The sequence below is a fragment of the Aestuariibaculum marinum genome, from assembly GCF_014596975.1.
Classification (GTDB): Bacteria; Bacteroidota; Bacteroidia; order Flavobacteriales; family Flavobacteriaceae; genus Aestuariibaculum; species Aestuariibaculum marinum.
Map to the genome: position 1 here is coordinate 115344 of NZ_JACVXD010000003.1, position 57671 is coordinate 173014.

General features: G+C 34.4%; 41 protein-coding genes (2 of these 41 cut by a window edge). 24 read left to right on the forward strand and 17 right to left on the reverse strand.

Annotated features, from left to right (window positions below):
- The 4 genes from ICJ85_RS07835 to ICJ85_RS07850 form a co-directional block, all read left to right on the forward strand.
- Window positions 1–621: the final stretch of an outer membrane beta-barrel protein gene (locus ICJ85_RS07835; protein ID WP_188223241.1), read on the forward strand. The gene continues 2109 nt to the left of window position 1, outside the view; the window shows 621 of its 2730 coding nt (coding positions 2110–2730); its start codon lies off the left edge, out of view; the stop codon is at window positions 619–621.
- Window positions 622–776: 155 nt separating this feature from the next.
- Window positions 777–2249, forward strand: a complete 1473-nt coding sequence (gene guaB / locus ICJ85_RS07840) for an IMP dehydrogenase (RefSeq protein WP_188223242.1) — start codon at window positions 777–779, stop codon at window positions 2247–2249.
- A gap of 170 nt (window positions 2250–2419) precedes the next feature.
- Window positions 2420–3580, forward strand: coding sequence for a PepSY-associated TM helix domain-containing protein (locus tag ICJ85_RS07845; protein WP_188223243.1), 1161 nt, complete (start codon window positions 2420–2422; stop codon window positions 3578–3580).
- Between the two features lie 218 nt (window positions 3581–3798).
- Window positions 3799–4449 carry a sterol desaturase family protein gene (locus ICJ85_RS07850; protein WP_188223244.1) on the forward strand — a complete coding sequence of 217 codons (651 nt, stop codon included), beginning with the start codon at window positions 3799–3801 and terminating at the stop codon, window positions 4447–4449.
- Between the two features lies 1 nt (window position 4450).
- Here ICJ85_RS07850 and ICJ85_RS07855 read toward each other — a convergent pair whose 3' ends face one another.
- Window positions 4451–4687, reverse strand: coding sequence for a hypothetical protein (locus tag ICJ85_RS07855; protein ID WP_188223245.1), 237 nt, complete (start codon window positions 4685–4687; stop codon window positions 4451–4453).
- 147 nt (window positions 4688–4834) lie between these two features.
- Between ICJ85_RS07855 and ICJ85_RS07860 the strand changes: the two genes are divergently transcribed.
- The 8 genes from ICJ85_RS07860 (at window position 4835) to mqo (ending at window position 18257) form a co-directional block, all read left to right on the forward strand.
- Window positions 4835–6793, forward strand: coding sequence for a peptidylprolyl isomerase (locus ICJ85_RS07860; RefSeq protein WP_188223246.1), 1959 nt, complete (start codon window positions 4835–4837; stop codon window positions 6791–6793).
- A 29-nt stretch (window positions 6794–6822) separates the two neighbouring features.
- Window positions 6823–7650 (forward strand): peptidylprolyl isomerase, encoded by an 828-nt coding sequence (locus ICJ85_RS07865; protein WP_188223247.1) that lies wholly within the window; start codon window positions 6823–6825, stop codon window positions 7648–7650.
- Window positions 7613–9061, forward strand: coding sequence for a peptidylprolyl isomerase (locus tag ICJ85_RS07870; RefSeq protein ID WP_188223248.1), 1449 nt, complete (start codon window positions 7613–7615; stop codon window positions 9059–9061). Before ICJ85_RS07865 ends, ICJ85_RS07870 begins: the two co-directional genes overlap by 38 nt.
- 3 nt (window positions 9062–9064) lie before the next feature.
- Window positions 9065–10018, forward strand: a complete 954-nt coding sequence (locus ICJ85_RS07875; RefSeq protein ID WP_188223249.1) for an AAA family ATPase — start codon at window positions 9065–9067, stop codon at window positions 10016–10018.
- Window positions 10019–10548: 530 nt separating this feature from the next.
- Window positions 10549–13341, forward strand: coding sequence for a bifunctional aconitate hydratase 2/2-methylisocitrate dehydratase (locus ICJ85_RS07880; RefSeq protein ID WP_188223250.1), 2793 nt, complete (start codon window positions 10549–10551; stop codon window positions 13339–13341).
- 232 nt (window positions 13342–13573) lie between these two features.
- On the forward strand, window positions 13574–15841 hold the full coding sequence (locus tag ICJ85_RS07885) for an aconitate hydratase (RefSeq protein WP_188223251.1): 2268 nt from the start codon (window positions 13574–13576) through the stop codon (window positions 15839–15841).
- A 106-nt stretch (window positions 15842–15947) separates the two neighbouring features.
- On the forward strand, window positions 15948–16721 hold the full coding sequence (gene mazG / locus ICJ85_RS07890) for a nucleoside triphosphate pyrophosphohydrolase (protein ID WP_188223252.1): 774 nt from the start codon (window positions 15948–15950) through the stop codon (window positions 16719–16721).
- A 171-nt stretch (window positions 16722–16892) separates the two neighbouring features.
- On the forward strand, window positions 16893–18257 hold the full coding sequence (gene mqo / locus ICJ85_RS07895) for a malate dehydrogenase (quinone) (protein WP_188223253.1): 1365 nt from the start codon (window positions 16893–16895) through the stop codon (window positions 18255–18257).
- Between the two features lie 68 nt (window positions 18258–18325).
- On the opposite strand, the gene ICJ85_RS07900 is transcribed toward mqo, so the two are convergent.
- From ICJ85_RS07900 to ICJ85_RS07950, 11 genes are all read right to left on the reverse strand, one after another.
- On the reverse strand, window positions 18326–20299 hold the full coding sequence (locus ICJ85_RS07900) for a DUF349 domain-containing protein (protein WP_188223254.1): 1974 nt from the start codon (window positions 20297–20299) through the stop codon (window positions 18326–18328).
- A gap of 128 nt (window positions 20300–20427) precedes the next feature.
- On the reverse strand, window positions 20428–21171 hold the full coding sequence (locus ICJ85_RS07905; RefSeq protein ID WP_188223255.1) for a shikimate dehydrogenase family protein: 744 nt from the start codon (window positions 21169–21171) through the stop codon (window positions 20428–20430).
- Window positions 21164–22183, reverse strand: a complete 1020-nt coding sequence (locus ICJ85_RS07910) for a DUF368 domain-containing protein (RefSeq protein WP_188223256.1) — start codon at window positions 22181–22183, stop codon at window positions 21164–21166. The genes ICJ85_RS07905 and ICJ85_RS07910 overlap by 8 nt, the downstream gene beginning before the upstream one ends.
- A complete protein-coding gene (locus ICJ85_RS07915; protein ID WP_188223408.1) occupies window positions 22184–23104 on the reverse strand; it encodes a DUF368 domain-containing protein in 921 nt (306 codons plus the stop codon).
- A 51-nt stretch (window positions 23105–23155) separates the two neighbouring features.
- Window positions 23156–24544, reverse strand: coding sequence for a tetratricopeptide repeat protein (locus ICJ85_RS07920; protein ID WP_188223257.1), 1389 nt, complete (start codon window positions 24542–24544; stop codon window positions 23156–23158).
- Window positions 24545–24698: 154 nt separating this feature from the next.
- The gene (locus ICJ85_RS07925) at window positions 24699–25883 is read right to left on the reverse strand and encodes an aspartate aminotransferase family protein (protein WP_188223258.1); all 1185 of its coding nucleotides are present in this window, start codon (window positions 25881–25883) and stop codon (window positions 24699–24701) included.
- A gap of 6 nt (window positions 25884–25889) precedes the next feature.
- Entirely contained in the window at window positions 25890–28097 is a 2208-nt protein-coding gene (locus tag ICJ85_RS07930) for an OstA-like protein (protein ID WP_188223259.1), read from the reverse strand.
- A 150-nt stretch (window positions 28098–28247) separates the two neighbouring features.
- A complete protein-coding gene (locus tag ICJ85_RS07935) occupies window positions 28248–29525 on the reverse strand; it encodes an adenylosuccinate synthase (protein ID WP_188223260.1) in 1278 nt (425 codons plus the stop codon).
- 12 nt (window positions 29526–29537) lie between these two features.
- Window positions 29538–29990: a Fur family transcriptional regulator gene (locus ICJ85_RS07940; protein ID WP_188223261.1), complete on the reverse strand. Its 453-nt coding sequence runs from the start codon at window positions 29988–29990 to the stop codon at window positions 29538–29540.
- Between the two features lie 26 nt (window positions 29991–30016).
- Window positions 30017–32239 carry a RelA/SpoT family protein gene (locus ICJ85_RS07945; RefSeq protein WP_188223262.1) on the reverse strand — a complete coding sequence of 741 codons (2223 nt, stop codon included), beginning with the start codon at window positions 32237–32239 and terminating at the stop codon, window positions 30017–30019.
- A gap of 70 nt (window positions 32240–32309) precedes the next feature.
- Window positions 32310–32882, reverse strand: a complete 573-nt coding sequence (locus tag ICJ85_RS07950; RefSeq protein WP_188223263.1) for a non-canonical purine NTP diphosphatase — start codon at window positions 32880–32882, stop codon at window positions 32310–32312.
- Between the two features lie 123 nt (window positions 32883–33005).
- Between ICJ85_RS07950 and hpf the strand changes: the two genes are divergently transcribed.
- On the forward strand, window positions 33006–33305 hold the full coding sequence (hpf, locus tag ICJ85_RS07955; protein WP_188223264.1) for a ribosome hibernation-promoting factor, HPF/YfiA family: 300 nt from the start codon (window positions 33006–33008) through the stop codon (window positions 33303–33305).
- Between the two features lie 2 nt (window positions 33306–33307).
- Here the strand turns inward: hpf and rlmH are convergent, their stop codons facing one another.
- Complete coding sequence (gene rlmH / locus ICJ85_RS07960; RefSeq protein WP_188223265.1) at window positions 33308–33781, reverse strand: 23S rRNA (pseudouridine(1915)-N(3))-methyltransferase RlmH; 474 nt, start codon at window positions 33779–33781, stop codon at window positions 33308–33310.
- Window positions 33782–33908: 127 nt separating this feature from the next.
- On the opposite strand from rlmH, the gene nadC reads away from it, so the two are divergent.
- From nadC to priA, 3 genes are all read left to right on the forward strand, one after another.
- Window positions 33909–34769, forward strand: coding sequence for a carboxylating nicotinate-nucleotide diphosphorylase (gene nadC / locus ICJ85_RS07965; protein ID WP_188223266.1), 861 nt, complete (start codon window positions 33909–33911; stop codon window positions 34767–34769).
- Between the two features lie 112 nt (window positions 34770–34881).
- Complete coding sequence (locus tag ICJ85_RS07970; protein WP_188223267.1) at window positions 34882–35820, forward strand: YihY/virulence factor BrkB family protein; 939 nt, start codon at window positions 34882–34884, stop codon at window positions 35818–35820.
- Between the two features lie 6 nt (window positions 35821–35826).
- A complete protein-coding gene (gene priA, locus ICJ85_RS07975; protein ID WP_188223268.1) occupies window positions 35827–38283 on the forward strand; it encodes a replication restart helicase PriA in 2457 nt (818 codons plus the stop codon).
- A 30-nt stretch (window positions 38284–38313) separates the two neighbouring features.
- Here the strand turns inward: priA and ICJ85_RS07980 are convergent, their stop codons facing one another.
- Window positions 38314–39009 (reverse strand): LytR/AlgR family response regulator transcription factor, encoded by a 696-nt coding sequence (locus ICJ85_RS07980; protein ID WP_188223269.1) that lies wholly within the window; start codon window positions 39007–39009, stop codon window positions 38314–38316.
- A 215-nt stretch (window positions 39010–39224) separates the two neighbouring features.
- On the opposite strand from ICJ85_RS07980, the gene rpsF reads away from it, so the two are divergent.
- The 5 genes from rpsF to hisS all read left to right on the forward strand — a co-directional run bounded on the left by rpsF (window position 39225) and on the right by hisS (window position 42391).
- Entirely contained in the window at window positions 39225–39563 is a 339-nt protein-coding gene (gene rpsF, locus ICJ85_RS07985) for a 30S ribosomal protein S6 (protein WP_188217413.1), read from the forward strand.
- 2 nt (window positions 39564–39565) lie between these two features.
- The gene (gene rpsR, locus ICJ85_RS07990) at window positions 39566–39862 is read left to right on the forward strand and encodes a 30S ribosomal protein S18 (protein ID WP_188217414.1); all 297 of its coding nucleotides are present in this window, start codon (window positions 39566–39568) and stop codon (window positions 39860–39862) included.
- A gap of 13 nt (window positions 39863–39875) precedes the next feature.
- Complete coding sequence (gene rplI / locus ICJ85_RS07995; RefSeq protein WP_188223270.1) at window positions 39876–40322, forward strand: 50S ribosomal protein L9; 447 nt, start codon at window positions 39876–39878, stop codon at window positions 40320–40322.
- A gap of 102 nt (window positions 40323–40424) precedes the next feature.
- A complete protein-coding gene (locus ICJ85_RS08000; RefSeq protein ID WP_188223271.1) occupies window positions 40425–40892 on the forward strand; it encodes a DUF6495 family protein in 468 nt (155 codons plus the stop codon).
- Window positions 40893–41023: 131 nt separating this feature from the next.
- Window positions 41024–42391 (forward strand): histidine--tRNA ligase, encoded by a 1368-nt coding sequence (gene hisS, locus ICJ85_RS08005; RefSeq protein WP_188223409.1) that lies wholly within the window; start codon window positions 41024–41026, stop codon window positions 42389–42391.
- 102 nt (window positions 42392–42493) lie between these two features.
- On the opposite strand, the gene ICJ85_RS08010 is transcribed toward hisS, so the two are convergent.
- Window positions 42494–43189, reverse strand: a complete 696-nt coding sequence (locus tag ICJ85_RS08010; protein WP_188223272.1) for a hypothetical protein — start codon at window positions 43187–43189, stop codon at window positions 42494–42496.
- Between the two features lie 275 nt (window positions 43190–43464).
- The gene (locus tag ICJ85_RS08015; protein ID WP_188223273.1) at window positions 43465–49704 is read right to left on the reverse strand and encodes a LamG-like jellyroll fold domain-containing protein; all 6240 of its coding nucleotides are present in this window, start codon (window positions 49702–49704) and stop codon (window positions 43465–43467) included.
- Between the two features lie 557 nt (window positions 49705–50261).
- Here ICJ85_RS08015 and ICJ85_RS08020 point away from each other — a divergent pair.
- Window positions 50262–50690 (forward strand): FKBP-type peptidyl-prolyl cis-trans isomerase, encoded by a 429-nt coding sequence (locus ICJ85_RS08020; RefSeq protein ID WP_188223274.1) that lies wholly within the window; start codon window positions 50262–50264, stop codon window positions 50688–50690.
- A 78-nt stretch (window positions 50691–50768) separates the two neighbouring features.
- Here ICJ85_RS08020 and ICJ85_RS08025 read toward each other — a convergent pair whose 3' ends face one another.
- Window positions 50769–54848 carry a hybrid sensor histidine kinase/response regulator transcription factor gene (locus ICJ85_RS08025; RefSeq protein ID WP_188223275.1) on the reverse strand — a complete coding sequence of 1360 codons (4080 nt, stop codon included), beginning with the start codon at window positions 54846–54848 and terminating at the stop codon, window positions 50769–50771.
- Window positions 54849–55145: 297 nt separating this feature from the next.
- On the opposite strand from ICJ85_RS08025, the gene ICJ85_RS08030 reads away from it, so the two are divergent.
- Complete coding sequence (locus ICJ85_RS08030; protein WP_188223276.1) at window positions 55146–56504, forward strand: Gfo/Idh/MocA family protein; 1359 nt, start codon at window positions 55146–55148, stop codon at window positions 56502–56504.
- 162 nt (window positions 56505–56666) lie between these two features.
- A protein-coding gene (locus ICJ85_RS08035) for a SusC/RagA family TonB-linked outer membrane protein (RefSeq protein ID WP_188223277.1) crosses the window boundary here: on the forward strand, window positions 56667–57671 show its beginning. It continues 1914 nt past the right edge of the window; only the first 1005 of its 2919 coding nucleotides appear in the window; it begins with the start codon at window positions 56667–56669; its stop codon lies beyond the right edge, outside the window.

The window sequence follows — 57671 nt, forward strand, 5'->3', positions numbered from 1 at the left end:
GATTATTCTATAGATGGCGATGCGTCCATTTCAAAGTCTATTTATAATAAAAAGACGAATATTAACATTAACGGATCATTTTCAGCGAGCTTCAATAATAGTCTGTCCATGCAAAACGGTGTTAAGTTTACTGGCCAGACTACCAGATTTACACCGTCTATATCATTTAGATACGCATACGATAATAAAATTGAATTGAGTGCACGTTATAATTATTCAGCATTTAAAAACGTATATGATACCGATGCATTTAATGATAACGATTATTTTGTACAAAATGTGAATTTCGATTCCAACATATTTATTATCAAAAACTTGTTTGTTTCTAATAAAGTAGCTTACCGCTATAACAGTCGTGTAGGAGATGCTTTTGATGGTGATGCTGTGTTTTGGAATGCAGGAATAGGGATGGAGTTATGGGATAATAAAGCCACAGTAACTTTAGTAGGCTACGATGTTTTAGGGAAAAATAATGGCTATAGACGTAATGTAACCGAAACTTATATTGAAGACGTAGAGAATAGAATATTAGAACAGTATTTTATGCTGAACTTCACCTATAAGTTTGGAAGCTTTGCCGGGCAACCTATGAATGTTGGTGGTGGGAGACGTCGTCGCTAAACACATATCATGTGTCCGATTGTAAATAAACATTCGGACACTTTTTATTTTACAGATTTTGAAATAGAAAATATTAACAATAATTTAGTTTCTTATTTCTTAAAATCAACTTAAAAATTGTGTATATTTGCACGCAATTAAAATGTAATTGCATCATGATCGCACATCAAAATAAAATAGTAGGAGAAGGACTAACCTACGATGATGTCCTTTTAGTTCCAGCTTATTCAGAAGTTCTTCCTCGCGAAGTAAATATCCAAACAAAATTTACGAGAAACATTACCATTAACGTGCCAATTATTTCGGCTGCGATGGATACCGTAACTGAAAGCAAAATGGCTATTGCTATGGCGCAAGAAGGAGGTATTGGTGTGTTACATAAGAACATGACAATTGAAGCGCAGGCTTTAAAAGTAAGACGTGTTAAGCGTGCAGAAAGCGGTATGATTATCGATCCGGTAACCTTGCCTCTTACAGCGACTGTTTTAGATGCAAAGGCTTCGATGGCTGAGCACAGTATTGGAGGTATTCCTATCGTTGATGAGGAAGGAACCCTAAAAGGGATTGTAACCAATCGTGATTTGCGTTTCGAGCATGATAATAAACGTGCTATTGTTGAGGTGATGACAAGTGAAAATTTAGTAACTTCATCAGTAGGAACTTCGCTAAAAGATGCTGAAAGCATTCTTCAAAAGCATAAAATTGAAAAGCTACTTATTGTAGATGACAATTATAAATTATCAGGTTTAATTACCTTTAGAGATATTACTAAATTAAAGCAAAAGCCAATCGCAAACAAAGATGAGTATGGACGCTTACGTGTTGCTGCGGCTTTAGGTGTAACTGCCGATGCTGTGGTAAGAGCTGAAGCTTTAGTTAATGCCGGTGTAGATGCTGTTGTAATTGATACAGCTCACGGGCATACGCAAGGGGTGGTTAAAGTTTTAAAGGAAGTAAAAGCTAAATTCCCTGATTTAGATGTTATCGTTGGAAATATTGCAACAGGTGAAGCTGCGAAATATTTAGTTGAAGCTGGCGCTGATGCTGTAAAAGTTGGTATAGGCCCAGGGTCAATTTGTACAACACGTGTGGTTGCAGGTGTAGGTTTTCCTCAGTTTTCTGCTGTATTAGAAGTAGCAGCAGCTATTAAAGGTTCCGGTGTTCCTGTAATTGCAGATGGTGGTATTCGTTATACAGGAGATATTCCTAAAGCGATTGCGGCTGGTGCAGACTGTGTGATGTTAGGGTCACTTTTAGCAGGTACTAAAGAATCTCCTGGTGAGACTATTATTTACGAAGGACGTAAATTTAAATCTTACCGAGGAATGGGATCTGTTGAAGCAATGAAAGAAGGTAGTAAAGACCGTTACTTCCAGGATGTAGAAGATGATATCAAAAAATTAGTTCCTGAAGGTATTGTTGGACGTGTACCTTACAAAGGTGATTTATACGAAAGTATTCACCAGTTTATTGGTGGATTACGCGCAGGTATGGGATACTGTGGAGCTAAAGATATCGAGACTTTAAAAGAAAAGGGACAATTTGTTAAGATTACAGCAAGTGGTATTAACGAAAGTCACCCTCATGATGTAGCTATAACAAAAGAATCTCCAAACTATTCAAGATAGTTTACCAGATATAATTATTGAAAAACCCAACAAATACTTGTTGGGTTTTTTTTATCGACATATTTTATAAATCTTTTTATTTGTAATTAGTCTAAATAAAATTTGTTTTGTAAGAGTTGGGTTATATATTTGTTGTGTATTTAAAAGTCAGATAAAGTAATAAAGAAAGTATGGCAAAAAAGTCTACCTACGGTTTTAGAAAGTTTATTAATGATATTCATTTATGGCTGGGAATTGCCAGTGGAATAGTTATTTTTTTAGTTTGTCTTAGTGGAACCATCCTGGCTTTTGAACACGAAATAAAAGATTCTTTTTCTTCATCAATTGAAGTTGAAGAGCAAGGAAATAAGTCTTCAGTAACACAACTTGTTAATACTGTAAAGAATTCCGATTTAGGATTTGTAACGGGGGTGACGCTCCCTGTTGCTTCGGATGCGCCTTATGAGTTTTCAGTAAAGAAAGATCTAAAAGAGCGTCGCGGATCTAAAGTTCATGTGAATCCTTATACCTCTGAAATTCACAAAGTAGAAAAATCTAAAGCTGACGGATTTCTTATGTCGATGTTTAGACTTCACCGATGGTTACTTCTGGATATTAATATCGGACGTCCAATAGTAGGTATAGCAACAATTATCTTTTTGGTGTTATCAATTTCTGGTTTGGTATTGTGGTTTCCTAAAAAGATTAAATGGAAGCAAATTAAACAAGGTTTTAAAATTAAAACCGATGCCAACTGGAAACGAATTAATCATGATTTGCATAATACACTGGGATTCTATTCTTGCATCTTGATTCTTATAATGGGAATCACTGGGCTATGCTGGTCTTTTGAAGGGTATAGAAATGGATTAGGAGATTTAATAGGCGCCAAGATATTTGATCGTGGTGGCCGTTTCGAGCATGAATCTGATGCAAAACAAGGACATACGATTTCTATTGAGGAGGCTATAGCAAAAGCAAATCAAACTTTAGATTATGACGGTGAGTTGTCGGTAAGCTTTCCTGACCAGCGTAATAGTTATTATCGATTTTCTAAAGTTTCAGAGGCAAGTTGGTCACCTGTAACATCAGATAAATTGTATATGGACCTTTCAGGGAAGGTATTAAAAGTAGAGCGGTTTGCAGATAAACCTTTGAATGCACAGATTGCTTCGTTAATAAAACCAATCCATACGGGAGAAATATATGGCATGTTTTCTAAGGTTCTGTACTTTATTGCCTGTTTAATAGGAACAAGTTTGCCTGTAACAGGAACCATTATTTGGATTAATAAATTGAAAAAAAAGAATAAGAGAAAGAAGACTAAGCCTATTTTAAAAAAGGTAGCATAAGTGGGTAAATAGTATTTTAAAATAATAAAAAAGCTTCTGTAATTGCAGAAGCTTTTTTATGGTGATTATATTAATTACTTGTTATTTGTTTGATTTTATTATCTTTAAGTAGGATAAAATTTAAAGTTATGAAATGAGCCATAGGAAAAGTCAATATCGACTATAATGATTCTTGGCGAATTACATCTGACGGATAAATAATAATAAAATTTAAACAGATGAAGCAACAACGAGTAACCACAGATTTTTCTACTGGACAGGCCCAAATTTTTAAAAACCCTTTTTTAGAAAGCCTAACAAAAACCAATCCAATCTCAAATATTATAGTCTATGGCGTTACCGTTTTACTTTTGGCATATTTGGCTATCGCCGGCGTAGGATTATCGGTTTTAAGTTTTGTTATTTTATTTTGTACAGGTTTTGTGTCCTGGACTCTAGCTGAATATTTATTGCACCGCTACCTGTTTCATTGGTATAACGACTGGAAATGGACACAGCGATTCCATTTTATTATGCACGGTTCGCATCATGAGTTTCCAAAGGATAAAGAACGTTTGTTAATGCCACCTGTTCCGGGGTTAATTTTAGCATCGTTTCTTTTTTGTGTTTTCTATATTCTATTCTGGGTTTTTGGATTTTCAAGATATACCTTCGGGTTTTTTCCAGGCTTCTTTTTAGGGTATTTAATGTATTCTTTTGTACATAGAGCGATTCACGTAAAACGACCACCGAAACGATTTAAATACCTGTGGCATCATCATAATTTACATCATTATCAATATCCAGATAAGGCCTATGGCGTTTCGAATACGTTCTGGGATAAAGTATTTGGAACAATGCCTCCTAAGCCTAAACGTAAACAGGTGTAATCTAATCTTGGTAAACTTGTCCGCGATGCGGTTTTAATGCATCTCTAAGCGGTTTCATTTTGTCTTCATTAACCACTAGATAGGCGATGGCGTGAACGTCATTTATCTCTTCAAAACCAGTTAAGATATTATCTAACTTTTCAATTTGAACGTATTCCTTTAAATGAATTTCGTGATGTTCAGCTGTTTTATGGGCTGAAGGACCTCTAAAGTCCCATATTAATTTAAGTCTGCGCATGCGATTTGTGAAATAAAAATGAAAGTCGAAAGTTAAAAAGATATAATTAAAATAGCACTTAAAATTTATCTTTTCAATGCTAAGGGAAAGCCACTTGCATTATAGCATTATATTATTATTTTTGTTGCTATGGTATAAATTTTTAATATGAATATAAAGTATATTTCTGTATTATTCTTCACCCTGTTTTTAGTTCAGGTAAAAGCCCAAAATTCAAACGAAGCTATCTTGTTTACAGTCGATAGTGATCCGGTTACGGCTTCGGAGTTTATGAGGGTTTACAATAAGAATTTAGATCTGGTGCAAGACGAGTCCCAAAAAGATGTCGATGAGTATTTAAAATTGTTTACCAATTACAAATTAAAATTAAAGGAGGCCAGAGCTTTAAAACTAGATGAAAAACCATCTTATATTCGTGAATTATCGAATTATAAAAAACAGTTAGCTAGCAGTTATATTACTGATAACAAGGTGACGGAGGAGTTAGTCGAGGAAGCCTACAATCGCGTGTCTTACGACGTAAAAGCCAGTCATATTCTTATTAAATTACCAGAGAATGCAAACCCTAATGATACACTTGTAGCTTATAATGATATTACAAAACTTCGAGATCGTGCTTTAACAGAAGGGTTTGAGACTGTTAGAGAAGATGTACATAACGGGCAAACCATTTACGGTGAAGATTTAGATTGGTTTTCCGGATTTAAAATGGTGTACAAGTTCGAAAATAAAGCTTACAACACCTCGGTAGGTGAAATTTCTATGCCGTTTAGAACCCGTTTTGGGTATCATATTGTATTTGTGAAAGACAAGCGCAAATCTAGAGGAGAGCGAACCGTAGCTCATATTATGATTTTTCACAAAAAAGACGATCCTTCACAGGAGCAATCGGCACAACGCATTCAGGATATTTATAAAAAACTACAGCAAGGGGAGACGTTTGAAACTCTAGCAAAACAATTTTCTGAAGATCAGAGCACGGCTTCAAATGGTGGTCGGTTAACGCCTATAAGTAGCGGACAGTTAAATTCAAAAGTTTTTGAAGATACCGTGTTTGGTTTAGAGGAAGTTGGCGATATTTCTGAACCTGTAAAAACCGATTATGGTTGGCACATTATTAAATTATTAAACAAAAAGCCGATTGCAAGTTTCGAAGACATGCGTCCTGAACTAGAGCAAATGGTAAAGCGTGATGAGCGTTCTAAGTTAATTGATGACGCGCTGTATGCGAAGTTAAGAGCAAAATATGGTGTTTCAGAAAAGCAATCTGCTTTACCTTATTTCGCTGGGTTGTTAAATGATGATTATTATAAATTGTCTTGGAAGTTGCCCGTAGATTTTGAGGCTGCCAAACCTTTAGTTAAAATAGGCGATGAACAATTGTTGTTTAAGGATTTTGGTAATTTCTTAGTGAAAAATCAACATTATAACCGCAGTGCAGATAGTTTTCAGAATATAGTAGATCAGGCTTATGTAACCTTTTTAAATAACAACCTGGTAAAATACCAAGAGGAGCATTTAGAGGAAGAAGACGAAGATTTTGCTCATATTGTTGGAGAGTATCGTGATGGATTGTTATTATTCGACTTAATGGAATCGACCATTTGGGATGCCGCTAAAACAGATTCTTTGGGGGTTAAGAATTATTACAATACTCATAAGGATAAGTATATGGCTCCCGAGAAAATAGATGCGGTTGTAGCCTCATCCGCTCAGCATAAAACACTTAAAAAAGTGTCTAAGTTGCTAGAGCAGGGTATGGCGGTAAAAGATATTAAGGCTTTAGTGAATAGTAATGATAAAATAGATGTTATCTTTACAGAAGAAATCATGGATGCTAGTCATCAGGTATTACCAGAGAACTTTGAATTTAAAAAAGGAGTGTCTAAAATTTACAAACATAACGATGCATTTGTTATTGTAGATGTTAAACACATATTGCCTGCATCTCAAAAAACATTCGAAGATTCAAAAGGATTAGTACTTAGTGATTATCAAACTTACAAGGAAGAACAATGGGTAGCAGAGTTAGCTGCGAAATATCCTGTTGAAGTAAACCATGAGGTTTTAAATCAAGTAAAATCTCAACTAAAACTAAATAAGTAAATCAAGTGCGATTTAAAAGTCTCTCAATATTGGCGTTGCTTTTGGCAACCTCTTGTCAATTTTTCAAAGAAGTTGATGACCGTGTTCCTGTGGCACGAGTAAATGAAACGTATTTATATTATGATGATATTAAAGATTTAGTATCTGAAGGGACATCAAAGGAAGATAGCACGCTTGTTGTTCAGAATTATATCAATCAATGGGCAACCCAGCAGTTATTGGTAGATGGTGCTAAATTGAATTTAAGTGAGGCAACACAAAATAATTTTAACAGGCTAATCAATCAATATAAAAACGATTTATATACCAAAGCTTATATGGAGGCTTTGGTAGCTCGAGAAATTGATTCTGTAATTTCAAAAGAAGAGGCGGAGACCTATTATAACATTAATAAGGAAGCGTTTAAGTTAAACGAAGAATTAGTTAAGTTCAGATATATTCATATAGATGAGAATATGAATAACTACAAATCTGTAGTTGAGCGATTTAAACGATTTAACGATAAAGATAAGCAGGTTTTAGATTCGTTATCTATTCAGTTTAGGTCTTATTCGTTAAACGATTCTATTTGGATAAAAGTAAATCAGGTGGTCAAAAAAATTTCAGCGATTAATGCTGAAAATAAAGATCAACTGTTAAAAAAATCTAATTTTGTGCAGCTCAAAGATTCATTAGGAGTATATTTGATGCAAGTGAACGATGTGTTATTGCCAAAGGAAACGGCGCCGTTGGAGTATGTAAAACCAACCATCGATCAAATTGTAATCAACAAAAGAAAGCTAGAGCTTATTCGAAAATTAGAAAAAGATATAACCAAAGATGCCATTACAAATAAAAAATTCGAAATCTATAAATAATTTGAAACATATATTCGGTTTATGCATAGCGTTACTTGGATCACAAGTAATGATTGCTCAGGAAATCATTGAAGATGAAGTTAAGGAAGAAGTAAAGGAGACCAAAACCGCAAATCCCAATGCTAAAAAGGTAGATGGTGTAGCAGCTGTAGTTGGCGATTATATTTTATTAGATTCTGATGTGGACAAAGCTTATGTGCAGTTACAGGCACAAGGTGTAAATACAAAAGATATTGGCCGTTGCGAATTGTTTGGTAAACTTTTAGAAGACAAATTATATGCGCATCACGCTGTGCAAGATAGTATCATTGTGTCGGACGCACAGATTCGACAAAATGTAGATTATCAAATCGAACAATTCTTACAGTCTACAAATGGATCGATGGAGAAACTATTAGACTTTTACAACAAAGATGACGAACAAAGCTTTAGAGATGAGATGTTCGAAATTAACAAAGCGAACATGTTGGCTCAGGAAATGCAAAAAAAGATTGTAGGAGAGATTGAGATTACTCCGGAAGAGGTTCGTGAGTTTTTCAATAAAATTCCAAAAGATCAGCGTCCTACATTTGGTACCGAGTTAAAAGTTGCTCAAATTGTTGCTGAGCCAAAAGTTGCACCAGAGGAAAATCAACGCATCATCGATCAGCTTAAAGAGTTTAAAAGAGACATCCTTGAAAATGGTGCAAGTTTCCGTTCTAAAGCCGTATTATATTCAGAAGATCCTGGTTCGGCAAGTAAAGGAGGAAAATATATTTTAAACAGAAATCAGCCTCGAATGGTTAAGGAATTCAGGCAAGTGGCTTTTGCACTTCAAGAAGGCGAGATTTCAGAGCCTTTTAAAACCGATTTTGGATATCACATTATTTATTGTGAAAAAATTAGAGGTCAGGAACGTGATGTGGCACATATTTTATTAACGCCGAAAGTATCAGATGAAGCTATTAAGGAAGCGAAAGAGCGTTTAGAAAAAGTAAGACAGCGTATTGTTGACGGAGAAATTTCATTTGCCGATGCAGCCAGAGAGGCAAGTGACGAAAAGGAAACCAGAGGAGATGGTGGTCAGTTAATCAACCCGGCAACGCAAGATTATAATTTTGAATTGACTAGAATGGATACCGAGTTATATACTCAAATTCAGAATTTAAAAGATAACGAGGTAAGTTTAGTTTACAAAGAAGAAGATCGTACTGGCGGCGTGAAGTTTAAAATATTAATGGTTACTGATAGGATTGATGAGCATGAAGCAGATTATGCCCGCGATTATTTAAAAATTAAGCAATTAGCATTAGACGAAAAGAAAATTGATGCTATCGCTGATTGGCAAAAAGAAAAAATCATGGATACTTACATAAAAATTAGTGGTGAGTATAGAGATTGCGAATTTTCTAGTAACTGGTTAAAAAAATAATATATGTCTGATGTTTCCGCTATTGAACAATTTGTAAAGCAGTATAAAGATTTAAAAACCGAAATCGCCAAAGTTATTGTTGGTCAGGATGAGGTTGTAAATCAAATATTAATTTCCATTTTTTCTGGCGGACATTCACTTTTAATAGGGGTTCCCGGGTTGGCAAAAACCTTAATGGTTAACACTATTGCTCAGGCCTTAGGTTTAGACTTTAAGCGTATTCAGTTTACACCCGATTTAATGCCTAGTGACATATTAGGTAGTGAGATTTTAGATGAGGACCGTCACTTTAAATTTATTAAAGGACCTATATTTTCTAACATTATTCTAGCCGATGAGATTAACAGAACGCCGCCAAAAACACAAGCAGCTTTGTTAGAGGCTATGCAGGAACGAGCAGTAACGGTTGCTGGTCATCACTACAAATTAGATTTACCATATTTTGTTTTAGCAACGCAAAACCCAATTGAGCAAGAGGGAACATATCCATTACCAGAGGCACAATTAGACCGTTTTATGTTTGCTATTAATTTAGATTATCCAACGTTTAAAGAAGAAGTAGAAGTTGTTAAATCGACTACAACAGATTCTAAAAAAAATATAAATGCTTTGTTTTCTGCTAAGCAAATTATCGATTTCCAACAGTTAATCCGTCGTATTCCTGTAGCCGATAATGTTATAGAATATGCAGTAACTATGGTTGGTAAAACAAGACCAAATTCTGATGCCGCTGCCGATTTAGTTAAAAATTACATCGACTGGGGAGCAGGGCCAAGAGCATCTCAAAACTTGATTCTCGCAGCTAAAACCCACGCGGCTATTCATGGTAAGTTTTCACCAGATATTGAAAACGTTCAGGCGGTAGCTAAAGGTATTTTACGTCACCGAATTATTAAAAACTACAAAGCAGAAGCCGAAGGTATTTCCGAAAATCAAATTATAGAGAGTTTGTTTTAAAATTCTTGTTTTAAGTAAAAATACTTATTAATAAATTAAGTATTCATTCATACGCACTTTATTTAATTAACTATTCTGTTGTTTTGTTAAGTATTCAAGATATTAGTGGTATTTGTGAAGCTTCAGTGTTATTTAAAATAATAATTTTGTTAATTTATTGGAGCTTATCATTCTATTTGAGTTATTTGTTATATACGTATTTTGAGAAACCAATGACCAATTTAAGAGATAAGCCATTATTTAAAAAGATATTGAATTAATAGGGTTACCAAAAAAACAATTTTTTAATGAATTTCATTAAAAAACTTCAAGCCATATTAAATAATTATAGTACAATAATAATTAAGTATCAAGAGGCATGGTATTCTGAGTTTTATTTTTAAAACTTTGTATTAATTCAGTACTTTTGCGAGGCTAAAGAAAAAACTAAGTTAAACGGCTTTAAACAATATATAGGGGCTGTAGTCTGGATAACTGAACTACAGAAAATTATTTTTAAGAGCCAAAAATTGAAATGACTTCTAAATAATATGAATATGTACAACGATTACATCAAGGAAATCGAAGAACGAAAAGCTCAGGGATTACACCCAAAACCAATTGATGGTGCTGATTTATTAAGCGAGATTATTGAACAAATTAAAGATGAGAATAACGAGAAGCGTGAAGATTCGCTTAAATTTTTTATTTACAATGTAGTTCCAGGAACAACTGGAGCGGCAGGTGTAAAAGCAAAGTTTTTAAAAGAGATTATTCTTGGTGATGCTGTTGTTGAAGAAATTAACCCAACATTTGCTTTAGAATTACTATCGCACATGAAAGGTGGACCTTCTATTGAGGTGCTTCTTGATTTAGCGTTAGGAAACGATGAAGCAATTGCTAAGCAAGCCGCTGAAGTATTAAAAACACAAGTATTCTTGTATGAAGCAGATACAGCGCGCTTAGAAGAAGCTTATAAAGCAGGTAATGTTGTCGCTAAAGATTTATTAGAGAGTTACGCGAATGCTGAGTTCTTTACAAATCTTCCAGAGGTTGAAGAAAAAATAGATATCGTTACGTTTATCGCTGGAACTGGTGATATTTCAACAGATTTATTGTCTCCAGGTGCTGATGCGCACTCTAGATCAGATCGTGAGTTGCACGGACAATGTATCTTCGAGCATAATAAAGAGATGCAACAAGAGTTAACAGCGTTAAAAGAACAACACCCAGATAAACGTGTGATGTTAATTGCTGAAAAAGGAACGATGGGAGTGGGGTCTTCAAGGATGTCAGGGGTTAATAACGTGGCGTTGTGGACAGGTATTCAGGCAAGTCCTTATGTGCCATTTATCAATATTGCACCGATTATTGCAGGTACTAATGGTATTTCTCCAATTTTCCTAACGACTGTTGGTGTAACAGGTGGTATTGGTATCGACCTTAAAAACTGGGTAAAGAAAACTGATGAAGCTGGTAACACCATTTTAGATGAAAACGGAGATCCTGTTTTAGAGCAAGCCTATTCTGTTGAAACTGGTACAGTGCTTACTATTAATACTAAAGAGAAAAAATTATACAACGGAGATGTTGAATTAAAGGACATTTCGGATGCCTTAACGCCACAGAAAGTGGAGTTTATTAAAGCTGGTGGTTCTTATGCTGTGGTTTTTGGTAAAAAATTACAAACAATCGCTGCTAGTATTTTAGGTATTGAAGCGCCAACGGTTTATGCGCCTTCTAAAGAAATTTCTGTTGAAGGACAAGGTTTAACGGCTGTTGAAAAGATCTTCAATAAAAATGCTGTTGGAACAACTCCTGGAAAAACGTTACACGCCGGATCTGATGTTCGTGTTGAAGTAAATATTGTAGGATCTCAGGATACTACTGGATTAATGACGTCTCAGGAGTTAGAAGCGATGGCAGCTACGGTTATTTCTCCAATTGTTGATGGGGCTTACCAGTCAGGATGTCACACAGCTTCAGTTTGGGATAACAAGTCTAAAGCGAACATTCCTAAATTAATGAAGTTTATGAATGACTTCGGATTAATCACAGCGCGTGACCCTAAAGGAAACTACCACGCGATGACCGATGTTATTCACAAGGTATTAAACGATATTACGATTGATGATTGGGCAATCATCATTGGTGGTGACTCGCATACACGTATGTCTAAAGGTGTGGCTTTCGGTGCCGATTCAGGAACGGTAGCACTAGCTTTAGCAACTGGTGAAGCAACGATGCCAATTCCACAGTCTGTGAAAGTGACTTTCAAAGGTGAAATGAAACCTTATATGGATTTCCGTGATGTGGTACACGCAACACAACAACAAATGTTAAAGCAGTTTGGTGGTGAGAATGTATTCCAAGGTCGTGTAATTGAAGTTCACATTGGTACACTAACATCAGATCAAGCCTTTACATTTACAGATTGGACTGCAGAGATGAAAGCCAAGGCGTCTATCTGTATTTCTGAAGATGATACGTTAATCGAGTCATTAGAAATTGCAAGAGATCGTATCCAGATCATGATTAAAAAAGGTATGGATAATGAAAAACAAGTACTTCAAGGACTTGTTGATAAAGCAAATGCAAGAATTGAAGAGATTAAATCTGGAGCTAAACCAGCGTTACGTCCTGATGCTAATGCTAAATATTTTGCTGAAGTTGTTATCGATTTAGATGAAGTTATTGAACCAATGATTGCCGATCCAGACGTAAACAACGACGATGTTTCTAAACGTTATACACACGATACCATTCGTCCGTTGTCTTTCTACGGAGGCACAAAGCAAGTAGACTTAGGTTTCGTTGGGTCTTGTATGGTTCACAAAGGTGATATGAAAATTTTAGCACAGATGTTAAAGAATATCGAGGCACAACAAGGTAAGGTTGAGTTTAAGGCTCCTTTAGTTGTTGCTCCTCCTACGTATAATATTGTGGACGAATTAAAAGCTGAAGGAGACTGGGAAGTATTACAGAAATATTCAGGATTTGAATTCGATGATAATGCCCCTAAAGGTTTAGCACGTACTAAATACGAAAACATGCTTTACTTAGAGCGTCCAGGTTGTAACTTATGTATGGGTAACCAGGAGAAAGCAGAACCAGGTGATACCGTAATGGCAACATCTACGCGTTTATTCCAAGGTCGTGTGGTAAAGGATTCTGGAGAGAAAAAAGGAGAATCTTTATTATCATCTACTCCGGTAGTTGTATTATCTACAATTCTAGGTAGAACACCTAATATTGAAGAGTATCAAGCTGCAGTTGAGGGTATTGTTTTAACTAAGTTTAAACCACCTCACAAACAATTAAGCACAGCTGCTGTTGCATTATAATTTAACCTTTAAATGATCTGAAATTTTTAGACATTTATTGAAGAATATAGAGCCGGGTTTGAATTTTTATTCAAGCTCGGTTTTTTTATGACTTTTATCTTCAACAACAATCTCTACTTTTCTATAAGATAAACTCAATATAAATAGTCTAATATTTAGTTAATTAGTAAGTTCTATCGCAATTTTTTTAATAAATTAGAGGGAATTTAAATACATTAAAAAAGAAAATAATATGGCATTTGATATTGAAATGATTAAAGGTGTTTACTCGAAAATGGCGGAACGAGTTGATGCAGCTCGTGATGTCGTAGGGAAACCTTTAACGCTTTCTGAGAAAATATTGTATAATCACCTTTGGGATGGAAATCCAACCACAGCGTTTACAAGAGGGAAAGATTATGTCGATTTCGCTCCAGATAGAATCGCATGTCAGGATGCAACGGCTCAGATGGCTTTACTGCAATTTATGCAGGCAGGAAAAAATAAAGTTGCAGTACCTACTACAGTTCACTGTGATCACTTGATCCAGGCAAAGGACGGTGCGGCTGCGGATTTAAGACAGGCGAATAGTGTAAGTAGTGAAGTATTTAATTTTTTAGAGTCTGTTTCAAATAAATACGGCATTGGTTTTTGGAAACCAGGTGCAGGTATTATTCACCAGGTGGTATTAGAAAACTATGCATTCCCTGGGGGAATGATGATTGGTACCGATTCGCATACAGTAAATGCTGGCGGATTAGGTATGGTGGCTATTGGCGTTGGTGGGGCCGATGCGGTAGATGTTATGGCGGGTATGGCTTGGGAACTTAAGTTTCCAAAACTTATTGGTGTGAAACTAACAGGTAAATTGTCCGGGTGGACAGCACCTAAAGATGTAATATTAAAAGTGGCTGAAATTCTTACCGTAAAAGGAGGAACAGGAGCTATTGTTGAATATTTCGGACCGGGAGCAACAGCGATGTCCTGTACTGGTAAAGGAACCATTTGTAATATGGGGGCCGAAATAGGAGCAACGACGTCTACTTTTGGTTACGATGAATCTATGGAGCGTTATCTAAGAGCTACGGAAAGAGCAGACGTTGCGGATGCCGCTAATAAGGTAAAAGATTATTTAACTGCCGATCCTGAAGTTTATGCCAATCCAGAGCAGTATTTCGATCAGGTTATTGAAATAAACTTATCGGAATTGAATCCGTTGTTAAACGGACCATTTACGCCGGATTTGTCGACACCTGCAGGAAAAGAAATGGCTGAAAAAGCCAAGACTAACGATTGGCCTTTAGCGGTAGAGTGGGGATTAATCGGGTCTTGTACCAATTCTTCCTATGAAGATTTATCGCGGGCATCATCAATTGCTCAACAAGCTTTAGACAAAAAATTAAAAACTAAAGCAGAATTTGGTATTAATCCTGGATCAGAGCAAGTGCGCTTCACGGCAGAACGTGATGGTATTCTGGAAGTGTTTGAAAAGTTAGACGCAAAAATATTTACCAACGCTTGTGGTCCTTGTATTGGGCAGTGGGCACGATATAGTGACCCTAAAAATGCGCCAAAAAATAGTATAGTGCATTCGTTTAACAGGAACTTTGCAAAACGTGCCGATGGTAACCCTAATACGCACGCTTTTGTGGCATCACCAGAATTAACTGCGGCTATCGCAATTGCAGGCCGTTTGGATTTCAACCCGATGACGGATAAATTGATAAATGAAGAAGGGGAAGAAGTGATGTTTGATGAGCCAACAGGATGGGAATTACCACCAAAAGGCTTCGAAGTAAAAGATAATGGATATATTGAGCCAGAAGAAGATGGTAGTCATGTTCAGGTTAATGTTAATCCAGAATCAGAACGCCTTCAATTATTAACACCATTTACACCGCTTGGCGATGACATTAAAGGCGCTAAATTATTAATTAAAGCCTTTGGTAAATGTACTACTGATCATATTTCAATGGCAGGGCCTTGGTTGCGTTTCCGTGGTCATTTAGATAATATTTCTAATAACTGTTTAATTGGGGCAGTGAATGCTTATAACCAACAAACAAACTTTGTTAAAAATCAATTAACCGGAGAGTATGGTGGCGTGCCAGATGTGCAGCGTCATTATAAAAAAGAAGGAATTAAAACGGTTGTTATTGGAGATCACAATTACGGAGAAGGGTCGTCTCGTGAACATGCCGCTATGGAACCAAGACATCTAGGTGTTGCGGCTGTAATTGTAAAATCTTTTGCGCGTATTCACGAAACAAACCTTAAGAAACAGGGTATGTTAGGTTTAACTTTTGATAACGAATCAGATTACGATTTAATTCAGGAGGATGACACGTTCAACTTTTTAGACTTAAATGAATTTGCTCCAGATAAGCAATTAACCTTAGAGGTTGTTCATGCCGATGGAAGCAAAGACGTTATTAAATTAAACCATACGTATAACGAGGCGCAAATTGCATGGTATAAAGCGGGGTCAGCTTTAAACCTTATTGCAGCTCAAAATGCATAATCTTTAATTGAACTTACTATAAAAATCCAGCTAATTAGCTGGATTTTTTATTTTAATTAATCACATAAAAGTTATAGAATCGTATTTTTACCAAAAACTTACCTAAATGAATACAAGAGCAGATCAACTTAAGGCATTCGATAGATTGTTAACCATTATGGATGAGCTTAGAGCCCAGTGTCCATGGGATAAAAAGCAAACTATGGAAACCCTTCGTCATTTAACTATTGAGGAAACTTACGAGCTAGGCGATGCTATTTTAGATAATGATTTAGAAGAGGTAAAAAAGGAGTTGGGAGATGTGTTACTTCATATAGTGTTCTACTCTAAAATAGGAAGCGAAACGAATGATTTCGATATTGCCGATGTATGTAATGGTATTTGTGAAAAGTTAATTAGTAGACACCCGCATATTTATGGTGATGTAAAGGTTGAAAATGAGGAAGACGTTAAGCGTAACTGGGAAAATTTAAAGCTTAAAGAAGGGAAGAAAAGTGTATTAGAAGGTGTCCCTAATAGTTTGCCGGCACTAGTAAAAGCCAATAGAATTCAGGAGAAAGTAGCAGGAGTTGGTTTTGATTGGGAAGAACCAAGCCAGGTTTTGGAAAAGGTAGAGGAAGAACTTAAAGAATTGAAAGCTGAAATAGATTTTAATAATCAGGATGCCATTGAAAGTGAATTTGGAGATGTTATGTTCTCCATGGTTAACTACGCCCGGTTTTTAAATGTGAATCCTGAAAATGCATTAGAACGCACCAATAAAAAGTTCTCAAAACGATTTCAATACCTGGAAGAAAAGGCTCAGGCTTTAAATAAACCATTGAAAGAAATGACTCTGGCAGAGATGGATGTATTTTGGGAAGAGGCTAAAAAACTGTAAGCTACTTTATAAATATGTTGAGTTTGAAGTAATAAGCTTGACATATTTCTAATATTATTTACGAATTATTTCAATACTAAAAAATAAATAATATTGTTGTAGCTATAGATTTTAATTCTTTAAGAAACGATTATCTTTGCATCCGATTATAAAAGACACAAGGTTTCAGAAATGGCTAAAACGATTAAGCACTCCGAGTTTGTTCTTATCGGAGGTGGAATAATGAGTGCCACATTGGCAATCCAACTTTTTGAGAAATTTCCTGGTAAGAAAATAACAATTATTGAAAAACTGCCTAAAATGGCGGAAGAAAGTTCCGAAGCATGGAATAATGCAGGAACAGGACATGCCGGTAATTGTGAGTTGAATTATACTCCGGAAAAGAAAGGCGCTGTGAAAAAAGGTTCTATTGATACCACCAAAGCAATTAATATTTCAGAACAGTTTAACGAAACACTTAGTTTTTGGAAAGATTGTGCCGAAAAAGGGTATATCAAGAATTTATCTAAATGTATAAACGAAGTACCACATATTAGTTTTGTTGAAGGTACCAAGAATGTAGAATTTTTAGAAAAACGTTGGAATGCCCTAAAGGAAGTACCTCATTTTAGAGATATGGTATTTTCTAAAGATATTAATGAAATTAAAGAATGGATTCCCTTAATGATGGAGGGCAGAGATGAGAAGGAAAGCATAGCTGCTACATATTTTGAGAAGGGATATGATGTGAATTTTGGAGAAATTGCCGATCAGTTATTTAACTTTTTAGGGAAACAAGATAATGTCGAGTTAGTAAATAATAGTAACGTATACAATTTACAGCAAACAGATAATAAGCGTTGGTTAATTTCGGTTAAAGGACAAAGTGTTGGTAAACACTGGAAGATTGTAACAAACTACGTGTTTATTGGTGCTGGTGGTGGTGCTTTGCCATTATTGGAAAAGTCGAATATAAAAGAAGCCAGAGGTTACGGCGGATTCCCAATTAGTGGATTATGGTTACGTTGTACAAATCCAGAAGTTATTGAAAGACACCAGGCCAAAGTTTACGGAAAAGCCAAAAAAGGGTCACCACCAATGTCTGTACCTCACATGGATACTCGAATGATTAATGGTCGTAAGGAGTTGTTATTTGGTCCGTTTGCTGGGTTTACGACCAAGTTTTTAAAGCATGGTTCTATGTTTGACTTACCAAGATCGGTTGAGTTTGATAACATTATGAGTCTTCTGGGCGCGGGTTATCAAAATTTACCATTAGTTAAGTATTTAATTAAGCAGGTAAGTTTAAGTTTTAAAGACCGTATGGAAATGCTTCGAGAGTTTTATCCGGAAGCTAATGATGATGATTGGAAGATTGTTGTAGCTGGTCAGCGTGTTCAAATTATTAAGCGTAATAAAAAAGGTTTTGGTAAACTGGAATTTGGAACCGAAATTATTGTTTCTAAAGACAAGACTATTGCTGCTCTGCTAGGCGCATCGCCAGGAGCATCAACTTCGTATTCGGTAATGAAGAGTGTTATTGAAAAATGTTTTTAAAGATTATTATATAAATTGAAAAAGCGGCTTAAATGCCGCTTTTTTATGGGGTAATTTATGGTTTCTGATTAATACAGTTCTTTAATTTTACTAAGCTTGGTTTCCCATAAATCTAAAGCTTCTTTATGGGTTTTGATGTTATTATGAACCTCCTTAACTAAGGGATTGTTATCATCTACATTTGTGAAAAACTGTAAGTTGTTTTCTAATTGATTGATTTGACTCTTAACTTCATCAATTTTCTTACGGATAAATGAACGCTCGTTGTCTAAATCTCTATTATCGTCTTCCGTGTTCATATGGTCAAGTTTGGTTTCAAACTTAATCATTTCAACCTCATTTTTGTCCATTTCAAGCTTCGATAGTAAATCATCTACGGCTTTATTGAATTTTCCTTCAATATAGCGTTTATCATTAGGCACACGCCCTAATTCTTTCCATTGATTGGTGTATTCCTTAATTTGTTCGACACCTTCTTCTTTGTCCGTAAATGGTTTTAGGTTTTTAAGCGTATCTAGAAGTTCTAATTTTTTACCAAAAGCTTCTAAACCTTCTTTATTGGCAGCATTTCTTTTGGCGTGTAATTTATCAAAGTAAAAATTACAAGCAGCTTTAAAACGTTTCCAGATTTTATCACTGTCTTTACGAGGTACATGACCAATTTTTTTCCAATCGCTTTGGATTTTTTTCATCAATGGAGTCGTTACTTCGTAATCTTCACTATCCTTATTGTCTTCAGCGATTTTAATTAAATCCAGTTTCTTTTGAAGATTGGTGTATTGTTCCTTTTTTAGGTCTTTATAAAATCCGTTTTTACGTCTGTTAAATGTTCTTACAGATTCTTTAAATTTAGCCCAGGTGTTTTCATTTTCCTTAATAGGTACCTTACCGGCATTAAAAAATGATTCTCTCAGCTCTTCAACTTCTTTAATTTTCTTTTGCCATCCATTGTGAGAAGTAATATTCTCTTCTGATATTGCTTTAATGGCTTCTATAATTTCAAGTTTGGTTTCTAAATTCTTTTCATAAACCTTATCAATTTCCTGAAAATATAACTGGCGCTTGTCGTTTATCGTTTTTGTAGCTGCTTTAAACTTATTCCAGATGTCTTCTCGGAATTCACGTTGTACCGGGCCAAGTTCTTCTTTCCACATTTTGTGAAGCTCCTGTAACTCTCTGAAAGCACGCAGTACATTGTCGTCTTTAGCAAGTTCTTCTGCTCGCTCAATAATCTTAAGCTTTTGTTCTAAGTTATGCTTAAAATCAAGATCGCGTAAATCTCTGTTAAGGTGAAGGAAGTCGTAAAACATTTCCACGTGGTGGTGGTAGCTATTCCAGGCATTATTATATTTATCTCGAGGAATAGGACCTGTATTCTTCCAGCGTTCCTGAAGCTCTTTAAAGTGCTTGTATGTGGTGTTTATATTTTCTTCAACGTTAATTAAGCCTTTAAGCTCTTCAATAATTTCAAGCTTATCGGTTAAATTTTGTTTTAGATTTTTTTCAATATTCTGATAGTACTCGTTACGTTTTTTGCGGTAATCGTTATAGGCAGCTTTGTAACGTTTTTGTACTGGTGAGCTGTAGTAGAAGTCTATTTCATTACCTCCCTCGTTTAAGAAATCCTCTTTCTTTTCATCTAGTAAAGCCTGAAACTTATTTTTGAACTCATGATTGATACCTTCAACATGTGTTTTAATAGCTTGAACCTTTTCTGTTCTAAGAAGACGCTCCAACTCAATAGCGAGTGCTTCAAGCGACATGGTGTCGTAAGCTTTCAGCTCGATAGTATGCCTGTCTTTATGACCTTCATCTTCTGCATCTTCAGCGTTAGACTCATCAATTTCATTTACACCATCATCCTCGCTTTCAGAATCCGAAGTAGAAGTAGCGACACTTTGGTTTTCTTCTTCGGCTTCAGATGTGTTCGCATCAGTAGATTCGGTAGACTCTAGAGACGTGTTTTCAACTAAGTTTTTTTCAGAATGTTCCTCATTCTTACTTTGCTCTTCTTTTCCGTTCAGGTTATTTAAATCAGACATTTTAAAAATGTTAGGGTTCGTAATACAGCTTTGCGTGTTTAAAGATACTAACAAGTCTATTATTTACAAATATTTAGAAGGCAAATTATTTGTGTCTGATGTACGAATAATTAAAATTTTTATTGAGTTTAAATAGTAACATCCCAGATGGACCATGCTTTTTCGGCTTGAAAAACCAACATGTCTAAGCCGTTAACTATAGTAGCATGACGTTCTTTTCCTAATCTTAAAAATGTGGTTTCTTCTGGATTATATATAAGATCGAATAAAATGTGTTTGCCGGTTATACCGTTGTAAGGAATATCAGGGTGATTTTCAATATTTGGGTAGGTGCCTAACGGTGTACAGTTTATGATAAGCAGGTGCTCTGCTATAATAGCTTCTGTTAACTCATTATAAGTATAGGTTACTCCTTCAGAAGCAGTGCGAGACACGTAATAATATTTGATTCCCAGTTTTTTAAGACTGTAGGCAATAGCTTTGCTGGCACCACCTGTTCCTAAAATTAAGGCCGATTTATGGCGGGTTTTCAGATGAGGTTTAAGCGATTTTTTAAATCCGTAGCAATCGGTGTTGTAACCAACAAGTTTTCCTTTTTTGGTAATTTTAATAGTGTTAACAGCTCCAATAGCCTTGGCTTTTTTATTTAATTTATCAAGGTAAGGGATGACCTCTTCTTTATAAGGAATCGTCACGTTTAGGCCCTTTAAACCTTTTGTGTTTTTTATGATATCAGGAAATTCTTCAATAGTTGAAATATCGAAGTTTTCGTAGGATGTGTTGGTTATCTGTTCGTCTTCGAACTTCTTTTTAAAGTATGATCTTGAGAAAGAGTAGGAGATATTTCTACCTAAAAGCCCTAGTTTATTCATTAATTTTTCGTGTTTTTTGTCCGTAATATTCCAAACCTAAAACAATCGCAATTCCAAAGAAAATAAAAGCTATGGCGTAATATGTTTCGGTATGTAAATCAGGAATGTAACGTTGATAGTTAGCAATTATTTTTTTACCAGTTGAATCAAGAATCGGTTGGCCGTTGTCTGCAAGTTTATAAATGGTATGTTTCCATGGCCAAACGACACCTAAAGAACCTACTATAAAACCAATAATAGCAGACAGTGTAATGCTTTTGTAGCGTTTTAAAATAAAGCTAAGAATATTAGAAAACGTTACTAGTCCGGCAACAGAACCTATAGTGAAAACGGCCAGAACTTTTAACATACGTATGCGTTGCTGATTGTGGATAAAATTAAAGTTACCACTAATAATGTCTGAAAACGTGTCGTATAAAGCATTTACAGAATCCACTAACAGGAGGACATAATTTCCTAATAAGATAAGAATAAATGACCCTGAAAATCCTGGTAATGTCATTCCTGAAACGCTAATCATGCCGCAAAAAAATACAAACCAAAGATTGTCATTTTCTTTAGCTGGGCTTAAAAAGCTAATGCCGGCACCTAACAAAATGCCAATGGCAAGAGAGGTATATGTGCGATAGTTCCAGTCTTTAAAATCCTTATTTATATAATAAATAGATCCGATAATCATACCAAAAAATACGCTCCATACATAGAGTTCGTAATGTTCAATAAGGTAATCTAACACTTTGGAAACACTAAAATAACTAACAATCATTCCGAAGAATAATAAGCTAATAAAGCGACCATTGATGTAATTGTAAAAGCTTTTGTATCGCCCGTTAATTAGTAATTTAAAAGCCTTACCGTTAATTTTTTTTAGGGAATAAATAAATTCCTCATAAAAACCGGCAACAAAAGCAACAACACCACCAGACACACCAGGCACTTTATTGGCAGCCCCCATTCCTAATCCTTTTAGAACCAGAAAAATTTTATCTTTAAGTGTTCTAGTGCTTTCCATTTATGCTTTTTTGGATCCTACTTTTTCAAGAATAAAAATAGTTAAAAATCCGAGGATCATTAAAGTTATGGCGAATACAATTTGATTATTACCATCAAAAGCAAAAGGGGAGATGCTTTTTTGAATTAATGGGGATTGTATGCCTTCGGAATTTGTATGCCATGAAATCGTTTGTTTCCAAGGCCATACTTTGTTTAAAGAACCGAATATAAATCCGGTAAGTAAAGCTAAAGTAATGTTATGATAGTTTTTAAATAGCCATTTTAACGCATGACTAAAACTCAGTAAACCAATAATAGCTCCTGAAAAAAAGATGATTAACTTTTTAATATCAACATCATGAATCGCATCACTTAAGGTTTTATATGCTCCCAGAATAATTAATATGAAAGATCCTGAAATTCCGGGAAGAATCATGGCGCATATGGCAATAGCCCCAGCGAAAAATAAAAACCAGTCGCTATCGCTATTTTCCATTGGGGGTAATGAACTAATGTAAAAAGCTATTATTGCACCTACAATAAGTGCTAAAATTACAGCGGCGTTCCATTTTGTAACTTGCTTACCAACAAAATAGATACTCGCTACAATAAGACCAAAAAAGAAAGACCAGATTAAAATAGGATGGTTTTCAAGAAGGTATTTGGCCAGTTTCATAAATGAAACATAACTGATAACAATACCACTTAAAAGGGCAAGAATAAAATTACCATTGACTTCTTTCCAAAAGGCTTTAACCTCTTTGGTGAAAAGTGTTTTAAACAGCGAAAGATTAATGTTGCTAATCGTTGAAATTAATTCTTCGTAAATTCCGGAAATGAAAGCAATAGTTCCTCCAGAAACACCTGGAACAGCATCGGCTGCACCCATGGCTAAGCCTTTAAAAGTAATGATTAAATAATCAATTAAGCGTCGTTGCATATTTTGGTTTTGCATAAAAACCAAAGGTATACATTTTAATTAAACAGACGCTTACTGATTTGTTTTTAGTATGTTTTTAACAAGTATTTTATTGGCAATTTCAGGGAAAAGTTCCTCGATAATAAAGGCATAATCTTCGTTATGATCTATACCATTTTTTAGGTAAAAAATACCCTTGTCGTTTTCATTTAAAGAAAAATATAAACCAGCTAAACGATATTCAATTTCTGAATTTTCAGGATAGAATTCGATAGCTTGTTCGAAGTTATAAATAGCAGCTTCGGGCTCACCAAGTTTTATTAAAATGTCTCCTCTTGAAAGCCAGGTGTTTAATTCGTAGTTTCCTAATTCTAAAGCTTTTTTATAACCGCGTTCCGCTTCTTCTAAAAAGTTTAAACGATGATTAATTTGTGCGTATAGTTTCCAGTAAACTACATTTTCGGAATCTATATTAATGGCTTTGTTGATATAATAAAGCGCTTTCTCGTAGTTTCTTTTTTTGTTGTAAAAACGAGTAATGGCAATCCAGCCTTTGTCTAGTAAAGGATCTTCATGAACCGTTTTATAATAGTATTGAACCGCTAATTCATCATTTTGAAGTTTCTCATGACAGTTACCAATACGTAATAAGGCAAACGATGTCGGATCGTCTAATTCTAGGGTAATTGTATAGTTTTCAATGGCCTCATTAAAACGTTTCAGTTTTTCTAAAACCTTACCACGTTCTAAATAAGCACCAACGAAGGTATCATCGGAAATAATAGCAAAATCGTAGGCTGCTAGTGCTTTTTTGTAATTTTTAAGGTTATAATATTGCTTACCTAATTGATGCCACGCAACTTCACAGTACGGGTTTTTATCCAGAAAGACTGTAAGGTAGTCAATAGCTTCTTCATTTTGATTTAGGAAGTCGAAACAGTAAATGATATTATAAAGAGCAGAATAATCGTCTAAATCTTCTTCTAAACACTTCATGAAACATTCTTTAGCTTTTTCAAATTCATCCAGAAACAGGTATTCCATTCCAATAAGAGAATATAAATCAACAACGTCATCAGTCAAATCAAGCGCTCTTTTAAGCACATCAATGGCTTGCTGATGTTCGTCTTTTTTTGAAAAGATATTGGCTTTTTGGATGTAGATCTCTTCATTCATCGGATCCAGATTATAAAGCTCATTAAGCAACGTGTCTGCTTCAATAAGTTTGTTTTCAAACACATAAACTTCAACTTTAAAAAGTCTGAGATTGACAGAGGTAGGATGCTGGTCTAAACCGAGTTTGATGGCTTTTTTAGCTAAAGCTATCTTACCTTGATTTAGATAGTGATGAATGATATTTTCAAATTCCTCTGAGTCAAAAAACAACACGTGGTTTGTTTTTAACATCGACTCGAATTTGGTTAGAGGTAAATTGTTGTTTTCATCTTGACTAAACTCCATAGGCACATTTGTAAAGTTCTACTACTATAAATTTAATGTTCTATTTTAATGATTAGCCGCCAAGACTTAAATGTTTTTAACAAAGTAATGAACAGCTAAGGAGTTTCTTTGAAAAATTAAGTTGTTTGTTGAGAGTTAGTCGTTTGTCGATGTTTTAGCTTTCAAGAATATCGTCTAAAATGGAAATTATTATAGAACAGCCTTTAATTATCTCTTCTTCTGAAATGGTAAGTGGTGGCGTAATTCTTACTGCACGACCTTCGAACAGTAACCAGAAGAGAATTAAACCAGCCTCCTGACTCTTTAAAACAAGCTTATTTGCTATATCTGCAGATTGCATTATTGGAGCCAGCATGAGACCTTTTCCTCGGATTTCTGTAATCAGCGGATGTACTAAAAGCTTTCTGAAAAGTTGTTCTTTTTCCAATGCTTCTTCTATCAAATTGGTTTCGGTGATTTCCTTCAGTGTAGCTAAAGCCGCCGCAGCAATAACCGGATGACCACCAAAAGTAGTAATGTGACCCATTTTAGGATTGTCCATTAATAAATCCATGTGTTCACTTGAAGCTGTAAAAGCACCAATAGGCATACCGCCTCCAAGACCTTTACCCATAACCACAATATCTGGAATACAGTTGTAATTTTCGAATCCGAATAATTTTCCGGTTCGACCAATACCTGGTTGAATTTCATCTAAAATAAGAACCGCGCCAACCTCGTCGCAACGATTTCTTACTTTTGTTAAATAATCATTTTGAGGTTCAATAAAGCCTGCACCACCCTGAATGGTTTCTAAAATAACACCAGCTGTTTTGGTTGTTATTCTTAAAAGATCTTCTTCGTTATTGAATTCTATAAAACGAATGCCCGGTAATAGGGGTCTGAAGGCTTGTTTGCGTTCTTCGTAGCCCATAACGCTCATAGAACCCATGGTGTTACCATGATACGCTTTTTTAGCCGCGATGAGTTCACTTCTACCTGTAATACGTTTAGCGAGTTTCAGAGCGCCTTCAATGGCCTCAGTGCCAGAATTGGTTAGATAGGTTTTGTCTAATGGTTCAGGGAGGTTGTCAGCGATAAGTTTACACAAATCTATGGGGGCTTTTTGAATGTACTCACCGTAAACCATAACGTGCATATACTTATCAAGCTGCTCTTTTATGGCATTTACAACTTTTGGATGGTTATGGCCAAGCGGCGTTGCAGAAACACCTGAAACAAAATCTAAAAACGAATTGTTATGCGTGTCGTAAATATAGCTCCCTTTAGCATGTGATATTTCCATAGCCAATGGAAATGGTGAAGTTTGGGCTTGATATTTTAAGAAGTCTTGTTTCACTTATAACTATTTGTTTATTGTATAACCGATATTTTTTGGAATTTTGTTAGTTCCCTCGGAGGATTTTTTTAAATACATTTTTATGGTATAATCCAAAATCGTATTGGTGCTTGAAGCTAAATTAAAGCCGTTAAAATAACCAATAAAAAGTTGCAGAGAATTAACTCGAGAATAATAATCTATATTCTTCTGGGAAGATGTCATTATCGATTCATATAAATTAATTACGCTTTTTCCTTCTTTATAAGTTAAGGATATTGGAAAGTTTATAGGATTCCAGTCAGTTAAGCCTTTTAATATTTTTATTTGGTTTAGATTATCACTTGATATTCCTTTTTGTAAATCTAAAATAAATGTTTTATCTAAATCCTTCAATTCTTCATAGTTAAATTCTACATAAATCCCCATGACTATTGAATTTGGGATACCGACAGTTTTAACAATATTAAATTTGGTTTTGCTAATTTCGTCGAAAGTGAATGGCTCTCCTCCTTTTAAAGTTATTTTGGTAAAAGGTACGTTAGAATAACTTTTTTCAAGTGCATTATCAATCCGCTCCATCATCTCATCATTAAAGAAATCGTCCTCCGGAATGTAATCTTCAAGACCTTGAATTTTAGGGAGTACTAAAGGTTCATCTTCTTTAAATAAATCTTCAACTGTTTGTGGACGTTCATCTTCACGCCAGTCAAAACCTTTGAGGCGTTTGTCCTTGTCAAGATATTTAGATTCCGGAGGGAGTGTACCATCCACCTGGTTAAATCTTGTATATTCTTCAATGTCGCCATTAGCAAACAGGATAGAAATACTTCCGGATTTCGCTTTGTCAATCCCTACTAATTCCTGTTTGTCATTACGAACGTAAAAAATAGATTGCGCATTTTTGGTAATATCTACAGTACGTAATTGGTTTTCATTATCAAATTGCCCGAGTAACTTTAGTCCATTAATTTGGTTATAACCATCGTCGCTTAAAGTGTCTTTACTGATGATAAACGCATTATTGAATACCAGTAGCGAATCTAGTTTTTCTGTTTTAGTATTTGAAAATAGATGTATTGTGTCACCTGTCATCTGGCTTTCGGCATTCCACATGATAGGTTTCTTGGTGGTAGAAAATTTATCTGAAGAAGATAATCTATTCAGGTTGATTAATTGAGTAAGCCCTGTTTTTTGGTTAGAATGGATAGAATCTGCTTTTCCGCTTAAATCCGTTTTAAAAATTTTTGCATTGTAATATGCTCTTAAAATACGTTCATCTGGTTTGCCGGTAACCATGATTTTATCTGCATGCATATAGATAGAATCATTCTCCTGTTTAGTGATGGCTAGGGCACGTTTTGTGATAAAAATAGAATCTTTTTCTTTAAAAACTTCAGCATAATGCCCTTTAACAATAGTTTTGTTTATGGTGTCGGTAACTTTTATGTTATTGGTAGCTGAGGCAAAGCTTATGTTATTGTCGAAATATAAACTATCCCCTTCAATAATACGGTTGTCGTAATCGATTCTGGACTCTTTTACAGCGTAACCGGTTTTAGTTTTAGTATCGTAAAACCCCTTTTCACAATAGGTTTTACTGTTTTCTGTTACAATGGTTGAAGGACCGTATAAATAGGCTTTACCTGTATCGGAATAAAAGTCGAAATAATTCGAATTAATAACAGCGTCGTCACTTGTTAACACAACATCATCGGTAAAACGATACTTTTTTTGCTGCATTAAATAACGTCCTATTTTACTGGTAATGGTTCCGGAGGTGTCTTTTACAACGGTACCACCGCTTTTGTAAAACGCTTCTTGATTGATACGGTCGAAATATAAAGTGTCGCTTGAAATCGTGGAATTGGGGTCTTTTAAAACTACATCACCACTGGCAAAAGCTAATTCAGAAATCCCACTATATTCAATATATTTGGCAGACATATTTATGGTATCACCTTGAATCATTTTTACATTTCCGAAGGCTTCAATAAAGTTTTCTTTACCATATCTAATAGCTTTATCACACCACAAATCGGTTCCATTATGGTATAAATGGACTTGTTGAGAATCATCTCTTGTTAAAATGGTTGCTCCGGGATAATTTGCTTCATCACGATTAAGCCTACCTGAATATTTAATATCAATTTGTCTTTTATCTTGAGCAGAGCTATTATCAATTATAAATAAGCACAAGACAAGTAATAAATATATTGGGGTTGATGTTTTCAATATTAAAAAGTTTGTAGCAAAAATAACGATATTTCTAAAGTTTAATTGTTTTGTTTCAAAAAACGCTGCAAAATATCTAAAGTATATTTATTAAATAAGAAAAGACCACTTAATAGTGGTCTTTTGTATTTTAAATAGAAATAAAATGAATTATTTATCTCTGAAAATTGTTTGTTTTCTATCTGGTCCTACAGAAACGATGGTAATCGGAATTTCTAATTCTTTTTCTAAGAATTCGATGTAATCGTTTAATGCTTTTGGCATTTGAGAGGCATCTGACATTTCTGTTAAATCTTCAGCCCAACCTTCAACTTCGGTATAAATAGGTTCGATGTTTTCAGGATCAATATTATAAGGGAAATGTTTAATAACGTCTCCTTTATACTTATATGCAGTACATACTTTAAGCGTTTTAAACCCAGAAAGCACATCGCCTTTCATCATCATTAATTGGGTAACACCGTTAACCTGACAAGCATATTTTAAAGCCACAAGGTCTAACCAACCACAACGTCTTGCACGACCTGTAGTTGCACCAAATTCGTTACCCACGCGGCTCATAGTTTCACCATCTTCATCGAATAATTCTGTAGGGAATGGTCCGGAACCAACACGTGTAGTATAGGCTTTAAAAATACCGAATACCTCACCAATTTGGTTAGGCGCCACACCTAAACCAGTACAAGAACCAGCTGCAGTTGTGTTACTTGACGTTACGAATGGGTAAGTTCCAAAATCGATATCTAATAGAGACCCTTGAGCGCCTTCAGCTAAAATGGTTTTACCTGATTTTTGTGCTTGGTAAACATATTCTTCAGAATCTATAAAGGTTAATGTTTTTAAAACTTCGACAGCTTTAAAGAATTCAGCTTCTAATTCTTCTAAATTATATTCAATTTTTGCATCGTAAAATTCAATCATAGATTCGTGCTTATCGGCTAACGATCTGTAACGTTCTTGCCAATCACTTAATTCTAAATCACCAACACGAATACCGTTACGTCCTGTTTTGTCCATGTAAGTTGGTCCAATACCTTTTAAAGTAGAACCAATTTTAGCTTTACCTTTAGAGGCTTCACTAGCAGCATCTAGTAAACGGTGCGTTGGTAAAATAATATGTGCTTTACGAGATATTACTAGAGATTTTTTGTAATCTACATTTTGCTCTGCTAATTTATCCAGCTCGCCTTTAAAAATTACAGGGTCTATAACTACTCCATTACCAACTAAATTAATAGTGTCTTCGTGAAAAATTCCAGAAGGAATAGTATGTAAAACGTGTTTTTTACCGTTAAAAACTAAAGTGTGTCCTGCGTTTGGACCACCTTGAAAACGCGCAATAATGTCGTAGTTAGAGGTAAGTACGTCAACAATTTTCCCTTTGCCTTCGTCACCCCACTGTAATCCTAGTAGTAAATCTACTGCCATTTTAAATATAAATTATTTAGTTGCTTTTCTATTTCCGTAGAAATAAAGTGAATGATTATTAATTTCGATATCGAAAACTTCTTCGATAGTTTTTTTGATAGACTGAATTCTTGGATCGCAGAATTCAATAACTTCACCTGTATCGGTTAAAATAACATGGTCGTGTTGCCTATCGAAATATGATTTTTCGTAATGTGCTTGATTTTGTCCAAACTGGTGTTTTCTGACCAAGCCACATTCCAGAAGTAGTTCTATGGTGTTGTAAAGCGTTGCGCGAGATACACGATACTTTTTGTTTTTCATATTAAGATACAGAGACTCGATATCAAAATGTTCTTTGTTATTGTAAATCTCTTGTAATATAGCATACCTTTCGGGCGTTTTACGGTGTCCGTTGGTTTCTAAAAAGTTAGTAAAAACACTTTTTACTATTTCTTGATTTTTTGTATCTGCGCTTGCGTTCATAATTTCGTTGCAAATTTACACTTTTTTTACACTCTAGTAACCTTATCTATACCATTAATTTTTCGAAGTTTTTCTAATAACTTTTTAAGAAGGGTATTATTCTTGACAATTACGTTAATTTTTCCTGAGAAAATACCGTCGTTACTTTCAAAACTGATGCTCTTCATGTTAACGTGCATGTTTTCAGAAATGATTTTAGTAACATCGTTTACCAGACCTATATGGTCGATACCCGTAATAACGATAGTAGCTAAGAATTCCTGTTGCGAAGAATCAATCCACTTTGCAGTCATAATTCTGTAGGCGTAGTTGGATTGTAAGCTTAAGGCGTTCGGGCAATTTTTCTTATGGACTTTAATGCCTTCAGAAACCGTTAAGAACCCAAACACATCATCACCAGGAATCGGATTACAACAACTAGAGAGTTTGTAATCTAGTTTTTCTTCCTCTTTACCAAAAACCAGTAAATCATAATTAGAAGTTACTTCATCTTTTTCTATTTCTTCCTTGCTTACTTGCTGTGGTTTTCTGGTGATTTTATTCTTAATGAAATTCATTAAGGTATTGCTTCTAGACGCAGCAAAATCTTTTAGCATGGTATTGTCTATAGTCCCAATACCTACACGATAGAATAAATCCAGACTGGTTTTAAGTTTAAAGTAATTTACCAGTTCGTTTATGGATGCTTCATTAAGCGTGATTTTTAGTTGTTTTAATTTACGCTTAAGAAGTTCTTTTCCATCTTCGCCAATACGTTTTTTATCTTCTCTTAAGGCGGATTTAATTTTACTTCTGGAGCGTGCCGTGGTAGCATAATCTAACCAGTTGGCGGTTGGTTTCGCACTTTCAGAAGTTAGAATGCTTACCTGATCGCCACTTTTTAGTTCGTAACTAAGAGGGACTAATTTTCCATTGACTTTAGCGCCACGCGTTTTCATACCAACTTCGGTGTGAATACTGAATGCAAAATCTATAGGTGTTGCTCCTTTAGGTAGCGACTTTAATTCTCCAGCAGGGGTGAAGACAAAGATTTCTTTAGAGTATAAGTTAAGTTTGAACTGCTCAACAAAATCTACAGCATTAGTTTCTGGATTTTCCAGAGCTTCTTGAAGTTTGTTAATCCAATCTTCAAGGCTATCCTCTTTTTCGTCTGCTTGTTTATATTTGTAGTGTGCCGCATAACCTTTTTCGGCAATTTCATCCATACGTTCACTACGAATTTGTACTTCTACCCACCGTCCTTTAGGACCCATTACCGTAATATGTAAGGCTTCGTAACCTGTGGTTTTAGGAGATGAAATCCAGTCGCGAAGGCGAATAGGGTTGGGGCGGAAGTGATCGGTAACAATGGAGTAAATTTTCCAGGCTAGGAATTTTTCATTAGCAGCATCACTTTTATATATAATACGGATAGCAAACTTATCGTAAACTTCATCAAAGGTTACTCCTTGTTTAATCATTTTCCTTCTTATGGAGAAAATAGATTTCGGTCGTCCTTTAATGGTGTAATTTAACTGTTCGCGATCTAATGTTCTTTTAATCACATCACTAAACTGAGCGATATATAAATCCTGCTCTTCTTTACTTTCTTTTATTTTATGAAGAATATCATAGTATACATCCGGCTCGGTGTATTTAAGACCTAAATCTTCTAACTGCGTTTTTATGTTATATAAACCAATGCGGTGCGCTAGGGGCGCGTATATGTATAGAGTTTCTGATGCGATTTTTTCCTGTTTATCGGTACGCATCGAATCCATGGTTTGCATATTATGCAAACGGTCGGCAATTTTTATAATGATAACACGAACATCATCATTAAGTGTTAACAACATTTTACGGAAGTTCTCTGCTTGTAGTGAAACATCCATATCTTGTTCTTTACTTAAAGACGATATTTTAGTTAAACCGGCAACAATAGTGGCTACGGTTTTTCCAAATAAACGCTCGATGTCCTCGATTTCGTAATCGGGACTGTCTTCAACGACATCATGCAATAAGGCAGCGGCAATAGACGTGGCGTCTAATCCGATTTCCTGAGCGACAATTTTAGCAACAGCAATCGGGTGAAAAATATAGGCTTCACCTGATTTTCTACGTTGATCTTTATGACCATCTAAAGCAACATCAAAAGCTTTACGAATTAATTTTTTATCGTCGTCTGTAAGTGTTGTGTAACTAACTTTAAGTAACTCTTTGTAAGCCTTGGTTATGGCTGCATTTTCTTTTTCTATTTCTTCCTCTGTCATATCTTAAAAGTAACATAAAGAATATTAACAACCAATAGCAGTAATGCTTTTTTTAGGTTGATAGCTGTGATTACGAATTTAAAAATTTAACAAGCTGCGATACAGCATTTCCGCGGTGGCTGATGCTGTTTTTAACGCTTAAATCGAGTTCGGCAAATGTTTCGGTGTAACCCTTTGGTTTAAAAATTGGGTCGTAACCAAAACCTTTTTCTCCGTGTTTTTCTGTAGTGATTTCACCTTTGCAGATTCCCGTAAACGTATGAAGCTTATCGTTTAAATAAAGTGCAATTACAGTTTTAAATTGGGCTTGTCTGTTAGTTTTATTTTTTAAGTTGTCGAGTAGCTTATCCATATTGTCGTTAGAATCACGTTGTTCACCAGCATAACGAGCAGAAAATACTCCTGGTTCTCCGTTTAAAGCGTCAACTTCTAATCCGGTGTCGTCGGCAAAACAATCGTAACCGTAATGTTGTTTAATGTATTCGGCTTTTTGAATGGCATTGCCTTCAATGGTATCTTGTGTTTCCGGAATATCTTCATGACAATCAATATCTTTTAAACTTAAAAGGGTAATGTGTTCTGGAATTAAAGCCTGTACTTCTTTTATCTTATTTAGGTTGTTAGTGGCGAAAACCAATTTCATACGTTAAATTTTTAGGTTCAAAAATAAGAGTATTACGATTAATTAGATTATATTACATGACAAAAATCATTATAATTCAATAACCATACTCTTAAATTTGAGTATTAATAAAAACAATATATTATGACTGTAAATTTTCAATATGTAGGTGTAGATGTAAGTGAAACCCTTTCGGCTTTTACAGAAGAAAAATTAAGTAAAATTTTTAATCGTTACGAGTTCTTAATCAGTGCTACGGTTTATTTTAAAATAGATGATAAAGAGCACGAAACTGGGAAAATATGTAATATAGAATTGAGTGCTCCAGGACCACGATTATATGCAACGTCTATGGAGAAAAATTTTGAAGTAGCGGTACGTGCAACTATTAGCGATTTAGAACGACAGTTAGAAAAACGAAAAGAACTTATGAAAACACATTAGTCTTATCGGTGGTGATACGGTTCATTTCTTAAAATTGTAAAACCACGGTATAGCTGTTCGGTAAAAAATAAACGAATCATTTGATGGGAAAATGTCATTTTAGAAAGTGATATTTTCCCATTTGCTTTTTGGTACACCTCGTCTGAAAAGCCATAAGGTCCACCAATAACAAATACCAGTTGTTTGATGCCGGAATTCATATGTTTTTGCAGATAGTTTGAAAAAGCAACCGAATCGAATTGTTTGCCATTTTCATCCAGTAAAATTAAAGCATCGGTATTATTAATCTTACTTAATATAAGTTCTCCTTCTTTTTCTTTTTGCTGAGCTTCACTTAGGTTTTTTACATTTTTTATATCCGGAATAATATCCATCGAAAATTTAATGTAAAACCCTAATCGCTTCTGATAATCGTCTATAAGTGCCTGCAGATTCTTACTATCTGTTTTTCCTATGGCAATCAATTTTATCGTCATAAACGCAAAATTACTATTTACTATTTATGATTTATGAATTTAAAACGTAAAAAATTAAAAAATCGTAAATGGAAAATTTAGAAAAGTGAATCAATTTCTTATTTTTGTTGCAAACCAACAATAGATTATGATAACACAAGAGCAGTTTGATCAAGAAGTCAAATCGATAATCGCTAATGCTATTAGAGAAGATGTAGGAGACGGAGATCATAGTTCATTAGCTTGCATTCCGGAAAACGCTAGAGGTAAGGCCAAATTACTTGTAAAAGACAAGGGGATTATTGGAGGTGTTAACTTCGCGAAAAAGGTTTTTGCATACGTAGATAAAAATTTAAAATTAGACATTCTAATTGAAGATGGATCTGAAGTGACATACGGCGATGTTGTAATGTACATAGAAGGGCCTTCAAGATCAATTTTAAAAGCAGAGCGTACCGTTTTAAACGCCATGCAGCGTATGAGTGCTATTGCAACTAAAACCCGCATGTTTGTAGATTTAGTAAAAGGTACTAATACTACGATATTAGATACCAGAAAGACAACACCTGGTATTCGTGTTTTAGAAAAATGGGCAGTAAAACTTGGTGGTGGTGAAAATCACAGATTTGCATTGTATGATATGATCATGCTTAAAGATAACCATATTGATTTTGCTGGAGGTATTACCAATGCTGTTGAAATGACAAAACAGTATTTAAAAGAAACCGGCAGAGATTTAAAAATTATGGTTGAGGCCAGAGATTTAGTTGAGGTTCAGGAAATATTAACGTTAGATGGGGTGTATCGAATTTTATTAGATAATTTCGATTATGAGGATACTAGAAAAGCAGTGAAAATGATAGGAGATAAATGTTTAACAGAATCTTCAGGTAATATTAACGAATCGACAATTCGTTTTTATGCAGAGTGTGGCGTGAATTTTATTTCATGTGGTGCCTTAACACATTCTGTGCATAACATGGACTTAAGTTTAAAAGCTATAAAGTAGTTTAAACGTTTAAACAGTAGTGAAATAAAGACTTTTATAAACACCAATACTTTTTTAAGTATTGGTGTTTATATTTTAATAACTTTGTTATAAACGATAAAAGAAGTTATTAATGACAAAACCTATTGAAGACAAATTAGAAACAATTCCTGTTGTAAATGTCTTTGTTCGGTTTTTTAAGAAAATTAAATTACCAGGGTTAGAAGGTTTATCGTTCTACGATTTGTTAGAGTTATATGTCACCGGTATTGTAAAAGGAGCATTAACTACAAGGGCGAGTGCTATCGCCTTCAGTTTCTTTACAGCTCTATTTCCTTTTTTATTATTCGTTTTATTCATTATACCTTATGTTCCGATAGACGATTTTAAAATTGAATTCTTAAAGTTTCTAGAATCGTTTTTACCACCAACAACGTCTGATTTTTTCTTTCAGAATATTTTTGAAAATATAGATCAATCACAAAGAGGTGGTTTATTGTCTTCTGTGTTTGTATTGTCTTTATTATTAATGGCTAATGGGGTAAACGCCGTCTTCTCTGGTTTTGAGAATTCTTATCATGAGCAACTCACTAGAAATGTATTTCGCCAATATTTGTATGCGTTGAGCGTAGCTTTAATTTTAGCGTTGCTATTGATACTTACCATTGCATTCTTAGGGTATTTTCAAATTTACGTGGTACAACGCTTATTCGAAACTTTGCAGAATAAGGGCTACGAAGTAGCATCGCAAAGTGTCTTTTGGGTTAATGTGGTAAAGTATGTGTTTTTTGTTTTTATGGTATATATAGCCACAGCAACTTTGTATTATTTTGGAACGAAAGAAGGTAGGCATTCGCGATTTTTTTCTGTTGGAGCTTTGTTTACTACTATATTAATTTTAGTGTCTTCGTATTTATTTGGTATTTACATTGAAAATTTCAGTCAATACAATAAATTATACGGATCAATAGGCGCGTTATTAATTTTGCTCTTTTATCTGTGGCTTAATTCAAATATTTTACTTTTGGGCTACGAATTAAATGCATCATTAAACAAACTTCGAAAACGCTAATTATTCATGCAGCATTTTATAGATGTTATTATTCCTGTACCGCTACAGAAGTTATTTACTTATAGCATTACAGCAGCTGAATCCGATTTTTTAAAAGTTGGTATGCGCGTGTCTGTACCTTTTGGAAAATCGAAAATTTACACCGGAATAGTTTATAAAATTCATAGCGAAGCTCCTGAGGTCTACGAGGCAAAAGATATTCATCAAATATTAGATGATACGCCAATAATTAATGAACAACAACTACGTTTATGGCAGTGGATTGCGAGTTATTATATGTGTACGCTAGGTGATGTTATGCGAGCGGCTTTGCCAAGTGCTTTTATTTTAGAAAGTGAAACAATTATTTCTAAGAACACGCAAAAGGAGATTGATGAATCTATTTTAAAAGATGATGAGTTTCTGGTGTTTGATGCGCTTCAGTTTCAGTCGTCATTAAAGATTCATGATATTTCCAATATTTTGGGAATTAAGAATGCTTTACCTATAATAAAACGTCTTATAGAAAAGGAGGTTATTTCGGTTGAAGAGGAAGTGTATGAAAAGTATAAACCTAAATTAGTAAGGTACGTTAGACTTCATAACAGTTACACTTCTGAAGTCCATTTGCACCAGTTGTTAGATGATTTAAGTCGTGCGCCAAAGCAGCACAAAGTTATTATGACGCTTTTTTCACTGTCGGCCTCTACCAAAAAACCGATTAAGGTAGCCGATTTAACCAAGGCTAGTGAGGCATCATCATCTATTATAAAAGCTTTAATAGATAAAGGTATTCTTGAAGAATATTATATTCAAACCGATAGGGTAGAGTATAAAGGTGATGGAAACAATGAAGATACAAAACGACTGAATGAAAATCAGGAAGCGGCATTAACAGAAATAAAAGAAGCGTTTAAAACGCAATCTGTCGTTTTATTGCATGGAGTAACGTCGTCAGGTAAAACTGAGGTTTACGTTAAATTAATAGAAGAAGCGTTGGAAAGAGGCGAACAGGTGTTGTATTTACTACCTGAAATAGCTTTAACCACTCAATTAATTACACGACTTCAAAATTACTTCGGAGAACAAGTGTCTGTTTTTCACTCAAAATATTCAACTCATGAACGTGCTGAGGTTTGGAACAATGTTTTAAATAATAGTCACAAAGCCCAGGTAGTTTTAGGGGCACGGTCGTCAATATTTTTACCATTCAACAATTTAGGGTTAATTATTGTAGACGAAGAGCATGAACAGTCTTTTAAGCAATTCGATCCGGCGCCACGATATCATGCCAGAGATACAGCAATTGTATTGGCGCATTTATATCAAGCTAAAACGCTTTTAGGTTCAGCAACACCAAGTTTAGAAAGTTATTTTAATGCAAAACAAAGCAAGTATGGTTTAGTAGAAATAACCAAGCGTTATAATAATGTATTGATGCCCGATATGGAATTGGTTGATATTAAGGACAAGCATAAGCGAAAAAAGATGAAAGGGCATTTCAGTGATCGGTTGATCGAAGAAATGACGGATGCGCTTAGCGAAGGTTTTCAGGTGATTTTATTTCAAAACCGTCGCGGGTTTTCTCCAATTGTGGAATGCAATACCTGCGGACATTCACCACAATGTCCAAATTGTGATGTCAGTTTAACTTATCATCGCTATAAAAATCAGTTGCGTTGTCACTATTGTGGATATGTCATGGCGATGCAGGATAATTGTATGGCTTGTGGAAGTCCGGAAATAGATAGTAAAGGTTTTGGAACCGAACAAATAGAAACTGAGGTAAAAGCCTTGTTTCCTAATTATAAAGTGGCTCGGATGGATTTAGATACTACTCGTGGAAAATATGGTTACGAAAAAATCATTTCCGCTTTAGAACAACAGGAAATTGATATTCTGGTCGGGACCCAAATGCTAACCAAAGGTTTGGATTTTAGAAATGTAAAGCTTGTTGGTGTTATGAATGCCGATAATATGCTGAACTTCCCGGATTTTAGAGCGCACGAACGTAGTTTTCAGTTAATTCTTCAGGTGGCAGGTAGGGCAGGACGAACCGATGTACGTGGCAAAGTATTGATTCAGAGTTATAATCCGCATCATAATATATTACAGCAAGTATCGACTAATGATTACTTGTTGATGTATAACGAGCAAATGGATGAGCGTTATAATTTTAAATATCCACCTATATATAAGCAGATAAAAATTACTTTAAAACACAAAGATTATTTAAATGTAGAGAATGCTTCTATCTGGTATGCGAAATCTTTGCGAAATGCCTTTGGTGATTATGTGTTGGGACCAGAATCACCGCCTGTTGCAAGAATTCGCAATCAGTTTCACAAAAATATATTGGTTAAAATTCCGAAGAAACAGTCGCTGGCTAAAACAAAAGAAGCTATTACTAAAATTAATAACAGCTTCTTGAGTATAAAAGATTTTCGTTCAGTTAAGGTGGTTTTAAATGTTGATAACTTTTAATTGAGAGACGACTTAACTAAGTTTGAGGACTTAAATATTGTTTAAGGCGTCTACCAAAAGTGTTTTCTTATTTCTACTTAAAGGAATTTCGTAGGCACCTACTTCAACATTTTTACTGTTATATCGGTCAATTTTATCCAGATTAACAATATAAGATTTGTGAATTCTTAAGAATTTATTCTCAGGTAATTCTTTTTCAAAAGATTTCATAGTAGATAAAACCACTAAACTGGTTTCTTCGGTAACTAACTTTACATAGTCACCTAAAGCTTCTATCCACTTAATGTCTTTAATGTAAACTTTACGTTTTTTAAGATTACTTTTAACAAAGATGTGTTCGCCTTCTTCTTCGTTAAAATCCTGAATCAACTTATGTTGTTCTAAAGCTTTTTCTACAGATACATTAAAACGCTCTCGGGTAATTGGTTTGTGTAAATAATCGGTAGCATCATAGTTAAATGCTTTAAAAGCATACTCTGTTTTACCGGTTACAAAAATAATTTGAGGTTTGTTGTTTAATACATCTAAAAGCTCAAAACCATTAAGTACAGGCATTTCAATATCTAAGAAAATTAAATCTACCTGATGTGTGTTTAAACCATTTTTGGTTTCTAAAGCACTACTGTATTCTGCTATTAAGTTAAGATTTGGGTGATTCTCTACTAACTTAACAATAGAAAGACGTTGTATTGCTGAATCGTCTACTACTACACAGTTTAAAGTCATAACATTTTCAATTATTTCGGTTAAGATATCGACAATAGTACGAAAAAATCCGCTTAAAACCAAAAAACATCGTTAAAATGTAGTTTTTAACAAAAATTTAACAGCTGTTTTCTGCGACAAATATAATATAAAAAATGATTCAAATAATAGTTGTTTAATATGGAATTAATAGTTATTTTTGCACCCAATTTTTTAAACAATTAAAAACGATTTTTATGAATCATTATGAAACTGTTTTCATCTTGAATCCCGTTTTATCTGAAGATCAGATAAAGGAAACAGTAAAGAAATACGAAGATTTTCTTGTTTCTAACGGTGCAAAGATGGTATCAAAAGAAGATTGGGGACTAAAAAAATTAGCTTACCCAATTCAACACAAAAAAAGTGGATTCTATCACTTATTTGAGTACACTGTAGAAGGAGAAGTAATCAACGCTTTAGAATTAGAGTTTAGACGTGATGAGCGTTTTATGCGTTACTTAACTGTAAGTTTAGACAAGCACGCTGTAGCTTGGGCAGAGAGAAGAAGAGAAAAACTAAAACAAAAAGCGTAATTATGTCATCTATAGAGCAACAATCTAAAGGAAAAAAAGACGGAGAAATCAGATATTTAACTCCGCTTAATATTGACACTAATAAAACGAAAAAATATTGTCGTTTTAAAAAGTCTGGTATTAAATACGTAGACTACAAAGATCCAGATTTCTTATTAAAGTTTGTAAACGAGCAAGGTAAAATTTTACCTCGTCGTTTAACTGGAACTTCATTAAAGTATCAAAGAAAAGTGTCTGTAGCTGTAAAAAGAGCTCGTCACTTAGCTTTAATGCCATACGTAGCAGATTTATTAAAATAAAATACCGATAACAATGGAACTTATATTAAAACAAGACGTTGAAAATTTAGGATTTAAAGACGATGTTGTAACAGTTAAGAACGGTTATGGTAGAAACTTTTTAATTCCTCAAGGAAAAGCTATTTTGGCAACAGTATCTGCAAAGAAAGTATTAGCAGAAAACTTAAAGCAAAGAGCTTATAAAGAACAAAAAATAGTTGATGATGCTAACAAATTAGCTGAAGCATTAAAAGCTTTAGAAATTAAAATAGCAGCGAAAGTAGGGGCAGGAGATAAATTATTTGGTTCTGTAAATAACATCGACGTAGCTGAAGCTTTAGAAAAAGAAGGTCACGCTATCGAGAAAAAATTTATTACAGTTACCACTGTTAAGCGTTTAGGTAAGTATAATGCTGCTGTACGTTTACACAGAACTGTAAATGTAGATTTAGAATTTGAGGTTGTTGCGCAAGCAAACTAAAATCAAATATAAAATTTTAAAAGCCTCAACAATGTTGGGGCTTTTTTTATAGCGCTATTTAAGTGATTACAAAGCTATATTTTAGCAATTAATAAAGAACAGATGAAATATTCAAGACTTACAAAAGAGCAATTCGAAGAATTACACCAGGAGTTTATTAACTTTTTAGCAACACAGTCTATTACAGCTGATGAATGGACAAACCTAAAAGAAAGTAAACCGGAACTTGCTGAAGCAGAATTAGATGTGTTTAGCGATTTAATTTGGGAAGGTGTACTAAACAAAGCTGAATATTTAGAGCATATATCTCCACAGCATATGTATTTATTTCATTTAGGTGAAAGTAATATGCAGGCTATCGTACTGAACATTAAAAACGATGTAGATATAACTACAGATGAAGGTTATGCTTGGCTTCGTGAAAATTTAATGGATGAAAATGTCGAGTTTTTACAAGCCGATAAAGACTATACAGACGATAAGAATTTAGATAAGTTTAAAATGATTGAACAAGGTGCTGTAATCACTAAAGGCGATTTGTTTAAATATTTTGATAAGCTTATCAATTAAAATACGTCATTCCTGCTAAGGCAGGAATCTTTTTCAAAAGAAACTGTTATTTTTGTCACAACGGGAAATTCCGAGATTAATTTTACTTTTAATAACTCTTAAAACGGTACCTGCTGTTGCAGGCATTTAATATGGCTCAAAAACCAAGCATTCCAAAAGGAACAAGAGACTTTAACCCAGAACAGGTAGCAAAACGCAATTATATTTTTAATACCATTCGTGGTGCATTCGAAACTTTCGGATTTCAGCCTATTGAAACGCCTAGTTTCGAAAACTCGGAAACCTTAATGGGTAAATATGGTGATGAAGGTGATAGACTTATTTTTAAGATATTAAATTCTGGAGATTATTTGTCTAAAGCTAATCAGGACGCCTATGAACAAAAGGATGCTTTAAAGTTAACCTCTAGTATCTCTGAGAAAGCGTTGCGTTACGATTTAACGGTACCATTTGCGCGTTATGTGGTACAACACCAAAATGAAATTGAGTTCCCTTTTAAACGATACCAAATTCAACCAGTATGGCGAGCAGATAGACCTCAAAAGGGGCGTTTCAGAGAGTTTTACCAATGTGATGCCGATGTGGTTGGAAGTGATTCATTGTGGCAAGAGGTTGAGTTTATTCAGTTATACGATGCTGTTTTCTCCGCTTTAAAATTAGAAGGGGTAACTATAAAAATTAATAACCGTAAAATATTATCAGGTATTGCCGAAGTCATTGGAGCTCATGATAAGTTAATCGATTTTACGGTAGCTTTAGATAAGCTTGATAAGATAGGAGAGGAAAAAGTAAAAGAAGAAATGCGCTCTAAAGGTATTTCAGAAGAAGGTATTTCTAAATTACAGCCTTTATTTTCATTAACAGGTTCTTTTGAAACGCAGATAGAATCGTTAAAATCAATTTTAATCTCTTCGGAGGAAGGTACAAAAGGCATAGAAGAACTTAGCTTTATAAACGAAGCTATTTCAGAATTAGGATTAAATACAGCAAAATTACAGCTAGATGTAACTTTAGCACGTGGTTTAAATTATTACACAGGCGCTATATTTGAAGTAGCAGCTCCGGAATCCGTAAAAATGGGATCGATTGGTGGTGGTGGTCGTTACGATGACTTAACAGGTATCTTCGGACTTAAAAATGTAAGTGGTGTAGGGATTAGTTTTGGCTTAGATCGTATTTACTTAGTATTGGAAGAATTGAATTTATTCCCAGAAACCGTAACTAAAAATGTTGAAGTACTCTTCATTAACTTTGGCGATAAAGAAGCTTTATTCAGTTTAAAAGCTATAAAAACTTTAAGGGGAAATGGTATCAATGCTGAGTTGTATCCAGATGCAGCTAAGATGAAAAAACAAATGAATCATGCCAACAAGCGATTAATTCCATATGTTGTTTTGGTAGGCGAAGAGGAAATGAAATCGAATACGTTTACGCTTAAAACAATGAATACTGGTGATCAGCAAAAATTAACTATAGAGGAATTAATTTCTCATATATAAATAAAAAGCTCTAAAGAAATTTAGAGCTTTTTTTAATAGTTAATTATGAAAAGTGACTAACTCAAATAATTAAACTTCTTAGCAGAGTTTTTATTTTTGTAATTAGTAAATGACTAGCTGTTTTGTTGTTTGTCCGATTTCTGTAGTAACATTCACAAGAATTAATTGGCTTCCCATATGTTGAATGGGCATTTTTATGTGTGTATCATTTATATTTCTCGTTGAAAATAATTTTTGACCATTTACATTTGTTAAAGCGATTTCTTTTATAGAAGTTAAACCGTTCGTATCAATAAATACTTCTTTAGAATTTCGTAAATATTGAATTTTTGTTCTTTTCAAGATTTCATTTTCAGTGGATAATGTCTTTGCTGCTGACGTTGTAGATTCATTTTTGAAAGCTAAAAAGAATCTATCGGAATACTCTCCTTTACTAATATGAGATTTGAAATTTGATTCGTTTATTTTAGTATAAGTGTTTTCTTTTGCATCATAAATAAAAACATCAATAGGGTTTTCAAAATTTTCTGTGGTATCCAAAGAAATTTCAAAATCATCTTCTTTTGACATAAATAACCATAACGGATATTTTTTGGTATCATCAAAAGCTCCCACACCTTGTATGGTACAATTAAGTCCACTTACAACCCAGCTAAGATCGTAAGGATAAGAATCTCTGTTCAACGCTTCGTAGCCATAATCATATCCATCACCAGCAGCATTGTTTGATGTAAAGCCAATTAGTAAATGTCTAACAAATTTTCCAGGAACAGTAAAATCTATTCTTACTCTTTCCATAGTGTTTGTTTGCCCGTAAGTTTTGTTTGATGAACTAAGAGTTATGAATAGCACCATTAGGGCATAGCATAAGTGTAATTTTCGGTTCATAGGGTTTGGGGTTGGTTGTTACTATCGCTAATATACCTATTTTAGAGTATAAAATCCATAAAAAGCATAAATAATCGATAAAACGTATTGTTTAAGTAAGCTTATTCTTTCTTTTTTTGGTTTTTATGTATAAAAAAAGCTATCTCTAACGGAGATAGCTTTTCGTATTTTAATTGGAATAATATCTACTTAATAATTATTTTTTTAGAGATATTACTATTTGAAGTAACGATGTTCACAATATAACTACCTTGAGCGATATCACCGCTAACAGGTAATCTAATTTTATTGGAATCAAAAGTTTTGTCAGATTTATCCCAAATATTTATGGTTTGTCCCAAAATATTGATTAGCTGAACCTGCTTAATTTCTGTGTTCATTACAGAATTAATGTAAATCTCTTTACTATTTTGTAAATAGTTAACTTGAATTTTATTTAATTCTTCATCAATTACGGAAAGAGTTTTTTGGTCTTTGTGTGTAAATGTCACATAAAATCTATCCTTGTATGTTCCAGGGTCTAAAGTAATATTGTAAGTTAAATTTTTACCATCTATTTTAGTATATGTACCTAATAAACTATCATAAATATATACTTTAGTGCTAGGTGGTAAGTTTTCAAATGCAGTCACAGCGATTTCAAAATTACCTCCTTTATTTGTAAATATGCTAAAAGGATACTGTTTGCTATCATCAAATTGGCCTACAGCTTGAATATTTAATTTATAATCGCCAACTGTGAATAACATGTCATCCGCAGCAGGTGTATCTTTTTTCGCATCATATCCATAATTGAAGCCTTCAGAAGCAGCATTGTCTGGCGTAAATGCTAATAGTAGATGACGTTTACCTACTGAGTTTCTGAATTCAAGGCGTATGCGCTGAATTGTGTTTTCTTCTTCAGATTTTAAATTGTTAGCAGTTTTAGATGTTTTAGAATTTGATGTTTTGAATACTAAATTCCCTGTATCGGTAGATGCGAATTCTCTACGATCTCTCTGACTGTTTTTAAATTGTATGGTGTTATTGTCTTCTTTATAAAGAAACGCTGAGTGTACATAAAAACCTTGAGCAACTGGAATATGCGCTAATGGAATTAGTGACGAGCTACCAAGACCACTTATGTAATAGCCATCGGTTGTTTCATATTTTAAACCAAATTCAGGTTCTAAGCCACCCGCAAGTGTAAATGTTGCATATCCACCTTGATAATCTCTCAAGATATGTGTGTTATTTGTGTTAAAATGAATCCAGAATTCTAAAGAGCCATCAATACTTCCTGTAGTTCCAGGGTTAGCAACAGAGGGTTCAGGGGCATCTCCAGATATCTCAGGGGGGTCAAACGCAGGGATGTTATCTTTTATAAATTCAGGCGCGTAAATAGCGGAAGGATAAGGATTACCAACTAGCGTACTGTTATTTTCGGTGACCATAGCAGTTATTCTACTATTATTAGGTTTACCTTTGAATGTATAATTTTGACGCTCGTTATCAGGTCTTCCTGTTCCTTTCATTAAATACCCAATACCTGGATTTATATTTGTTCCAGGGTAAATCCTTGTCCATTGTGAATAGGTGTTAGACTTTAAGTTGTTGTATGTCCATAACCAGTATTTTGCAACAGATATTGGAGTGGTCGTACTTGTTGAAGGTTTTCCGTCATAGCCACCAATCCAATTAATTGTAAGCGGATCTATACCTAGGGAAGCGTAAGTACCATCAAGCATATTAGTGTTTAATTTAAACGGCATATTGTTTGAGCTTCCGTTTTGGGCACCTACAGGAGAAGACCAATAATTATAATTAAATTTATTACCTGACCCTTGTTGGTCGCGTTCAATATATCCAATACTAGTAGCATCTAAAATACTCTCATTAAACTGTCTAGTACTAAAAATTTTCCACGTATCAGTTTTGTTGTCATGATCTATATACTCTCCATAACGTCTCTGTATCAATTGAGATTTACCAATAAGTTTTATTGAGCCATCTAATTTTAGGTAATGAGAAACAAATAAACCTCGACCACTATTGTTTTCATCCTGAGTTTCATTGCTGTTGGTAACAGTTAATTTCCCAGAATCTACAAGTAAGCCAAGTAAGTTTATGTTTTTATGACCTACTACAATATCGTTAGATGTTCGTACAATATTCCAGTCGATAGGATTTCCATTAATACCATTGCTATTCGGGACATCCCAAACTACTGGTTCTTTCCAGGTGGTATTATTATCCCAATCGCCATTATTAATAGACTCATAAGGAAGTGGAGCGGTTTGTTGTTCTTGAGTTTCAATATTGCGTAAACGGCCATCAATATTACCTTTATAATCTGTTAAGTATCCACAGCCAACATCCATTCGGTAATAAGCAAGAAGATTAGGCCAGGTTAAGATATCGTCTTCAGTATAAATACCAGTAGTAGCATCTTGAGTTCCTGGACCGTGAATTTGTTGTTTAGTAACAAATCCTTGTACATCATTACCTAAAGGATCTATTTCCTGATTCATCATTTGTCTAATATGTTCAGGAGTTAAGGCTTTATTCCAAATACGAACTTCATCTATCCAACCATTAAAGTAATTAGTAGGCACTTCAGATGGTGATTGGTCCATAGCTCCTAAAATGGCTTCAATATTATTAGGTGTTTGTGAAGGAGCATTACCTGAAGCAGAACCAACCTGTAACCCATCTACATATAAAATATAATCACTACCATTGAAAGTAACAGCAATATGATACCATCTTTGAGTGGTAATAGGATGAGAGGAGGATACACTTCCATTAGATCCATACCAGCTAAATTTAACGGTTCCTCCATTTACAATGCTTAAGTCGTATCCAGCGTTATCAACAGCGTAATCTTTTCTAGAAAAAATAGTTTTTGTACCTGTTAAATCGTTAGGTTTTACCCAAGCTTCAATACTAAAACTGTTATTAAAATTATATTGGTTTTTAAATGTTACATAATCATCAGTACCATCAAAATCTATGTTTTCACAGTTTTTGATTTCAACATTTACATCGCTTGAGCATCCTGCAACATTCCATCTTAGAATATAAGTTCCAGATTCTGCTGTAAATTTAGCATTAGGGTCGTTGTAAGCCGGAGAAATACCATTGGCAGATGTAAAGGCATCATTTATATTTGGTGCAACTCCACAGATGTTATTAGAAGTTATAATTTCCCAATATCCAGTTTCATTAGTTGGAGGATAATTGGTTGCTGCTGTAGGTACTGCATATGTATTATCCCAAATGTTATTTGCTATGTTTTGTAAAGCCGTTTTAGTATTGTCATATGCACCTAGTTGTACAGTAGATTCTCCACATTTACCTTCTATAGGGGTAATATCGGTTCCGGCATAGGCTAAACTGGCATGGATGGTTATAAATTCAGTACCTTCAGTGCCATCAGCTCTACAGTCGTTAATAATAGAGGTAACCCCATATGTTTGTGTTCCTGGAAATTCAGGAGTAATGGTTGTAGTGGATCCAGTTTCAACGACAACGCCATTTTCATCTGTCCACTCAATAGTTTCATTTATAGGTTCTTGAGGAATTCTAATATTATCTAAAGCCCATGAACTATTGGTAGAAGGACCGGCTTCAAACAAAAACATAATTCTTAAATTTGTTTCACCAATGTAATTTTGTAAATCTATACTTGTAGGAACAAACTGCCCGAGATGTGAGCCATCACCAGAAGTAGAAGGACCTGTGTAATCATGAGGTAAATCTTCAGCATCATAAACATGGGGGTAGATGCCTGGGTCATATGGATTAATCCCTGGTTCTAAAATGTCATTGTATGTATTACCTCCATCTATTGATATTAAAATTTGCAGTGAGGCTCCATCTCCAAGAAAATAAGCTTGGTCAAACTCTAAAATAGCAGAATCTAAACCGAATGTGTTAAAAATAGGCGTTTCTAGTGAAGACCAAGTTTTTCCCCATGTTTGATTTCCTCCACCATAATTTTTTTCATTTTTAATATCACCACTTACAATGGCATATTTAGAATTTTCTGTAGGGGAATTGTAAAGTGTTCCTGCAAAATTTCTTCCACCTTGTTTGTTTGTAGTTTCAGCCCATAAACTATTAGTTTGATTGCTGTTTCCGGCAGGTATGGTTTGAGTTTCAACATTGTTTACTCGCCAACCTGCAGGGTTAGCTTCATCAAATAGTCCCCCTTCATTAAATTCGTCGTTTATTCCATATTCACTTTGCGCTTCCACAGTAACCCCCGTTCCTAAACAATTATTAAATTCACTTGGACCTACAATAGTTGGAGGAATATCTGGAGGTATAACAGACAGGTATACAATATTAGAAGATGCTTCGCAACTACCTATTTTTATGATAGCTCTAACCAATGTTGTTGTTACAATATTGTTATAGTTGTAAGTATTAGATGAGTTGGCGATTTCAGTCCAAGTTTGACCACTATTTATAGAATATTCCCAATGATCAATACTTCCAGAAAAACCAGATAAGGTTAACAAAGCATTTTTCTCTTCGTCTTCAGGACAGGCTGTAACTTCCACAACATTGTCAGCATCAGCATCTGTTTCATTGTTTGTTAAGTAACCCACAAGAGTTCCTCCTGTTATATTAGGACTAGTAACAGTAACTGTAGCAGAACATGCTTTAGTATTTCCTCCTATGTCTGTAACTGTAAGGGTTATAATATTTGGACCTATATTAGCACAAGTAAATTCTGTTTGCGAAGCAGAAAGTGTAAAGCTACAGTTGTCGCTCGAACCACCATCAATATCTTCAGGGGTAATAGATACCGTACCATTATCATCACTTAATTGAATAGTTATATCTTGACAAATTGCAACAGGATCTATTGAGTCATCAATTAATACGGTTTGGTTTTGGGAAGATTCATTACCATTTCCATCATTGTATTTCCATGTAATAACATGAGCGCCCTGAGTATTGAAAGTTATAGGTAATGAGGTTGGAATATTATTTACATAAGCAACTCCTGTAATTTCTCCTGAACAATTGTCGGTAGCTTTTGGAGTAGAATTTACAGTTGCGGAGCATTGTTCGGTTATTGATGTTAAGTTGGCAGTATTAGGGACTGGATTTTCATTATCGGTGACTGTTACCGTCATGACATCAGTAGCTGTATTGGCTGGGGTAGCATTGTCAGATACGGTATATGTAATTGTAGTTGTCCCTATCGGGAATGTATATGTTCCGACCTGTCCAGAACCGGTATCGTTTACAGCACCGGTCATTACCCATGCAATTGAGCTTACGGAACAATTATCGTTGAAAGTTGCATCGGTGATGGCCACGTCCACGGTACAGTCTCCAGAGGCATCTGCACTAGTTGTTGTAACAACATTGCTTGTAGCGTTTACCGTTGGATTTTCATTATCGGTGACTGTTACCGTAATAGATTTTAAATTAGAAAAACCATTACTTTCTGTAACAATAAAAGAAATGCTATAATCTCCATCTATCGTTGGTGTAAAAGATGCTGTTGTTGCAGATGTATTATTAGTTACAGGAACAGGATTATTAGAAGGATCTAAAACTTCCCAAAGGTAACTAATAGGTGTAGTCGCAGTACCGTCATAATATCCAGATAAATTTATGGTTTGGTTGGGACAGGAAATAGATGTTGAAGGAGCGTTAATTACTGCATTTAAACTTCCTCCAGCAGCAACTAGTTCGTCAAAAGTATAAGTACTAGTACTACCACCATTACATACCGCATATTTTATTGTTCCTATATGAATTTCATTATTATTGGTGCAATCTCCTGTAATGTTACCAGTAATATTCCCACTGGATTCTATTATTAATGTCGTGTTTGGCTCTGTAAGAGTTAAAGATACTTTGTTTCCTGAAAATTCTAATTCTCCTGTTGATTCAATATTTACTTGTGTTGTTGTTAAGGATATATTAGTATTATTGCTAGTACCATCCCCTATAACCAGTGTGCCATAAATTATTAAAGAATCAAATTGAAAAGGAACAACATAGTTAGAAGATATACTAATAGTGGTTCCTGATTGTATTGTAACAGTACCAGACCCTGAAGTTCCTCCAGGATAGTTAGTGGCATTTACCCAATTTGTACCATCAAAATATTCCCATGATGTTGATAAGCTCCACTCAGATGTTCCTCCAACTTTAGATCTGTAATCCCCAATTACATCAGCCAAAACTAAATTTGTTTCAAAATTTTCAGAAACACTTTGTCGATAATTTACCGTACTGACTAACTCGGTTTCCACAAAACGCGCATAATCAGAAATCGCTCCGTAGTATAAAGAGCTTGTAGGTTTGTAAGTGGTTTCGGTTACTCTATTAACATAATAAGTTATGGCGTGCAAGCTCAAACTTATATAAAACAAGCCTATGAGAGTAAGAATGTGTTTAAAGTAATTATGCTTCATAATCAGTTAACGTTTAGGGCGTTGCAATAACTAAAAAGACCTGTCTTCTGATGGCGTTTCAAAAAACAAGTAATTTTCAATCTTAAATTTGCTATTAACCAATCCTAATAGGGAATGCGTAAAATTAGTGCTACCACGAGGGCATATCAAAAATATTCGTTGAAATGCCTGTTTCTTCTTTTGTGTGTAGGTTAATAATGTCACTTCTTTTTGGTATTGATTTAGCTTTAGTAAAGGGAAATACAGATAATATTTGGGTTATAATTATGAGTATAAACAATTTACGAGGACGAATATATAATAAAAAAACGTAAAAACATCTATGAAAAGCAAAAAAAATCGATAAAAGGTAAAATTTTGTAAGGTTTTAGTAATCGGATTAGGGCGTATTTTTCTGATGATTTTAATTTTTATGAATAAAACAGTCTTTACGGAAGTGGTTTACAAAAATTCGGTTAAGATTATCTTAAATACTTGAGGTTTTAGGGATATCTTATTGGTGTTCAATTTATAAATGGTAGTTTTGTGGTGATTTTTTAAACAAGAAAACAAAATTTATGAGTCAAGTAAAAGAAAATGATACTGTAAGAGTTCATTACACAGGGAAATTAAGCAATGGTCAAATTTTTGACACCTCTGCCGAAAGAGAGCCTTTAGAGGCAACTTTAGGACAAGGACTTTTAATTCCTGGATTCGAAAAGGCTATCATTGACATGGAAGTAAACGAGAAGAAAACTGTAACCATTCCTAAAGAAGAGGCTTATGGCGATATTCAGCAGGAATTATTTCATAAAGTAGATAACACTCAATTACCAGCAGAAGTAAAACCAGAAGTAGGTATGGGCTTAGTATCTAAAAGTGAAGATGGTAGAGAGCACCAATTTAGAGTGGCTCAAGTAAATGAAGACCATATTATAGTAGATGGAAACCACCCATTAGCTGGTCAGGATTTAACTTTTGAGTTAGAATTGATTGAAATTAAATAATTTAAACCTTAAATTATTACATATACGAAAAAGCCTGAGTTTAACTCAGGCTTTTTTTGCTATCCATGGAATTATTGGTTAATTCACGCTGTTACTAAACTGTTCTAGGTTATGTGCTTTTAAATAATTATCAATGCCAATTTTAGTCGCTTCTTTTCCAAATTCTTTAGGACTTCTGTCGTATTGTTTTTTAAAACATTTTGAGAAGTATTTAGGGTCGTTAAATCCAACAGCAAAAGCAGCTTCAGAAATAGAGTATCCAAATTTTGTAATAAGTACGGCAGCCCGTTTTAATCGGATAAGTCTGATGTAATCAACCAGATTTTTTCCGGTTAAAGCCTGACATTTTCTATATAAACTAGAGTAACTCATATTTAACGATTCGGCTAAATCTTCAATTTTAAAGCCGTCATCATTTAGTTTAGCATTAATTATGGATGTCATATTTTCTAAGAAAATTTCATCCTGAGTTTTTTCAACTTCAATTTCAGGGCTACTGATAACCTCTTTTCTATATTTAGAAATGATATGCTCTTTAGAAGAAATGATATTTTTAACTTTTAGTAGTAGTTCATTGGTGTTGAATGGTTTATTGATGTATTCTATGGCGCCCGATTTAAGTCCGGATATTTTAGAATTTGTTGAATTCTTTGCGGTTAACATAATTACAGGAATGTGCTTTGTTAGTGCGTCTTCCTGCAACATCATACACATTTCGATACCATCCATTTTAGGCATCATGATATCGGTAAGAATCAAGTCAGGGAAATTGCTTTTCGCATAATGATAACCTTCGGCACCATTTTCAGCAAGAAGAATGTTGTATTCGTTAACCAAAAGTTCTTTTAAAAAGGATTGTAGGTCGTAATTATCTTCAACAATTAAGATGGTTTTTTTAGATAGATCTTTTTCAATAACCTTAGACTGCTTTTCATTTTCCTCTTCAAGATCTTCATTTATAGTCTCATCGATGTCATCTGAAACTATGAGTTCGGCTTCGTTGTATGCGTCTTTTGTAATAGGAATAGTAAAGGTGAAGATGGTTCCCTCAACTTCCGAAGATTCGACTTCAATCGCGCCTTTTTGTAAATCTACCAGTTCTTTAGTTAATGCTAATCCAATACCTGAACCTTTATTTTTTTTGTTGGTTTTAGATTGGTAAAATAAATCGAAAATAAGTTCAAGTTCATCTTTCGGTATACCTGATCCAGTGTCGGAAACCGATACTTTAATCTGCTTTTTACCAGCAATAGGAATTACATTAAGCTGAACGTTGCCTTCTTTTGGTGTGAATTTAAAGGCATTTGATAATAGGTTGTAAATGATATGCTCTATTTTTTCTTTATCATACCAGGCAGATTGCAGGTTTTTTGGGCAGTTTATGGCAAAATCGATACGTTTTTTTCTCGCCAACTCCTTAAACGATAATGAAATTTCGTCTATATGGTTGTAGAGATTGTTTTTTGTAGCCAGTAATTTTAATTCGTTTAACTCTTTATTTCTGGTTAAAGTTAATTCTCTTGCAATTTTTGAAAGTCGCTTACTGTTGTTTTCAATGATTTTTAATCGTTGATTTAAAAGCATATTTCCATTTTGTTCAGAGCGTTTAATCATGTCTTCTAACGGTCCTAAAATCAACGTAATTGGTGTTTGAATTTCGTGCGACATTTTAGCGAAAAAATTCATTTTAAGGTCATAAAGCTCATTTTCCTTTTTATGATTTAATTTTTCAACTAAAAGTTTGTTTCTAAGGAGGTACCATTTTCTTAAAGAATATATAATTAAGCCTATAATTATTAAGTAGATAATGTAGGCGCCTGTACTTTGCCACAAAGGAGGAGCTATGTGGACAGCTACTTGTTTTGGAGGGATATTCCAATTGTCTTTTTTAGTGCCGGCTTTAACTTCAAAAATATAATCACCATATGGAATATTTGTATAGGTTGCTAATCGTTCTTGTCCACTTATAATCCAATTGTCATTAAAACCTTTTAAGCGATAAGCATAGTAATATTTTGGATCAAGAACATTGTCGATCGCAGAAAACTTAAAAGAAAACGAAGATTGATTAGATTTTAAGTTTAATTCTTTGGTGTTGTATCCTCCTAAATTGCTGTATTCTGGAAGAAGTTCTGCTGCGGGTTGATTAAGAATTTCAATAGTGTTAACGTAGAGTTCAGGAGTGGTTTCTTTTTTCTTAATTTTTGTTGGATCGAAATAGTTTAAACCATTAATACCTCCAAAGTAGAGTAAGCCATCGATATCTTTATAAACACAACGCGAAAGGAAAACGTTATCCTGTAACCCATCAGTACTGTAATATGATTTAATGTTTAGTGTTTTCGTGTTTAAATGGAAAATACCATTACTGGAACTAAACCAAAGATTGGTGTTATCTTGTTTTGTTATGGCAGCGATACTTACATCCTTTGGTAAATAAGAGTCTTCTATTTTAAAGGCGTTGGATTTGGTATTAAATTCGATAAGTTTTCCTGAATCATTTATTAACCATAAGATATCTTTTTCTCCTGTAACCATAGATTTAACATTCAGTACACCGTTTGTTTTGGAATCTATATTGGAAAAAGAGGATTGTTTTAGGTTGTCAAGGTTTTCATTAAACTTAAATAAACCGCCATCATAGACACCAAGCCATATGGTTCCATTTTTGTCTTCTAAAATACTTCGAGTAATACTTCCACGTAAGCCATGTGTGTTATTTTCAAAAGAGGCTAAGAGTTGTCTATCTGTGTTGTAAACATTGATAGAGATATTAGATCCCGCCCAAATTCTATCTTTTGAGTCTTTATAAACCGTTCTTATGTCCGTAGCTTCTTGGTCTTTCAAATTTATGATGTCTACTTTTTTAAAGGTGTTGTTTTTAGTGTTGTGATACCATAAGCCATTTCTGTATGTTCCAAACCATATGTTTTGTGATTTATCTTCAGTAATAGACTGGACATAAAATCCTCTGCTTAATGAAAGGTTATTGAAATATTGCTTCTCCTTTGTTTTTCCTGAGTTTTCGAAGGACACCTTAGTTAGACCAGAGCCATCTGTACCAATCCATAAATCATTTTTAGAACTTTTAAAAACACTAAGGATTCTTTGTGGTGTATGGTTTGCTGAACCCTCATGGTAATTAATGTTGTTGTCTACATTAGGAAGGACAGATAATTTACCGTAATTAGTACATATCCAAAGGTTTTTATGGTTGTCTTCATTAATATTTAAAATGGTATTGCTGCCTAACGAAAATTCATTGGTGTCTTGTTTAAAGAAAAGGTTGATTTCTCCTGTGTAAGGATTTATTTTGTATAACCCACCGCCATCTGTTCCTCCCCAAATATAACCATCACTATCATTATAAAGTGTTAGAAACATTTCTTTGTTTACATTATATTTTTCGCTTTGAAAAAGTTGGTCCTGTATAAACTGTTTGCTTTTCGGATCGTAAACGAAAATTCCATAAGTTTCTGTTCCTATCCAGAGTCTATTATTATGGTCTGTGGTTAAAATAATGATTCCCGGAAAATCAGTATACAGCCCTATTAATTCGGTTTGCTTTTTTGAATTAATGTCATAGTCAAAAATTTTTCCGTTTTCAGTACTTATGTAGACTTTGTTAGGAGTGGTGGCAACGCTTATAATGTTTCTAACAGGTTCGCCATTAAGTTCTATCTGAGTTATGCTGTCTGTTTTTGATTTCTTGTGTTCATATAAAACACCTTTATCTGAAGCAAACCATGTACTTTGCTCTTTGGAATGAAGTGTTCTGATTTTTGAATTTTTAACGAAGGAGCTAACATTTTTAAATTGTCCATTTTTTGTGTCGAATCTTACTAGTGTGCCACGATTGGAAACAATCCATAAGTCATTTTTGTAATCTTTAACAAGATTTGTAATGCGTTCCCCTGTATTGTTGAATATTGTATTGTTTGCTATTGTTTTATAATTATATCCATCATATACAAGAACTCCGTTAGAACAAAGCATCCAAATATTTCCTAACTCATCTTGAACTGTTTTAGAAACCGTGGTGGGTTTGTTATTAATTGTTGGTGTTAGCGGTTTAAAATTAATATGATTTTGAGCATAAGAGTAAGTGGTAATCAAAAAGATAATACATAACACATTATATTTTTTTGTCAGAAACATATACCTCAATTTAGTAATTCTATCCATTAATGTTATTCTTCATAAATATTTAAAAGGAAGTGCTCAAAACGAAGCTATGTAAAGGTATTAATAAAATTCATTTTCTCTAAACCCGCACCATTACTAATGTTGAGTAAAAAGGGTACATATTCGTCAAAAAGGGTAAATAGATTAGTCAGCGTATTTATATAAGTAGAATTTTACACTTTAATGCATAAAAAGTCAACTTATATATAAATACTAAAAGCAATATTTGTTAGCGAATTATTTAACGAAAAAACTATTTATTTAAAGTATATGAACTCACGTAGGAATTTTGTAAAGAAAACTGCAATAGCAGGAGCGGGATTATCTTTTTTGCCAAATGTGTCTTTTGGATCGGTATTGGGAGGTTCTCAAGATAAATTGAAATTGGCTTTTATAGGAGTAGGTTTGAGAGGAACCAATCATTTAAACAACGCATTACACAGAACGGATATTGAAGTTGCAGCGATCTGTGATGTTGATCCGGAACGGATAAAAATAGCCTTAAAGAAAATTGATGATGCAGGGTTTTCTAAGCCTAAGGTTTTTGGAGATTCCGATTACGATTACAGAAACTTACTAGAGTTAAAAGAAGTCGATGCTGTTATTATTTCTACACCATGGTTGTGGCATACAAGAATGGCTGTCGATTCTATGAAAGCAGGAAAATATACAGGTGTTGAAGTGTCTGCTGCCAACACCTTAGAGGAGTGCTGGGATCTTGTGAATACGCATGAGGAAACAGGTAGTCATTTAATGATTTTAGAGAATGTAAACTATCGTCGCGATATTCTGGCAGTACTTAATATGGTAAAGCAAAATGTATTTGGTGAGACCATTCATTTTAGATGTGGTTATCAACACGATTTACGAGGTGTCTTTTTTAATGATGGTAAAACAGCTTATGGAAAAGGTGTGGAATTTGGGGATAAAGGAATCTCAGAATCTAAATGGCGCACAAAACATAATTTATTAAGAAATGCTGATGTATATCCAACACATGGGGTAGGTCCAATAGCTGCTATGTGTGATATTAATCGAGGAAATCGTTTCTTGTCGTTAACCTCGCATGCTACAAAAAGTCGTGGACTTCATAAATATATAGTAGATAATGGAGGAGAGAATCACCCGAACGCTAAGTTAAATTTCAAAATTGGAGATGTCATAACCAGTACCATTGAAACATCAAATGGAGAAACTATAATTGTTACCCACGATTGTAGTTTGCCAAGACCTTACTCATTAGGATTTAGAGTGCAAGGTGTAGAAGGTTTATGGGAAGTAGATGGCAACAGAATTTACGTGGAAGGTAAATCAAAGCCTCATCAATGGGATGCAGCAGATGAGTGGTTAAAGAAGTACGATCACCCATTATGGCAAAAATATGGCGAATTAGCAACTGGAGCAGGGCACGGCGGTATGGACTTTTTTGTAATGAATGCCTTTGTAGAGTCTGCAAAAGAAAATATAGCTCCGCCAATGGATGCCTACGATGCCGCAGCATGGAGTGCTATTACACCACTTTCAGAATTATCAATCGAGAATAATGGTGAACCTCAGGATTTTCCGGATTTCACGCGAGGAAACTGGATTAAGCGTAAGCCTTATAACTGGATTAAAGATACCTATTAAAATTATTTGTTTGGTTTATTAGTCACTTAAGATGGTTTAGAAGAGGGTGCCATTTGTGGGCACTCTCTTTTAAATAACAAAAGTGAAACGTAAATCATTCTCACAATAACAAAAGCAACAATTAACTCAACAAATTTTAATTATTAACTCAAACTAAAACTTATGAAAAATAGGATTAAAACAATGCTATTTGTTTTGCTGATGAGTTTTGCATTTACAATGTATGCTCAGGAAAAACAGGTTTCAGGTACAATTACAGATGCTAATGATGGTGTCCCGTTACCAGGAGCCAGTGTCAGCGTAAAAGGAACATCGAAAGGTGTGTCTTCAGATTTTGACGGAAACTTTACCATATCGGTAGGTGAAAACGATATGCTTGTTATTAGCTATGTCGGTTATGTAAGTCAGGAAATTCCTGTTGCAGGAAAACAATCAATTAGTGTTCAATTACAATCAGATCAAAGTGCTTTAGATGAAGTGGTTGTAGTAGCCTACGGAACACAAACAAGAGAATCGGTAACGAGTTCTATAACTACTGTAAAGTCTGAAGAATTAACAGATTTAACGGTTTCGAGTCCATCGGCTATGTTACAAGGTAAAGCGGCAGGGGTTCAGGTGTCTGCTTCTGGTGGGTCGCCAGGATCTAACCCGCAAATCTTAATTCGTGGTATGGCGTCTTTAAATGGAAATGTAGAACCATTATGGGTAGTCGATGGGGTTATTCAGCATGGTACACCAGTGGTTAACCCAAACGATATTGAAACCATGTCTGTTTTAAAAGATGCCTCAGCAACCTCGCTTTACGGTTCTCGTGGTGCAAATGGGGTAATTATTGTAACTACAAAACAGGCTAAATTAGGGGTTAGTAAATTATCTTTTACTTCGCGTACAGGCTTTAATGAGTTTACCAACGGAAAGTTTGAGGTGATGAATTCTCAACAACTTTATGATTACCATGCTCAGATGGGAACTACCCAAGAGTGGTATACTCCAGAACTGTTAGAAAGAGATTTCGACTGGGTGAAAAATGCAACACAAACAGCTTTAGTTCAGGATTATAATGTGTCGTACACTACAAGTACAGATAAAATGAGAACATTTATGTCTGGTGGGTATTACAGTGAAGAAGGAACTATTAAGGGTTCTGAATTTGAACGATACACTTTT

What these genes read in the sequence shown, in the direction of transcription:
- ICJ85_RS07875 (WP_188223249.1), top strand. Translation starts at nt 9,065, where the DNA reads ATGTCTGATGTTTCCGCTATTGAACAATTTGTAAAGCAGTATAAAGAT.
- ICJ85_RS08010 (WP_188223272.1), bottom strand. Translation starts at nt 43,189, where the DNA reads ATGGAAAGAGTAAGAATAGATTTTACTGTTCCTGGAAAATTTGTTAGA.
- ICJ85_RS08030 (WP_188223276.1), top strand. Translation starts at nt 55,146, where the DNA reads ATGAACTCACGTAGGAATTTTGTAAAGAAAACTGCAATAGCAGGAGCG.
- ICJ85_RS07915 (WP_188223408.1), bottom strand. Translation starts at nt 23,104, where the DNA reads ATGCAACGACGCTTAATTGATTATTTAATCATTACTTTTAAAGGCTTA.
- rpsF (WP_188217413.1), top strand. Translation starts at nt 39,225, where the DNA reads ATGAATCATTATGAAACTGTTTTCATCTTGAATCCCGTTTTATCTGAA.
- ICJ85_RS08020 (WP_188223274.1), top strand. Translation starts at nt 50,262, where the DNA reads ATGAGTCAAGTAAAAGAAAATGATACTGTAAGAGTTCATTACACAGGG.
- priA (WP_188223268.1), top strand. Translation starts at nt 35,827, where the DNA reads ATGCAGCATTTTATAGATGTTATTATTCCTGTACCGCTACAGAAGTTA.
- ICJ85_RS07935 (WP_188223260.1), bottom strand. Translation starts at nt 29,525, where the DNA reads ATGGCAGTAGATTTACTACTAGGATTACAGTGGGGTGACGAAGGCAAA.
- ICJ85_RS07905 (WP_188223255.1), bottom strand. Translation starts at nt 21,171, where the DNA reads ATGAATAAACTAGGGCTTTTAGGTAGAAATATCTCCTACTCTTTCTCA.
- rplI (WP_188223270.1), top strand. Translation starts at nt 39,876, where the DNA reads ATGGAACTTATATTAAAACAAGACGTTGAAAATTTAGGATTTAAAGAC.
- ICJ85_RS07850 (WP_188223244.1), top strand. Translation starts at nt 3,799, where the DNA reads ATGAAGCAACAACGAGTAACCACAGATTTTTCTACTGGACAGGCCCAA.
- hisS (WP_188223409.1), top strand. Translation starts at nt 41,024, where the DNA reads ATGGCTCAAAAACCAAGCATTCCAAAAGGAACAAGAGACTTTAACCCA.
- ICJ85_RS07945 (WP_188223262.1), bottom strand. Translation starts at nt 32,239, where the DNA reads ATGACAGAGGAAGAAATAGAAAAAGAAAATGCAGCCATAACCAAGGCT.
- rpsR (WP_188217414.1), top strand. Translation starts at nt 39,566, where the DNA reads ATGTCATCTATAGAGCAACAATCTAAAGGAAAAAAAGACGGAGAAATC.
- hpf (WP_188223264.1), top strand. Translation starts at nt 33,006, where the DNA reads ATGACTGTAAATTTTCAATATGTAGGTGTAGATGTAAGTGAAACCCTT.
- ICJ85_RS07940 (WP_188223261.1), bottom strand. Translation starts at nt 29,990, where the DNA reads ATGAACGCAAGCGCAGATACAAAAAATCAAGAAATAGTAAAAAGTGTT.
- rlmH (WP_188223265.1), bottom strand. Translation starts at nt 33,781, where the DNA reads ATGACGATAAAATTGATTGCCATAGGAAAAACAGATAGTAAGAATCTG.
- ICJ85_RS07845 (WP_188223243.1), top strand. Translation starts at nt 2,420, where the DNA reads ATGGCAAAAAAGTCTACCTACGGTTTTAGAAAGTTTATTAATGATATT.
- ICJ85_RS07920 (WP_188223257.1), bottom strand. Translation starts at nt 24,544, where the DNA reads ATGGAGTTTAGTCAAGATGAAAACAACAATTTACCTCTAACCAAATTC.
- ICJ85_RS07880 (WP_188223250.1), top strand. Translation starts at nt 10,549, where the DNA reads ATGAATATGTACAACGATTACATCAAGGAAATCGAAGAACGAAAAGCT.
- nadC (WP_188223266.1), top strand. Translation starts at nt 33,909, where the DNA reads ATGATAACACAAGAGCAGTTTGATCAAGAAGTCAAATCGATAATCGCT.
- guaB (WP_188223242.1), top strand. Translation starts at nt 777, where the DNA reads ATGATCGCACATCAAAATAAAATAGTAGGAGAAGGACTAACCTACGAT.
- mazG (WP_188223252.1), top strand. Translation starts at nt 15,948, where the DNA reads ATGAATACAAGAGCAGATCAACTTAAGGCATTCGATAGATTGTTAACC.
- mqo (WP_188223253.1), top strand. Translation starts at nt 16,893, where the DNA reads ATGGCTAAAACGATTAAGCACTCCGAGTTTGTTCTTATCGGAGGTGGA.
- ICJ85_RS07855 (WP_188223245.1), bottom strand. Translation starts at nt 4,687, where the DNA reads ATGCGCAGACTTAAATTAATATGGGACTTTAGAGGTCCTTCAGCCCAT.
- ICJ85_RS08000 (WP_188223271.1), top strand. Translation starts at nt 40,425, where the DNA reads ATGAAATATTCAAGACTTACAAAAGAGCAATTCGAAGAATTACACCAG.
- ICJ85_RS07950 (WP_188223263.1), bottom strand. Translation starts at nt 32,882, where the DNA reads ATGAAATTGGTTTTCGCCACTAACAACCTAAATAAGATAAAAGAAGTA.
- ICJ85_RS07970 (WP_188223267.1), top strand. Translation starts at nt 34,882, where the DNA reads ATGACAAAACCTATTGAAGACAAATTAGAAACAATTCCTGTTGTAAAT.
- ICJ85_RS07910 (WP_188223256.1), bottom strand. Translation starts at nt 22,183, where the DNA reads ATGGAAAGCACTAGAACACTTAAAGATAAAATTTTTCTGGTTCTAAAA.
- ICJ85_RS07980 (WP_188223269.1), bottom strand. Translation starts at nt 39,009, where the DNA reads ATGACTTTAAACTGTGTAGTAGTAGACGATTCAGCAATACAACGTCTT.
- ICJ85_RS08015 (WP_188223273.1), bottom strand. Translation starts at nt 49,704, where the DNA reads ATGAAGCATAATTACTTTAAACACATTCTTACTCTCATAGGCTTGTTT.
- ICJ85_RS07900 (WP_188223254.1), bottom strand. Translation starts at nt 20,299, where the DNA reads ATGTCTGATTTAAATAACCTGAACGGAAAAGAAGAGCAAAGTAAGAAT.
- ICJ85_RS08025 (WP_188223275.1), bottom strand. Translation starts at nt 54,848, where the DNA reads ATGTTTCTGACAAAAAAATATAATGTGTTATGTATTATCTTTTTGATT.
- ICJ85_RS07870 (WP_188223248.1), top strand. Translation starts at nt 7,613, where the DNA reads ATGCCATTACAAATAAAAAATTCGAAATCTATAAATAATTTGAAACAT.
- ICJ85_RS07860 (WP_188223246.1), top strand. Translation starts at nt 4,835, where the DNA reads ATGAATATAAAGTATATTTCTGTATTATTCTTCACCCTGTTTTTAGTT.
- ICJ85_RS07885 (WP_188223251.1), top strand. Translation starts at nt 13,574, where the DNA reads ATGGCATTTGATATTGAAATGATTAAAGGTGTTTACTCGAAAATGGCG.